Genomic DNA, 48,936 nt, shown 5'->3' on the forward strand with positions numbered 1-48,936 from the left:
CCTGTTAGGGCGCGGCTGGTAAGAGAGCCTTACAGGCGCATCTGAAAAACCTCCGGCTATGCCGGAGGATATTTATTCTGCCTGTACGCGCCCTGGCTTCTGTTAAACACATCGTATCCTCTCATTTGTTGATATTTTGTTTTTACTGATAAACAAATTGATGTTAATCAGCAGTTTTGTATACGCTTATTCTTTAAAAAAACGTGATGTGATGACATTAATGATTGCTTTTTTAGATGCTGTGAATTGATTTATCTTGAGTATTATCTATATTGCTTTTTTTAGTTTCCGGAGGCAGACAGCGAATGGGATCGAAAGGTGCCAACAAGAGCTTTGATTATAATTTAATCAAAATTCTTGACGCTGTTATTTTGTCAGGAAATGCGGCTATGGCGGCAAAAAAGTTAGGCATTACACCGGCTGCCGTTTCTCTGGCGTTAAAGCGCCTGCAGAGTTATTACCCGGAAGAACTGTTTAGCAGAGGGAAAGGCGGGCTCATCCCCACAGCTAAGGCTGTCGACATTCACCAAAATTTCAGTCAGGTGATGAAACTGGTGGATGACACATTTCTCTGTAATAGCAAAAAAGATGAAGCGTTCCAGATAACGTTATTAGGCAGTGATATTGTTGAAAGCTATTATCTTTCTCAGCTCTATAACAGCGATATATTTGACCGTATTTTGATAAATCATTTCACTGTCAGAAATATGAGTCGGGAGCATATCAGCGAACTTCTGTTTACTGCGCAAGGCGATCTGTTGATTAGTGCCGAACCTTTGCTGGAGTCCGGCATAGAGAATCAAATTATTGATAGTTTTAAATCATTTGTTTGTATCTGTAGCAGTAAACACATGCTGAGTACCCTCTCACAACTGTCGCTACATCATTTTTATTCTTCGCGTCATGCGTTATATCAGCCGGGGATGGGGGCTTCAGTGATATATCATGATAGCGAGTTATTTAAGGATGAGCTTTACTATACTGGCAGGCGTATTGTCGGCTATCGCAGTGATTCGATTAGCGGTTTGATGAGCATGATCGAACGAACCTCATTGATTGCATTGATGCCTTTGAAATTAGCGCTTTTTTATAAAAATCATCGTAAATATGACATTAAATTTATTCAGCCTCCGCCCGAACTGGCTTTGAAGTCAGTTCAGGTCTATGCATCCTGGAATAAAAATAGTAGAAATATATCGACGATTAATGAGATGGTAAGTATGTTACAAACGCTTTCCTCCTTCCGTCGCTAATACACCTCATTTTTACGCTTTGATTTAATATGGTTTTAAATGATGTGCTTTGATTTTTACCCTTCTGACAGGGCGCTTACACTCCTTGTGTTAATTATTCATTTATAATGATTTCGGAGTGTTAAAATGTCTATTCCCAACCATGTGTCGACAACGGAAGTTGTGCTATTGGAGCTAGAGATCTTACTCACTATTATTTCGATTGGCGCGTGGGGAGGCTTTGTCAGCTATCTTTTACGCAAAGATAAGACAGAATATAATAGTTCTCATGAAAGTATTAAATATTGCTTAACGCAGATCGTGATTTCCTGCTTCACCAGTTTCTTGTTAAGCGCGATTGCGATCGAAAAAGAATGCAGTTTCAACATTGTTCTGTTGGCGGCAGGCTTAGGCGGTGTTTTCGCGAGTCCGATCTTAAAGATTCTTGGGCGGCGGATTAAAAAAATTATCGAAGGTAATAATTCAGATTAATTATCATTTGCAGTATCAGGCTCATCCGTGAGCCTTTTACGCGTCTTTTTTCAGCCTGGTCTAGGTCACTCTATTCTTGATCCAGCCATAAATAAATTGTTCGTTATTGTGGTTTTTCTCAGCAACGTTTAAGTAGTACGTGCCCTGACTGCAATTGAGGGCTTTCACCAAAACGGCTTCCCCTTCCTGGCCTCGCCAGGCCAAATAATGTTCGAGAGCGGCAAGCGTCCGCGGGCCAATATTGCCATCCACATGAATATCCGGGTAGCGTTTACCTTCGTGATTAAAGACGTTCAACCAGCGTTGCAGCCACGCGCTGGGGTGGTAAGCGCCTATGTTGACTGCCGCATCGCACAGCTCGAAGGAGACTGGCCACGATAGCGTCGAGATGACGTCAAAACCTGGTTTTATCCAGTAATCCTCTTCGAGAATCGCGTAGGCTTCAGCGTGGGTCAGATCCCGCATATCGCCAGCATAGCCATGCGCTCGCGCCGTGGCTTCGGTAATGCCCCAATGGGTGGCGCCGCCTTTATCTTTAGGGTTAAATACGTAACCGCCTTCAAGCGCAATAATTCCATCTATAATTGGATTCATCTTCCCTTTCCTTCGCTTAGTGAATATGCAGATACATGAGAGAACCTAACGTTACTGAAAATACGGTCGTCAGGGCAGCGATGGTTTGCCGTACAATCTGTTTTTTTCTTCCCTTTGTTTCGCTATCCGTCGCGATAATGGTGATATCACTATTAACTTTGAGGCCTTGTCTTGGAATGGTAATAAAAAGATCGTTAATACCAAGCGCTTTAAGGTCACGTCTGATTAAATAGAGAATCTGCGTTAGATTTGCATCATTAACATAGTGGCTTCGACTTCCCCATAACGCAGTGGTTATTTTTTGTCGCTCGATAATCTCCAGATGAGCATTCTCGATGATGAAACTGAGACATTTGGCTCTCATCGCAGTCATTTTAATAACCTGTGAATTTGAGACCGTCCTCAGTTCATATTTACCTTCATTGTAAATGCAATTGCTATTAATGATATAAGTTTTCATAACGTCTTCCTTTAGAAATGTACATCCTGGTTGTCTGTGGTGACTATATTGTATGAGAAATGTCTTAATCCAATAAATGTCACTGGTTTTATTGTATTGTCATTGTCTATAGCGAGTGTAATCACATTATTTCATTGAAATTAAATGATATTTAATTACATGATAAATGATATTTACTATGCTCTCACCAGAACGGAGTGAGCGGGCGCTGAGAGGTGTTGTTTTCTCTTCGATAGACGGTGTTGTTAACCTCATTTTTATGATTTTTATATCATCTAAAAAGATGATGTTTTGTGATTAGCTATTTTTTATGCCTGTAACGATTATGGACCCTCGCAGAACGAGCTGCGACAATTTTGAAACGTAAAAGGAAATTTGAAAATGGCTACAAGCAAACTGATTCAAGGCGATACGATTACTGAAACTACCCATGCAGCGAATGGTTTTGACCCTGCAACAAGCGATGATAAAATAAGCTATACTTCCGCTCGTGTTGCGAAACCGGTATACAATAAATATAAAAATTCCACGACTAAGCCGAAGGTATTCGGTTATTACACCGACTGGTCACAGTATGACAGCCGTCTGCAAGGCAATATGTCCCAACCGGGCCGTGGTTATGATTTAACCAATGTTTCACCGACGGCTTATGACAAACTGATTTTTGGTTTTGTTGGTATCACCGGTTTCAGAAAAATTGATAAAGAAGACCGCGACGTCGTAGCAGAAGCGGCAGCGCTGTGCGGCAAAGTGAAATATGAACCGACCTTCCTCGATCCGTGGGGCGATTTCCAGTCTTATATCAACCTGGGTTTTGAAACCAGCGGCTGGGACGTTGATCCGAAAACCGTGACCCAGGCTAACGCCAAAGGTATGCTGGGCGCGTTGCGTGATATGCAGGCAAAAGCGAAAGCTGCGGGTCACACGCTGGCGCTCTCCATGAGTATCGGCGGCTGGAGCATGAGTAACGGGTTCCACGAAACCGCCGCTTCTGACTCTTCTCGTAAAACCTTCGCCAAAGGCGTGGTGAAACTGTTCAAACAGTTCCCGATGTTCAGCGAAGTGGATATTGACTGGGAATACCCGAACGATGAAGGGGCGGGCAACCCGTTTGGCGCAGAAGATGGCGCTAACTACGCGCTGCTGATTTCCGAACTGCGTAAACAGCTGGATTCCGCGGGTCTGAGCAATGTGAAGATCTCTATCGCGGCCTCCGCGGTGACTACGATTTTTGATCACGCTAAAGTAAAAGATCTGTTGGCTGCTGGCCTGTACGGCATCAACCTGATGACCTATGACTTCTTCGGTACGCCGTGGGCGGAAACGCTGGGCCACCACACTAACCGCAAAGCGCTGGAAGAGGGCGGCTGGGCTGTCGAAACCATCGTTGATCACCTGCTGGCGGAAGGTTTTTCCGCTGACCGTATCAACATCGGTTATGCCGGCTATACCCGTAACGCTCGCCAGGTAGAAATTGAATCCCTGTCGCCGCTGAAAGGTTCTTACAACCCAGGTTCAGGCGATACTACCGGTTCCTTCGAATCCGGCACTAGCGAATGGTATGACGTCATTTATAGCTACCTGGATCTGGAAAACCAGAAAGGCCGTAACGGTTTCAACGTTTACACCGACCAGGTCGCTGACGCTGACTACCTGTATAGCCCGGAATCCAAACTGTTTTTATCCCTGGATACGCCGCGTACTGTCAAAGCAAAAGGCGAATATGCAGCGAAACTGGGCCTGGGCGGCGTGTTTACCTGGACTATCGATCAGGACAACGGCGTGCTGGTTAACGCCGTGCGTGAAGGTCTGGGTTATGAAATCGAATCTGAAGTTATCGATATGGAACCGTTCTACTTCGAAGGTATCAATGTAGAAAAAGATGACGAGCAGAGCGATAGCGACGACGCGCAGAAGGTCAACCACGCGCCGAAAGCGGCGATTGAACTGATGGTCGTAGGCGGATCTACGGTACAGCTGTCTGGCGCAGGTTCTTCTGATGAAGATAACGATGAGCTGTCCTTTAGCTGGGGCGTGCCTTCTCAAATCGATGTGGCAGACAAAACGGCTGAAATCATTGAGGTTGTGGTACCGGAAGTTAGCGAAAAAACAGCCTTTCAGTTCACCCTGTTTGTACGCGACTGCTACAACGAACCGTCCTCTCAACAGCGCTTTGTTCTGACGGCGGTGCCTGCGCTATCTCAGGTTCAACCGGAACCGGAAGAGGAAGAAGAGATTATCGTTCCTGTACCGGACGAGGAAGAAGATACCACGCCGGCTGAGGATGATACGCCAGCAGATGACAAAACGTCACCTTACGCGCAGTGGGATGCTTCTAGCGTTTATGGCGCAAACTGGGGTTCTTTCGAAATCGTTAGCTGGAAAGGCCATAACTATCAGGTGAAATGGTGGTCTATGGGCGACCAGCCTGACCTGAACTGCGGTGTCGGCGGTGCATGGACCGATCTTGGCGCTTACTAATACACGGCATTAAGCACGATGTATTGGGCTTCATGATTCAAGCCCCGGTTTACCGGGGCTTTTCTCCACCAGGGACAGAGGAAGAGCAGACCATGACCATTTCCATCCATGCCAGCGCATTTGACGTCAACAGCTGGTATCAAAAAATCACCTTAACCTTCATCAATGAGAGCGGTAATGCGGTCGATATGAACCATGCCGCAATATCGTTCACGGCTTCCGGGCACATCGATCCATGGGGAAATAGCGGCGGTACGCTCAAAGGGAACCTGCCGCTTACGCTGAATGAGAGTTCGTATGGCACGCTGGAAACTAACAACATCATCATTAATAACAGCGATGCATTACTTCTTCAGCCGGGCGAACGCGGGACGCTCTCTTTCAGCCTCGCGGCGACGCAGGTGCCGGTAAAAATGTCCGCCATCACCTTGACGCTGGCGTCATCGTCATCCGAAGACGCAGAGTCTGAAACCCCATCCGATCAGGAGACGCCAGCGATACCCGCCGCAGACGAACAACCCGCCGAACCCGATGTGCCGGAAAAGGACAATGACCTTCAGGAACGCGGCCTTACGCTTAACGTTAGCGAGTTGAATGCCGCGAGTTGGTATCAACGCGTCACCTTTACGCTGACCAACCTCTACGCCCAGGCGGTAGATCTCAATCAGCTTCAACTGAATTTTACGGCCAGCGCGCACCCCGATCCCTACAGTCCGTTTCAGGGAACAATGCTGGGGAATCAGGCCGTGACGCTGGCCAGCGATGGGGGATGGCCCATCGAGAAGAATACCATCACCATTAATCATGACGGCGCGCTGATGCTGGCGGCGGGGGATATCGCCGAATTACAGTGCTATCTGGCCGCCACGCAGACGCCAGTTGCCATCAGCGATTTGAACGCGACGTTGGCTCATGATCCTGCCCGTCAGGGAAAAATTTGCGTTCATTTTCCTGCCATGACGCAGACCGTGGCGCTCAAACCGGCGATTGAGCTACTGTTTCCTGCCGGCGAAACCCGGCGCTTTGTCGGTGAGTGGGGTGAGGTTCTGACAATAAGCGATCTTAGCGCAGGAACGTATCGGCTTACCGTACCGGTACTGGCGAATGATGAGATGCAAATCGCGCCTGTCGAGTCCTCTTTTATCGTTACGCTGCAATCCGGCGATGCCGCCGCGCAGGTCCAGGTATCCTGTCTGCCGATTGTCCGTTATGCCAGCGCGCGTCTGATGATTGACGCCCCTGCGCTTGGTAATGCGAAATTGACCGTTGAAATCGCCGATGCTACGCAAGCGGATGAGCGTACCGTCACGCTTATCGCCAACCAACCGCAGTTAATCACCCGGCTACTGGCGGGGCATCATTATACGGTCAATCTGCAGCCTGCGATGATTAATAACCGCTTTATATCGGCACCCATACAGCTTACGGGTTTTATCCCTGCCGCGGCGCAGGTTGCCGAGGTTGCGGTCGCTTACCAACAGTCGGCGCTCGACACGGCGAGCTTCGTGACGGTAGATGCCACTATACTGGGCCTGCCCGATGGCGTCGCGCCGCAGCGTTATCTGTTCAGCAGCGGTAAATATCAATACTCATTAATGCTGGAGAGCGGCAGCGATCGGCAGACGTTGGCATTATGCTTTGCGCCCGGGCTGTATGATGTTCAGACGGACGACATTTTCATCGACAGCGTGCCGTGGCGCTGTGAACAGGCCGGGCCGCTACGCTTGTTGCAAAAGGTCAACCATGTGGCGCTGGAGTTTCTGCCCGGCGTGACGCTACAGGTAAAAGGTTGGCCTGATTACCTTGCTCATGGCGGCGTGACGGTTAACGCGCCAGAGACGGTTTCTCTTTATCGCGATATACCGTTTAGCGCGTTGTTTAAATACGATGGTTTTGACGGCGGCGGCGATCCGGTTCCGGCCGCAGAGGTTGACGTGAACGGGGATGGTTTTCTGGATTACGCGACGTTACCGATCCATAAAACCGTTGCGCTGGTGCGCCAGATAGAAAAAGAAGCCGGGCGTAGCGTCATGCCGGTAATGGTCATTTATACCGCGAATGCCAGCGGCGGTAGCGCGCTGGCGGATTTACAGGATGCGCAAAAGCTACGTAACCATTTTGGTAACTTTATTACCCAGTGTCTGGCGGCGCAGTCATACAAAGATGAGACGCATCCTGTCCCGGCCACCTTTGTGCTTAACCCGGATTTTCTCGGGGCGCTACAGCAAGGACCGTATGGCTATACCGTAGTACGGCAAAAAAACAGTGTGCCGGTGAATGCCCAACTGGCGGCGGCGATACAAGCATTACCGGCGATGGCTGGCTTTATCGCGCCTTCGTTGCCGACGTTTAGCGACGATCTCTACGGTTATATTCAGGCGGTGAACTATCTTGTTCGTCAGTTTGCCCCGGATGTGGCTTTTGGCTGGCAGACGAATGTCTGGGCGACAGGAACGGCGGACTGGGTGCTGCGCGATACCGCTGATCCGGTAGCTGAAGGGCAGGCGATCGCCGGATTTATTCATGAACTGGGCGTTTATAGCGGAGAATATGCGCCGGACTTTATTGCGTTTGATAAATTTGAGCGTGACTGTTTCAGTCCTGATGCGCTTGCCCACTATGGCTGGAATGCGACATGCTGGCTTAATTACCTGGCGATGGTAAAACAGGTGACGAAAGCGCTGCTGACGCCCGCCATGCTGTGGCAAATCCCTGGCGGCCATATGCCTACAGTAGAAGAGGGCGTCAGCAAAATCAGCGCTGCGCACTTTGCATCCGGCGGAACCTTTTTTATGGGGGACGCCCGCATTGGCAGCGATCCTGACATGCTCTCTTTGCAGCTACTCAATACGGCCTTAAATAGCGCGACTTACGGCGTCCCGACCGTCGGCGACTTTTTACGTAAAGATAAGGGGTATGACTGGGGCCAGATGCAGGCGCTGAATCTACCGGACTTTAACGTCTTTTCGATCTTATGGGGCGGTGGTTCTACTATCAGTATTACGACAATCCATTCTAACGGTGAAGACGGCGGCTGGCTGGCGGATAAAATGGTAGAGTATTATGCTGCCCCTCGCTATTTTAGATAATATCACTGCTTATTTGCATTAATCTGGACTATTAGTTTGAGATTCGAAGGCGCGTTCTTTCGAATCTCTTTTCCTGCGCCCCCTGACCTCTCATTCTTTATGCGTAATTCGTTATTAATTTTCTGTAATCAATTTGTATTAAGAATCGTCTTAATCTTAAAAATATTGCGTATTAGTGCGTTGTGAATACAGAAATACTGCATAGCGATGTTATTTATTATTAATTTAAGTACTTTTTGAGAGGTTATACTGTGGCGCTACATTGAGTAGACAACCGTTAATGAAAAAAATGATGAACGACGCTTTTGCTAAAGATAATAATGAGAATTTATTACACTCTTTTCTTTTTTCTCAGCAGGCTAAACCTCACGCGGCGATTGATGCCTTATTTTCGGCCTTGTTGCCATTTGGTCAACCGTTTACGCTGGGTATCGGCGATGAGTTTTATTTACAGGCCAATGATGAACACTACATTGTATTACTGGAGTCAGGAATTGTTTCTTTCTGTCGTGATGACAACCGACTCCATATATCTTCATCGTTTGCGCCATCGGTCGTGGGTATGGTTGACAGCTATGGCGCTACCTATAACGTTCCCGCGCGCCCGGAACACTTTTTGCTCGCGGAAACGGTTTGTACCGGTAGATTTGTTCGCCTGCCGGATTTTATAAAAATCGCCGATGAATGCGATTTGTGGCACGACGTGGCCCGTTGTCTGGCTTACCGTCTGATGGTGATGAGCGCGCGCGATCGTGAATTAGTCGGCGTCGATTCTTATCTGAAAGTTCGGGCGCTGCTGATTGAAATCTGGGCTTATCCACAGGCCTACCGGGAAAACATTATCGTATTGAATTTTATTCAACGGCGTACCGGGATATCGCGCAGTCGGACTATGAAGATTCTGTCTGAACTAAAAAAAGGCGGGTATATCCATATTGATAATGGGCGGCTGGCGGCGCTCGGAAAACTGCCAGTGGCGTATTAATGCACTATATGCAACGATATATTTACATATCTCGACTGAATTTGCCTGGTATCGTTAATAGAATGTTTTATTGAAAGCTGTTACGCAGGTTATTTTTAAAAAGTCAACATGGCTAAAGAGGATAGACCGAATGACTGGTGTAAAGTTAATATAAAACAACAGGTTATGTCTAGTCCTTTAAAACCAAATGTCGATGATTGCAACTTGCCGTTGGCTTGTTAATAATTAATAACATCGTTATCTCATTATAACGTAAAGATAAACTCACGACGTTGAGTGGCTGTTTTATTGTTTCTGACATTTATATCAGAACAAGAAGACACTTTTTTTCGCATAAGAAAAAGTCGTGATATTGCTGTGAAGAAATATCAGCAGCCGTTTCGTTAAAAAATCTGATTACCCTCATTTTTATATTTAAAAGGAGCTTGAATGAAAAAGCCTGTACTAGCATTAATGGTCTCTGCCATTGCCTTTGGCGGAATGTTGTCCACCGCGCAAGCGGATACTACAACCGTCACTGGCGGTACGGTAAATTTTGTCGGACAGGTCGTTGACGCCGCCTGTTCTGTTTCCGCTGACTCTGTCGATCAGACCGTGACATTAGGCCAGGTTCGCGCCAGTAAATTAACCGAGGCCGGTATGGCGGCGAATCAAAAAGAAGATTTCACCATTAAACTGGAAGACTGCGATACTCAGACCAGCCAGAATGCGGCGGTGATTTTTAATGGCCAGCAGGACGCAAACCAGCCGGGGTCGCTGGCGAATACCGCTGGGGCAGGTTCGGCGACGAATGTGGCATTACAACTTTATGGGCCGGATGGCCAGGCGCTGAATATCGGTGAATCGTCCAGTACTGTTACCTTGAACGATGGCGAAAACGTTATTCCGCTTAGCGTGGATTATATCGCTACCGGTACGGCGACTGCCGGTAATGTTACCGCGACGGCGACATTTAGCATGGTTTATTCCTGATTCCTTATCGGGATTTTTTTCTCGTCTGTTGGGAGGCGAGAAAGGGGCGTTACGCGCGTCACTGCGCGTAACAAACCGACGGCATCAGGATATTACACAGATGAAAAAAAACGTACCGATTTTCTTTCGATTATTGCTACTACTGTCGGCGGCCGGCCTGTCGTTTGCCGCGCAGGCGGGAGGCATTGCGCTGGGCGCGACCAGGGTGATTTATCCGCAGGGAAGTAAGCAAACCTCCTTGCCGATTATTAATTCTTCTGCCAGCAATGTTTTTTTAATTCAGTCGTGGGTCGCCAATGCCGATGGTTCACGCTCGACGGATTTTATCATTACGCCGCCTCTCTTTGTGATCCAGCCTAAAAAAGAAAATATATTACGTATTATGTATGTCGGGCCGTCATTACCGACCGATCGCGAAAGCGTGTTTTATTTAAACAGTAAAGCGATACCCTCTGTCGATAAAAATAAACTGACCGGCAACTCCCTGCAAATTGCGACGCAAAGCGTGATTAAGCTATTTATCCGCCCGAAAAATCTGGCGGAGGCGCCAGCCCATGCCCCGTCGACGCTTCGCTGCCGTAACGAGCACGGCCAGCTAACGATTACTAACCCTTCGCCGTACTACGTTTCGATGGTTGAACTGTACAGCGCGGGGAAAAAACTGCCGAATACTATGGTACCGCCGAAAGGCGCGATCACTCTCCCGGCGACGCCTGGCCAGGTATCTTTGCGCACGGTAAACGATTTTGGCGCAACGACGCCAGCACGCGTTTGTCCAGCTTCATGATGTTATGCGTAATCAGCTTTTCATGACGCGATATTACTCCAGCGTAGCTAAACCCGTATTAACCCCGCTGGCGTTGGCTATCGCACTGGTGCCTGCGCCGGGGTGGGCGGAAAACTATTTCAACCCGGCATTTCTGTCTGACGACCCGTCTGCGGTGGCCGACTTATCGACCTTTTCCCGTAATGCCCAGGCGGCGGGGATGTATCGCGTTGACGTTTACCTGAACAATACGTTTCTCGCGACCAAAGACATTGCCTTTCAGGCGGTGAAAACGGCGGGAAAAAGCGCGCCAACCGATGACAGCGGATTACGCGCCTGCCTGACGCCTGAAATGCTTAAAAATATGGGGGTGAACACCGGGGCGTTTCCACGGTTGGCGAAGGCGACGGCGGGAAGTTGTCCGGATCTCGCCAGTGCGATACCGGCCGCCCGGACCCGCTTTGATTTTGCGCAGCAACGTCTCGACATTAGCATCCCGCAGGCGGCGATGGTTGCCAGCGCCAGAGGCTATATCCCACCGCAATACTGGGATGAAGGTATTAACGCGTTGCTATTGAATTACACCTTTACCGGCGCGAATAGTCAGGATCGGAGCCCTGGCGGCAGTGCGGAGAACAGCTATTTTCTTGGATTGAATAGCGGCCTTAATCTGGGGGCCTGGCGGTTACGCGACTACTCCACATGGAACGCGAATAGCGGCGATCAGAATAGCGACAGCGACTGGCAGCACATCAGTACTTATCTGGAACGTGATGTGGTCTTTTGGCAGGGAGAACTGACGGCAGGCGATAGTTATACCCCCTCCGCATTATTCGACAGCCTTCCTTTTCGCGGACTACAACTGGCGTCTGACGACAATATGTTGCCAGACAGCATGAAGGGCTTCGCGCCGACCATTCACGGCATTGCCAGAAGCAACGCGCAAGTGACCATTCGGCAAAACGGCTACATCATCAATCAGCGCTATGTGCCGCCCGGGGCATTTACTATTAATGATCTCTATCCTACCGCCGCCAGCGGCGATTTGACTGTGGAAGTCAAAGAGTCCGACGGTTCTATTAATCGCTATAACGTGCCCTATTCCGCCGTGCCGATTCTACAACGAGAAGGGCGGCTGAAGTATGCGGCGACGGTGGCGGAGTATCGCAGCGATAGTAGTCAAAAAGAGAAGGTGAAATTCAGTCAGGCGACCTTGATATGGGGGTTACCGCATGGTTTTACGCTGTATGGCGGAACACAACTTTCCAGTCATTATCACGCGCTGGCGATCGGCAGCGGCGCAAATCTGGGCGACTGGGGCGCGGTGTCGCTGGATGTCACCCAGGCTACCAGTACGCTGGCGGATAATAACACCTACCAGGGGCAATCGCTGCGTTTCCTGTATGCCAAATCGCTTGCACAGTCAGGAACCAATTTACAGCTTATGGGCTATCGCTATTCAACCTCGGGCTTTTACACGTTGGATGATACCACGTGGAAACGGATGAGCGGCTATGACGATGACAGTCGGACTGACAGCGATAAAAGCAGGCCGGAATGGGCGGATTATTACAACCTTTATTACACCAGGAGGGGGAAAGTACAACTCGATATCAATCAACAGCTAGGCGGGTTGGGATCGCTTTTTATTACCGGCAGCCAGCAAAGTTACTGGCACACTGATGAAAAGGATTCTTTGTTGCAGGTGGGATACAGCGATACGCTGGCGGGTATTGCATGGAGCGTTTCTTACAACAATAACAAATCCGCAGGCGATGCGGAGCGCGATCAAATTTTCGCGCTGAATATCTCGGTGCCGCTAAGTCAATGGCTGCAACACGATGATGAGGTCACGCGCCATCACAATGTTTACGCTACCTTTAGCACCAGTACGGACAAACAGCATAACGTTACGCAGAATGCGGGCCTTAGCGGCACACTGCTGGACGAAAACAATCTTAGTTACAACATACAGCAAGGTTATCAGAATCACGGTATTGGCGAAAGCGGCGCCGCCAGTCTGGAATACGATGGCGCGAAAGGCAACGCCAACATTGGCTATAACGTTAGCGATAACGGCGATTACCAGCAGGTGAATTATGGCCTGAGCGGCGGCCTGGTAGCGCACGCGCATGGAGTGACACTAAGCCAGCCGCTGGGCAATACCAATATTTTGATTGCCGCGCCGGGCGCAGCCAATGTCGGCGTTGTCGACCAGCCGGGTATTCATACGGACGCGCGTGGCTATGCGGTGGTGCCGTATGCGACAACATATCGCCAAAACCGTATGGCGCTGGACGTTAACGCCATGGCTGATGATGTCGATATTGATGACGCGGTGACTCGCGTTGTGCCGACCGAAGGCGCGCTGGTTCTGGCCCGCTTTAAAGCGCGGGTTGGCGCGCGTGCCCTGGTAACGCTGAATCATAACGGTAAGCCTGTACCCTTTGGCGCAACGGTGACGGTGAATGATCGCCATGCGGAGGCGATTGTTGACGAGGCCGGGGAGGTCTATCTTTCCGGGTTGTCAGCGCAAGGCGTTCTGCACGTTCGCTGGGGGAACCTGCCGGATCAACAGTGTGTCGCGTCCTATCATCTCTCTTCCTCCCGTCAGATTCTGAGTCGACAACATGCGGAGTGCCATTAAATGAAAATACCTCTTTTATTTGCTCTGCTGGCGGGAAGTGTCGTATCGCAGTACGCCTTCGCAGACGTGTGTAAAAACGTTAACGGTGTACCTTCCAGTATTAATTACGATTTAACGACCACTCTGACGGCAGAACAAAACCAGGTGGGAAAGACGGTTCAACTGGAAAAAAGCCAGGAAGTTAATGTACAGGCGGTGTGTCCCGCCGGCGCGTCGACCTATAGCCAGACTTATCGCTCCTATGTGTCGCCATATCCGGTCGTAGAAACGAGCGGTAACTGGAAATATTTAAAGCTGGACCCGGACTACCTTGAAGGCGGAATGCGAATTGAGGATTCTTCGGCGGGCGATATCTATCCGCCAATGAACAATGTCCTGATGGGATATGATGAAAATGTGAAAGCGGGTCAACCGTTTTACGTTCGTGACTCAAATCTGGAGTTTCAGCTCAAAATTGTTAAACCGTTCGTCGGCACGGTGAATATTAGTCCTAAGACTATGTTCAATGTTTATGTCATGACCGCCGCAGGCGATCCGCTGACAGATGTCGTGTACAGCATTCTTTATAGTGGAACGGTGACCGTACCGCAAAGCTGCGAAATCAACGCCGGACAAACGATTCTGGTAAATTTCGGCGCATTATACAGCGGCAATTTCAACCATGCAGGCCAAAAGCCGGAGGGGGTACGAGCGAAAAAATTCAGCGTACCGGTAAAGTGCAGCGGTCTGGATTCGCAGGTCAATTTAACAATGCGTCTTATCGCTACGCCGGATAGCCACGTTCCCCAGGCTATCGCTTCGGATAATGCCGATGTCGGCGTAGTGGTCGAAACCGATGAAGGAAACGCGCTTATCCCCAATGATGTACAGAGCGTCGCGCCTTTTATCACCGATAGCGCCGGACGCGCTAACATCACATTGCAGGCCTACCCGGTAAGTACAACAGGCGAAACGCCTGCGGAAGGGGCATTTACCGCACTGGCCAGCCTGCGAGTGGACTTTGACTAAATGAACAGATCACACTGCGCTCTTTTTGCCATGGGACTGATGCTGTGTCCACAAATCAATGCCAGCGCTGACGACCTCGCTTATAACCTCGAATTTACCGGCACTATTGTGGCGCAAACCTGCGACATAGATATCTCCAGCCTCAGTCAAAGTATTGATTTAGGGCAGTTTGCAGTTGGCGATTTTCCTTCGACAGGAACAACGACAAAATTTAAGCCCTTTAATATCAACCTCAAAAATTGTTCCCGAGGAATTGCCGGGGCGAAGATCTGGTTTACCGGCGAACCCGATCCGGACAATCCCGCGCTACTGGCGATAACCGACACCGGGATGGGAAGCGGAAACATGTTAGCAAGTGGGGTTGGGGTGGAAATTCTGAATGATGATCAGGATACCATCAGTATCAATAATGCCGACTCGGTGGTCTATCCGTTGAAAGCCGGACGCAACACGCTGTCTTTTTATATTCGCTATAAATCGACCCGGCCGACGGTCACGTCCGGGAACGCGACGGCGGTCATGTATTTCGATATGCAGTATGAATGAGGAGCCATCGTAATTATGCGTAACGATATCCTGTACGGCATCGGGATGCTGCTGGCGGCATCCGGCGTCCAGGCGCACGATGGCCGGGTTTATGTCTCCGGAACCATCACGGACAATACGTGTTCGCTCTCTCCAGACTCGGAAAATATTAACGTGGCGATGGGCGCGGTTTCTCAACGGCAGTTTTATCGCGCGGGCGACGGTTCCGCCTGGCAACCTTTTGCTATCGATTTACAAAACTGCGGCAGCACTGCCAGCGGCGTAACGGTCAGTTTTAGCGGTGCGGCGGACAGCCGTAATACGGATTTATTGGCGCTTACCGCAGGGGAAAGCGACGCTTCAGGCATTGGGATTGCGCTTTATGATCAAAATAAAACTTTAATCCCACTGGGGCAAGAGAGTGATGTGGTGACGCTCAGTCCGGGTCAGGCGTCGGCGCATCTGCAATTTTACGCGCGTTATCTTGCCGATGGCGGCACGGTAACGCCCGGGGACGCCAATGCCTCCGCAACCTTCATTCTTGCCTATGAATAAGTTCTTTTTACGCTGCGCGATATATTGGTGCTTGCTTCCCATATCATGGGCGCAGGCTGGCGTGGTAATTGGCGGTACTCGCTTTATCTATCATGCGGGCGCCCCGGCATTAAGCGTACCGGTAAGTAACCATTCAGAAGCGTCCTGGTTAATTGATACGCATATTTTACCTGGTGGCCGCTGGCCAGGAACCAAAAACGAAGGGAATATCATGCCCTTCGTGGTCACGCCGCCATTATTTATGCTTTCAGCGCGCCAGGAAAACTCAATGCGGGTGGTTTATACCGGCGCACCGCTACCCGCCGACAGGGAAAGTCTGTTTACCTTGAGTATCGCCGCTATTCCCTCCGGTAAACCGGAAGCGAACCGTGTACAAATGGCGTTTCGTTCGGCTTTAAAATTGCTCTATCGCCCTGAGGGACTCGCCGGCAATCCGCAGCAGGCCTACCGGCATCTGATCTGGTCGCTTACCCCCGATGGCGCGACGGTACGCAATCCGACACCCTATTACGTTACGCTCTTTTTATTACGCGCTAACGAGCGCGCCCAGGACAACGCCGGGGTCGTGGCTCCCTTTGCAACGCGTCAAACGGACTGGTGCCGGCACACGGTTCGCTGCACTGTGCGCTGGCAAAGTATTAATGACTATGGGCGGGTAATGACAGCGCAAACCGTGGATCTGACGCGTATTCATTAACTTTTTTTCAGGCGTCTCCCGATAGCGGGAGGCTTTCCGAACTTATCGAACGAGACTTTTATTATGTATTATCACGCGTTAAAACTTTCCCGACTGGCGATGTTGACGTTGGCAGGCGTTGCCGTATCCGCCTCGGCAATCGCCGCCGATTCTGCCCCGACGTCGCAAATTGGCCCGACGGCGGAAGCCTACATCGTCAGTCATCCGGATAAAGTGGGAGAGGTGGTGGCAACGTATTTGGCCGAACATCCGGAATTTTTGGTCGCCGCCAGCGAGACGTTGCATCAGCGTCAGCAGATTGCGCAACAACAGGCGTATGTTCAACTGGCATTACAGTATCGTGCTGAGTTGCTCAGTAGCAGCAGTCCTTCCGTTGGGCCCAACGAGGCAAAAGCGGCGGTGGTGATGTTCTTTGATTACCAGTGCTCGTGGTGCAGCAAAATGGCGCCTGTGGTCGAAAACCTGATTAAGGCGAACCCGGATACCCGGTTTATTTTCAAAGAGTTTCCTATTTTTTCCTCCCGCTGGCCGGTATCCGGACTGGCGGCCAGAGTCGGCGAACAGGTATGGCTTACACAGGGCGGGGCGAAATATCTCGACTGGCATAATGCGCTTTATGCCACAGGGAAGGTGGAAGGCGCGTTAACGGAACACGATGTCTACACCCTGGCGCAACATTATCTAACGCCGACGCAGCTGGCCGCCGTAAAAGAAGCGCAAAGCAGCGGTGCAGTACATGATGCGCTCCTCACTAACCAGGCACTGGCGCAGCATATGGACTTTAGCGGCACGCCTGCTTTTGTCGTCATGCCTCAGACGCAAGACGGTGATGTAAAACGGGTGACCGTGATCCCGGGAAGCACGACTCAGGATATGTTGCAAATGGCGATTCAGAAAGCGAAGGGGTGATATTCGCTCAGAGGAGAACGCACAGGAGTGAAAGTAAAATGAAGTCTATGCGTTGCGTCATACCGGTGATTTTACTTTCCTTTATCGTTCATGAAGGGACAGCGAAACCGACCGCTCAGATTCATTTTATGGGATCGGTTGTTGAGGCAGGCTGCTGGAATGACGTGGGAACCTTAGAAATTCAATGCCATAATAAAGAGGGAGTTGAACGTTATATTATTGTCGAGAATATTATCACGCCGATATCATCTCCTCATGCAATGGTAAAACGAGATTATTTGGATGAAGATAAGCAATTAACAGTGCTACGCATTGTCTATGACTGAACCGCGTAGCAGACCGCAGGTAGTGTCCCGTCAGTGTCGTGTGAGGATATTATGAAAAATGTTCTCACCTTCCCGGGACACGGTCTACAGACTTTATCTTCAGATAAACGGCGCTAAAAAGAAAAGTACCATCAATAAAAAAAGGGTGGGAATACCAATAGATATAATTTTATTACATCGGTGAGTATGATATTGAATAGCTTGTGGCGGTATGTCAGCAGCGTCAATGATAAATCTTTCATCGATTTTTATCCCCTGCCTGGGGAGCGTAACAAACAGTTCGAAAAGCCCGATTTGTTGTAAATCTCGTCGCAGCAGATAAAGAAGTTGCGTCAAATTAGCATCGCTAACAAATTGACTTCGCTCTCCCCAAACTGCGTGTGAAATCATCTCCCGCGTAATCAGTTTCTTGTAGGCATTTTCAAAAAGATAGCTTAAACAACGCGCACGCATTAGCGTCACCTTTAGCACTTTTTTATCATGTAATGATATTATTTCTCTTAACGACTCATTATAAATAAATTCGTTATTAATAGTATATTGTCTCATGAATTCACTCCGTTTTGATATTCATAAGGTACGTTTCACACTGTCAGTGTGTTCACTGGCGGTAAAGTACTCCTTACATCAGTACGGATAAGCGTAGAGAACCGCAAAGAAATAAGAGAATCATTTGTGATTAAATAGGATAATATTATGTTTTTTTTACTTTTTTATAAAGTGTGCCAGATGTTTTTGATGTTTTTTATAAAATAGCATCATGTGTTTTTATTTCACACAGGCTGAAATGATATCAATAAAATTATAATTTAATAACAAACAGATAGAGGAAATGATTTACTTATTGAAATAAGTGTGGTGCAAGGTTAATCTGCGCCTTAAATGATGGTGCCAGATTATACCAGCCAGGATAACCTATATGCGGCCAATAAAAAATGCTAAAAAAATTGACTACAATCTGATCAAAGTGTTCGATACGGTTATTACTGAAGGAAATGCAACCAGGGCGGCGAGGAAACTGGATGTCACGCCTGCGGCGATCTCTCAGGCTCTTCTTCGTTTACAAAATCTTTATGGCGAAGAGTTATTTATCAGAACCCGCAAAGGATTAGTTCCGTCCAGCAAAGGTAAATCGCTTCACCAGGTATTTCGCCAGGCAATTGAATCTATAGAAAGCACACTGTGCGATAAAACAGATGCTCAGGAGAGTAATGAACTCATTGTTCTGGGAAGTGATATCACTGAAAATTACTATTTTCCAGCATTGCTGGATACTGTGTTGATGAATCGATATATTATTAAACACTATGCGATTAAAAAAACAGGGGAATACTCACCAGCCTCCATGCTGACGCATGGCTATGCGGATGTCATCATGGGAATTCTGGAAATTAAGAATGAGATGATCGAAAGTTATCTTATTGATAATTTATCTGATTTTGTTTGTGTTTGTGGTGAAAAAAGTCCATTGGTTGGGCTTGAAAAAATGTCTTTATATAATTTTTATGCTGCCAGACATGCTGTCTATCATTCAGATATGTTCTCTTCTTTCACCGCTGATAGCATTGATTTATTCAAGAGCAGTACGCCTTATGCGGGGCGCAGGGAAATAGGTTATTATAGTGATTCACTATTTGGCGTTATCGGTGTTGTTGAAAAAAGCGATATGGTTGCGATTTTGCCAGGAAAGATTGCTACTTATTTTAGGGATGTGCGGCGTTATAATATAAAAATACTACGTATGCCTGATGAAATGATTTTTCGTACGTTACCCGTCTATGCTTATCTGGCTACAAACAGCACCCATTATAAAAATGTCAAAAAACTGATATCAACATTTCAGTCGACCTTTCTTTTTAGCCAGGAAAAGCAGCCTGACGCTTTGGTTGAAGGAAGCACATCCTTATGCGATTTGTCGGCTTAATATCAAATTATCGTATTAAATAAATAACCATTATGACCATGGTCAGTAAAGCGAAAAATAATGCCATATATTTATACTCTTCTTTTTTTAAAGAAGAGGGGAGGCAGCTTTTGTTTTCATTGCTGATAATAATGTTAGCATCTACTTTAATACCAGTTCGAGGCACCGTGGAAAAAAACTGGCTCAGGCCAAAGCCTTTAAGGTCGCGCCGCAGTAGATATAATATCTGGGTCAGGTTGGCGTCGCTGATAAATTGACTTCTTTCCCCCCAAAGTTCATTAGAGAGTTGTTTTTTATAAATAATCTCTTGTTGTGCATGATTCAGCATATATTCCAGACATTTTATGCGCATTGCGGCAATTTTTATCATCTTTCCCGTTTTTATGTTTTTTAGCTCATTGGTCTTATCATTGTAAGTGTGCGTGCTGTTAATTAAATAAATAGTCATGATGTTATTTAATGGGTTTAATTGGGGTAGCGATAATAATATGCATATTAAATTTGTGGATCAACTGGTGTGATTGTAATAGCGTCTTTTTTCCAGAGAAAATCGTATCGTGTCACAAAAATGATGGTTTTTTAGAAAAACTAAAATTTTATTTTTAGTCGCTCTAAAAATAAAATGATAGTAGTGTTAATTTTTATCAGTAGATTGATATGCTTTGATTGATTTATTGTTGACATAAAATAATTTGAATTATGGCGCAAGGCCTATGCCAACCATAAAAAAGGTATAGGCTATTGGTCACAATGCATTAATGCTACATAATTGTTATGCTTTTATAGTAGCGCCAGGGAAATAAAATCTTCGGACGATAAAGAATAGTTTTAGTCTGGGTGTTATTTTATGGATGTTTTATTTTAAATTATTAAACCGATTTCTCTTGTTGACGTAGGGTTATTTGCTAAGCAACGGGCTGGCTTGTTGTGGCCGCTCGTTGTCTATATCCCAATTAATCAGGAGAAACGTATGAATAAGAAAAGTTCGTCAATGGTTAACTTGCCCGCACCGCGTGAGCCGATTAACCAGAAAATCGATACCAATAACGCACTGGTGTTAAACCATAACGCCATATATGAACAACGATTAGCGGAGATCACGCAATCTAATACCTGTGACAAGGCCATTGTCACCGTAAATCCCTACGGGACCGCCCCGTTGAGTCTCTATCTGGGGGTTTGGATGGATGAAGCTGCCGCGCTTGAGATCAATGTTGTTGATAGCGAAGCGACGACAGAGGAAGTGCGTTATCAATATGATGTACATCCGGGCGCTAACCTTATTCCTGTGTGTGGGATGGTATCCGCGGTGAATAATCAGATTACCCTACGCCTTGCCTCGCAAATTGTCGGGCAATATACAGTAATGACAGACGCATTACCGCCCACGGATTCGGCTAACGTGAGCCTCGGCTTCCCTATTATTAGCGTCTCTTGTCCTGCGCAGCAGGCCTCGCTGATGGAGGAAGGACTTTATTTCTCCACTTATTTTGATCGGTATAATCTGGCTTTTGATCATAACGGGATTGTCCGGTGGTATGTCAGTCAGGAAATCCCTTCTTATAATTTTGTCAGAATGGATAACGGCCATTTCCTGGCGACGTCACAGGGAATAAACCATTGTCTGAATATGTATGAATTTGACATTATGGGACGGGTTTATACGGTTTATCTTCTCGACAATGAGTTCCATCACTCCATTCTTCCCATTGAGAACAATCTGGCGATTGCGCCTTCAGAATATAGCAATGGACGGCCAGATGGTTACTCAACCGGGAAAGATGGCGTTTCTATTATTAACTTATCTACCGGACTTGAAGTCGCCTATTACGATATGCTGTATGTGATGGATTATTCCAGATCGCCGCGTCCTTCCGGAAGCGCGCCAGGTCAGGACGTATCAATGGATGACTGGCTACATATCAACCAAAGCTATATTAATGAACCCAACAATTTGCTGATTTGTTCCGGTCGGCATCAGAGCGCGATTTTTGGCGTAAATGTGGATTCCGGCGAACTGCGCTTTATTATGGCGAACCATGAGGATTGGTCTGACGAATTCAAGCAATACTTATTAACCCCTGTCGATGATGATGGCATCCCGCTGTATGATCTTACCTCGCCGGGAGGGATTGATGCGGCAGATAAGAATTTCTGGACCTGGGGGCAGCATAACATTGTTGAAATTCCAAACGATGAGCCTGGTATCCTGGAGTTTATGGTCTTTGATAATGGTAACTATCGTTCACGCGAAGATGCGAAAAGTCTGTTGCCGCTCGATAACTTCAGCCGGGTGGTGCAGTTTAAAATAAACCTAAATACGATGACCGTAACGCGTCCGTATGAGTATGGTAAAACGGAAGTCGGGAACCGGGGCTATAGCAGTTTTGTGAGCGCTAAGCATTTATTGACCAATGGTCACCTGGTTATTCATTTCGGCGCGACGACGGTTGATGAGTTTGAACATACCATTACCGCGCAACCAGGTTCCAGCGATCTTGTCGATCCGGATGAAGGGCAACAGGCATTAGGCCGACTGGTATTACAAGAAATCAATAAAGAGACGAAAGAGGTCTTATTCGAAGCGATGGTGACGTCGGGCTATTTCAAGAACGAAGAGACGAATGGCACGAATTATCGTTATGATATTTCTGCATTTCGGGTATACAAAATGCCGCTGTTTGCATAACTAAGTATGTTATGCGGCCGGTTATCGACCGCATAACATTATGGTTTATTTGCTAATATCATCCACGCGCATGGTGTGGTCAGGTTGAATATTGTTAACCTGCTTCATATAGTTAACCAACGCCGGTGCGGTTTGTATCCCTATATATTTGATATTTTTACCTTTAGTGAAGGTAAATCCGCCACCGCCTTTACCGATAAAGGAATCCAGCGCGACGGTATAGAGTTTATTGTCTTCTACCGGTTTGCCTTTGATATCAAATTCAACAATACGCTGGCCCAGCGGTTTGGTGCTGTCATATTTAAACTGGACGGTTTTCGATACGTGCAGCATACCGTTTTTCAGATCGGCAGCGTGTGACATGATGGATTTCAGGTCTTTACCGCTGATTTCCATGCTCATGACATCGTTGGTGAACGGATACATACTCAGCACATCACCATAGGTGATATTGCCTTTTGGCAATTCGGTACGGATGCCGCCAGCATTATAGAAGGAAGCGTCGGCGCCAGGAACGGTAGCCATCAGGGCATCGGTGATTAAGTTGCCGGTTGGCGCGGATTCACCGTAAGAACGGGTCAGCACTTCCGGAGAGTGCGCGACCACCTCATCGGTAATTTTCTTAACCTTGTTATCCCATTCGTCAATTTTGGCCTGCGTGACCGGATCTGGCTTATAAGTATCCGCATACATGGTGATCAACTTACCATTGTAGCTGTCCACTTTTTTGGTTTCCGGGTTCCAGTCAAGCACCAGTTTACCTAATTCGATGGTGTACGCATCCGTGGAAACGACAAGGGTATCGCCCACTTTAATCGGTTCTGGCGTACCTTTATGCGCATGGCCGGTAATCAGGACGTTAAGTCCATAGCCTTCCAGCGATTTCGCCATATCAACGTCGGTTTTCAGCGCGCGTGCGACATCAGCCTCGCCTGCGCTGGACTGCATACCCGGCACGCCTTCGTGGGCGAGCAGCACGGTCAGGTCAACTTTCCCTTTTAACTCTTCCAGCTGTTTTTTCACATAAGGAATCGGATCGCGGCAGTCAACGCCTTCACGCACGCCTGCGGCAATCGCTTCATAGAATGCGGAAACGCCGTGCATACCGATGACGCCGATCTTGAATCCATCTTTTTCCACGATGGTATACGGTTCTTTAATTAATGGCGTATCTGTGCCGCTGTAAAAAACATTATCCAACAATACCGGGAATTGCAATTTGCTGAGTTGTTTAACCAGATTCTCATGGCCATGGTCAAATTCATGGTTACCGACAGAGACGGCGTCGTAAGGCATGGTATTTAAAATATCAATAATAGCCTCGCCTTTGGTCAGCGTACTGATAAAAGGTCCGGTGAAATAGTCGCCAGCATCAAAGAAAAAGACATCTTTCTCTTTCGCTTTTGCATCTTTGACAATTTTCGAGATGGGCGCAAAGCCGCCTACCGGACGTGTCTTGGATACATAGGGGATAATTTCTGGGGTTACATGGGCATGTAAATCGTTCGTATAATAAATTGTGATGTCACGCGCATCGGCTGAAAAGGAAATGGCTGAAGACAAACCAATGCACAGCGACAGTAGGGATATCGAAAACTTTTTGTTCATATAAACCATCCATTTACGCTACATTAAAGAAAAACAATGCCTGTAGTCGTGTCATTCACGACTACAAACTGGAGAAATTAAGTAATATTCATCAAGTTTATTAATTATTAAAACTCGAAGCCGATCAGGTAATTCATACGGTCGCCGTAGCCGTCATACCCCAATTTATTATTGAAGTAACGGTAAGAGACGGAGGCGGTCCATCGCGGCATAAATTTCCATGTAAACGTTACCGCGCCGTTCAGGCCGGTCGTCCCACCCTGTTGTTCGGCGTAGGCATCATTACGATCCATTTCAACTTCGTTCCAGTTTGAAATGACGAACTTTTCATTGAACATATCAAAGTTATAAGCCGCGACCCAACCGAGAACATAACCGTTAAAGCCTGTCGCCTGTCCATACTTTTTAGAGGTATAATCGTTCGATAAGTTATGAACAGCGAAATAGGGCTTAATAAAGCCTGATGGGCTGGTTAAACCCAGATAACCTACCCCGTACATCATGTTTAATTCATCGCCGAATTTATTCTCCATCGACATATAGAGTTTCATCATTGCGGTAAAGTTAGAGCCTTCTACCACCCTATAATGTCCCAGAAATTGGGTAACATGGTTACGGCCTTCTACCGGATGGTTGAGCACGTTCATTTCATAAAATGATGCAAATTCGCCCCTGTCAAACACGGCGCCGAAATCGGCTACCGCTTTCCACACTTCGCCGCGATCGACATTGACAAAGCCTTTATTCCAGTCGCCATATCCGAAGCTAAGTTTACCGTATACGCGTTTCAACTCCGCTGCCTGGCCATTAAAGCAAGAGAAAAGAACACATGCGGCGAGTAGACTATTAATATATTTCTTATTTTTCATGCTCAACTCCATGAGGTAAAAACACAGTGAAATGTTGTGTAAAGAAGCGAATTCTAAGGAGTGTCTTTTTATACGTAGGTGATAGATGTCTCAAAAATATCAGCGACATATAATCGTCAAATATTCGTGTCAGATAATGTTGTTTATTACGTGATAACTATTTGATTTATAGTTTATGTCTCTGTTGTAAAAGTCACACCGGATAGCATGAAATTAATGAAACTTCGAATGGGAATAATCTCTCGCAAAGACAACTTATTGCCAGTAAATGAGGGTGTTACCGTTGAGACAGCAACATATATTGACATCACAATAGCGGTTCTGACATATGGGCCATATTTGAGATCTGCATCACTCGTTCGCGATTTCTTTTTTTATAGACTGCTTCAGGCGTGTTTTCTTTAGCACGAAATATATTTATGGCATTAATATTATAATGCGTGTGAATAATTTTCTACGATAAAAAGATGTTGATGGAAGAAATATAAGACAAATCGAATATATATAGTGCAATTAATTTTGGCTGTATTCCGCAGCCGGGTCTATCGGCAAATATATCGTAATCAGACCGTGCGATAACTCAAAGGAGTTGAAATGAAAAGAACAGTCGTTGCCAGTATGATAGGGTTGGCGCTATGCGCTGGAAGCGTATTATCAACCGCGCAAGCGGCAACCGCAAAGCGCCCTAATTTAGTCATTATTCTGGCGGATGATTTAGGGTATGGCGATCTCGCCACCTACGGGCACCGCATCGTTAAAACACCTAACATAGACAAATTGGCGCAGGAGGGGGTGAAGTTTACCGACTATTATGCGCCAGCGCCTCTGTGTTCTCCTTCCCGCGCGGGCCTGTTAACCGGTCGTATGCCGTTCCGTACCGGAATCCGTTCCTGGATACCGGAAGGCAAAGATGTTGCGCTGGGGCGTAATGAACTGACTATCGCCAATCTGCTAAAACAGCAGGGCTACGATACGGCGATGATGGGGAAATTACACCTGAATGCGGGCGGCGATCGCACCGATCAGCCGCAGGCGAAAGACATGGGCTTTGACTATACGTTGGTTAATCCGGCGGGATTTGTCACCGATGCTACGCTGGACAACGCCAAGGAGCGCCCGCGCTATGGCGTGGTGCATCCTACGGGGTGGATTCGTAATGGCCAACATATTGGCCGCGCAGATAAGATGAGCGGCGAGTTTGTGAGCTCTGAAGTGGTGAACTGGTTGGATAATAAAAAAGACGATAATCCGTTTTTCTTATATGTCGCCTTTACCGAAGTCCATAGCCCGCTGGCGTCGCCGAAAAAATACCTTGATATGTATTCGCAGTACATGACCGACTACCAGAAGCAGCATCCGGATCTGTTCTACGGTGACTGGGCAGACAAACCGTGGCGCGGTACCGGCGAATATTACGCCAATATCAGCTATATGGATGAGCAGGTCGGTAAAGTGCTGGATAAAATTAAGGCGATGGGCGAGGAAGATAACACCATCGTCATCTTTACCAGCGACAACGGCCCTGTCACGCGCGAAGCGCGTAAGGTGTACGAGCTGAACCTGGCCGGGGAAACCGACGGTCTGCGCGGACGTAAAGACAACCTGTGGGAAGGCGGCATTCGCGTACCGGCAATCATCAAATACGGCAAGCATATTCCACAGGGAATGGTAACGGACACGCCGGTATATGGTCTTGACTGGTTGCCGACGCTGGCCAACATGATGGACTTTAAACTCCCGACCGATCGTACCTACGACGGTCAGTCTTTAGTTCCGCTACTGCAGGACAAGACGTTAAAACGCCAGAAACCGCTGATCTTCGGTATCGATATGCCGTTCCAGGACGATCCGACGGATGAGTGGGCGATCCGCGACGGCGACTGGAAGATGATCATCGATCGCCAGAATAAACCCAAATATCTCTATAACCTGAAAACCGATCGTTTCGAGACGCTCAATCAAATTGGTAAACAGCCGCAGATTGAGAAACAGCTTTACGGTAAGTTCCTGAAGTATAAAAAGGATATTGATAACGATTCGCTGATGAAAGCCCGTGGCGATAAGCCGACGCCTGTCACCTGGGGCTAATGGAATAATTATAAAAAATTAAGTATGCCACTTAGGGCGATGCCCACCTGATCCGGTCACTCTGTGCCGGATCAGGTTCTTTTATTTCAGGGAAGGTAATGATGTTTGGGAAAAGTTGTCAGGTCATGGTTAAACCGACCGGATCGGTGTGTAACCTTGACTGTAAGTACTGTTTTTATCTGGAGAAAGAAAAGCTCTATCCGGATCGAAAAAACCATTACAAAATGTCGGAAGAGACCCTCGAACTCTTCATCAGGCAGCAGATTGCCGCACAAGATATTGATGAGGTCATTTTTGCGTGGCAGGGCGGGGAACCCACATTAATGGGCATCCCGTTTTATCGTAAAGCCGTTGAGTTTCAGCAGCGCTATTGTGGCGGCAAAACCATCGTCAATACCTTCCAGACCAACGGCATCCTGATCAACGATGACTGGGCGACCTTCTTCCGGGAGCATGATTTTCTGGTTGGCGTCTCTATTGATGGCGATGCCGCGTTACACGATGAATGGCGAGTGACGCGCTCCGGAAAGCCGACGCATGAAAAAGTAGAAAATGCGGTGCGTTGTCTGGCGCAGCACAACGTGGAATTTAATACCCTCACGGTGGTTAACCGTACCAATATGCATCATCCTGTTCAGGTCTATCGCTACCTGAAAAGCATTGGTAGCCGCTATATGCAATTTATCCCTTTAGTTGAACGCTGTGGGGAAAATGGGCTGGCGCAGCCGCAGGATAAACATATCGCGATGACGCCGTGGTCGGTCGATAGCCTGCAATTTGGTCAGTTTCTGAATGCGGTATTTGATATCTGGATCCGTGAGGATATCGGCGATATCGGCATTCAGCTATTTGAACAGACGCTGGCGGCCTGGTGCGGCCTGCCGCCGCAGGTTTGCGTTTTTGCTCCCACCTGCGGCAGCGCGTTTGCGATGGAAATGAACGGCGATGTTTATAACTGCGATCACTTCGTGTATCCGCAATTTAAACTGGGGAATATCCACCAGAAGACGCTGCGTCAAATGAATCAGGGCGAACAAAATCGCCAGTTCGGCAGCGATAAACAGCGTTCAATGGCGCAGGAGTGCCATCGCTGTCAATGGAAGTTCGCCTGCTATGGCGGCTGTCCGAAACATCGTTTTTTACCCTCTGCGTCAGGCGCAACCAATCATAACTATCTGTGTGCAGGTTATCAGGCTTTTTTCTCGCATACCGCGACGGCGATGAGTGCCATGCGAACCCTGTATGAAAAAGGCATCTCACCTGCAGAAATAAAGTCAATATTTGTTTGAAGGTAGTATTCGCAGGGAGTGAATATGTTTTCTCACATTAATGTCGATGCTTGCAAAACGCCAGGCTGCAAAAATCTGGGGATTCTGGGGAGTCCAGACTATCTACCGCAAGGGAAAAATGTTCTCTGTCGAGCGTGCGGCTTTTTGTTCCCCATTATCTCAGCCAGATCGCTTAATCTTTTTCGCCAGGCGGCGAATCAACCCTGGAAAGGTCTGGTGAAGTCCTGTCCGCATTGTGGCGGGACGTCGCTGAAAAAATATGGCTTTTCCACTAAAGGTGAACGGCGTATGTATTGCCGCCAGTGTAATAAAACGTTCATCTCCTATACCGCTATCAGAAGCGACGCCAGACAAGAGAACCTTGCCACGTTGATTGGCGAAGGAGCGTCGCTAGTTGAAATACGCGCGGCGCTGGCGATAGACAGCACGGGTTTTAGCCGCGAATTACAAAAACTGTCCCGTCGCGCTAATCAAGCGGAACGCGATTTTGTGTTTCCCGCGTTTGACATCGCTATGAGCACGCGGGCGTTTCGTGTGAAATTTAACGGCGGCGACAGCAGCTTATACGTGTTGGTGACGGCGGAAGAAGAGAGCGGTAAGGTCGTCGCGATCTCAACGAATTACTCCGCCCAACCGGTGGAAGCGGATTATCAATATCATTCTGATTACGAAGAACGACTCCCGTCCGGCACGCTGGCGCATCTGGTGCAGCGAAAAGAGGCGCTGACCATGCGCCGTAATGTATTATTTGATGTGGATTACGGCCCCGCCATTTTATATAAAAACGATCCGGGGATGTTAGTAAAACCCGTATTACCTGCTTATCGACATTTTGAGTTGGTTCAGGCGTTGACGGATGAGCGCTCCCTGAATGTCCAGCATTATCTCGATCACGAATGCTTCATTCTGGGCGGCTGTATGATGGCGAATTTTAGCTATCTTCGTCAGGGGCGCTGCCATATTTCGTTTGTGCGTGAAAGAGGCGTTACGCCGCCCAAACGCGATCTCCCTCCGCGGTTGTTTTTGAGCGGCGGAATTCGCAACAACGTCTGGCGTACATTTTCCACACGGGATTATGCGATGGCGGTATGCAATCTCACAGGAAATAAAAAGGTGAGTTTGTTACGCCATGCGACGTTAAATAGCGCGACGGCGTTTATTCGTTATGTTCACAACCATCCCTTCCTGCCGCATCTTAACCGGATGTCTCCTGGCAATGTTGTTGCCGTACTGGATTACCTAAAATTTGAATATAACGCTTCACGTGAAATGAATTGCTAAAATAAAAGGTGTAATGAGGTATTTTTGCGGCATTTTATTCGGTCGGCATAAAAATCCAGAGTATTAATTTTCGTGGTCCCCATGAGGGGCGATGAGATTAATACACTGGAGATTTATCATGAATACGTTGACTGCAACGTCTGTTGTCCTTCCTGCGCCGCGTCCGGCGATTAATCAGGGTATCGATATCAATAATGAAATGGTGCTTAACCATACCGCTATTTATGAAAATTGCCTTGCGCAGGTCACGCAAGAGAATACGGTAGAAAATGCGCTCATGTTGTTAGACCCTTACGGCACGGCGCCTTTAAGCGCCTATGCCGGCGTCTGGAGTCTGGAACCGGCTGAGATCATGGTCACGGTCCAGGATGCGGCAAAAACGGCGATGCCGATAGAACATCTTTACACCCTTACGCCAGGCGCAAATCTGTTACCGGTTCTGGGGCTGGTAGCGGAGACTGAAAACCATATTGTCTTTTCTCAGGCAGATACGCCACTTGCCGTCTATACGCTCACCACACAGCCGCTACCGCCGGTAGATTCCGCGGAAGTCGTATTAGGTTTTCCGATTATCAACGTGACGCAACCTGCTACCGATGCGGACAAGATGGCGCCAGGGTTTTATTTTATTACGCATTTCGATCGCTATAATTACGCATTAGATCAGAATGGTCTGGTGCGCTGGTACGTTACTCAGGATTATCCGTCTTATAATTTTGTTCGAATTGATAATGGCCATTTCCTCACTACTTCAGAAGCGAAAAATACCTATCTGGATATGTATGAGTTCGACATGATGGGGCGTCTTCACACATTCTATAATCTCGATAATCAATTTCACCATTCTATCTGGCCGTGGGACAGCAATACCATTGTTGCGCCCTCTGAATATACCTCGGGTCGGCCCGACGATTTGAAAACCAATGAAGACGGCGTATCGGTTGTCGATCTGACTACCGGACTGGAGACGGCTTACTACGATATGGCGAAGGTGCTGGATACGACGCGGGTTTCCCGTCCTTCAGGTACGGCGCCGGGAGAAGACCCGACGGTTAAAGACTGGCTGCATATAAACCAGAGTTACGTGAATGAGACGAATCAGTTGTTAATTGCGTCCGGGCGTCATCAGAGCGCGGTGTTTGGCGTCGATCTGCAAACGCAAGCGCTACGCTTTATTTTGTCAACGCATGAAGACTGGGACGACGCTTATCAGCCTTATCTTTTAACCCCGGTCGACAGTGAGGGTGTGGCGCTTTACGACTTTAGCAAACAGGAGGATATCGACGCGGCCGACCGTGACTTTTGGACGTGGGGCCAGCATAACGTCGTTGAAATCGCCAATAATACGCCGGGCATGGTGGAGTTTATGGTGTTTGATAACGGTAACTACCGTTCGCGTGATGACAGCAAAAGCCTGTTACCGCCGGATAACTACAGCCGCATTGTCCATTTCGTGGTGAATATGAATGAGATGACCGTTATGCGGCCATTTGAATACGGCAAGGAGCTGGGCGCGCGTGGCTATAGTAGCTGCGTTAGCGCGAAAGCGATCCAGCAGAATGGCAATATTGTGGTGCATTTTGCCGACTGCACGTTTGATGAAAATGGCCGCGCCATCTCTTGCCAGCCTGGCGAGAGCGATATTATCGATCCGCAGGCGGGCAGCGAGGCGATGGGGCTGCTAATTTTACAGGAGATTGCGCCTACGGAGAAAACCGTGCTTTTTGAAGCGACCATGACGTCAGGTTACTACAAAAACGCGGAAACGAACGGGGAAGGCTATCGCTACGATATTACCAGTTTCCGGGTGTATAAAATGGATCTGTACGCGTAGCGGTCTATCATCAATGACTGACTGCACTAAAAAGGTCCGGCGTAAGTCGGACTTCATTTCGTAAAAAACGAGCTATTCATCATATATAATCTAATTTTAACGATGAGTCAGGCGAGGTAAGATAGTAGATCCGAAGAATTCACCTGATTGAGAGAATAAAAAGTGAAACATCTGCACCGATTTTTTAGCAGCGATGCCTCTGGGGGCATCATTCTCATCATCGCCGCTGCGCTGGCTATGCTGATGGCCAATATGGGCGCGACCAGTGGATGGTATCATGATTTTCTGGAGACGCCGGTTCAGCTACGGGTTGGGGCGCTTGAGATCAACAAAAACATGCTGTTGTGGATCAACGATGCGCTGATGGCCGTGTTTTTCCTGTTGATTGGTCTGGAAGTTAAGCGCGAACTGATGCAAGGCTCGTTAGCCAGTCTGCGCCAGGCCGCTTTTCCGGTGATTGCCGCCATCGGCGGGATGATTGTACCGGCATTGCTCTATCTGGCCTTTAACTACTCCGATCCGGTCACTCGCGAGGGCTGGGCTATTCCTGCCGCGACGGATATCGCCTTTGCGCTGGGCGTGCTGGCGCTGTTGGGCAGCCGGGTTCCGCTGGCGCTGAAAATATTCCTGATGGCGCTGGCGATCATCGATGATCTCGGCGCCATCGTTATTATCGCACTGTTTTATACCAGCGATCTTTCTATCGTCTCGCTGGGCGTGGCGGCGTTCGCGATTGCCGTGCTGGCGCTGCTGAATCTGTGCGGCGTCAGACGGACAGGGGTATATATTCTGGTCGGGGCAGTGCTGTGGACGGCGGTACTGAAGTCCGGCGTTCACGCGACGCTGGCAGGCGTCATTGTCGGTTTCTTTATTCCGCTGAAAGAAAAACACGGTCGCTCGCCGGCCAAGCGTCTGGAGCATGTTCTGCACCCGTGGGTCGCGTACCTGATCCTGCCGCTCTTCGCTTTTGCGAATGCCGGCGTTTCTCTTCAGGGCGTCACGATGGACGGTCTGACCTCCATGCTGCCGTTGGGAATTATTGCTGGTCTGCTGATTGGTAAGCCGCTGGGGATTAGCCTGTTTTGCTGGCTGGCGCTGCGTTTCAAGCTGGCGCATCTGCCGCAGGGGACCACTTATCAGCAAATCATGGCGGTCGGCATTTTGTGTGGCATTGGCTTTACGATGTCCATCTTTATCGCCAGCCTGGCATTTGGCAATGTCGATCCGGAACTTATTAACTGGGCGAAATTGGGCATTTTGATTGGTTCATTGCTCTCCGCAGTGGTGGGGTATAGCTGGTTGCGCGCGCGTTTGAACGCGCCGGCATAATCAGTACGAAGGAAAGGGGGAGCGATGTATCGCTCCCTTGCGACATTGAACAGGGAGAGAAATGAGCATGTCTCATATTAACTACAACCATCTTTATTATTTCTGGCATGTCTATAAAGAAGGTTCTGTCGTGGGTGCCGCAGAGGCGCTTTTTCTGACGCCGCAAACCATTACTGGTCAAATTAAAGCCCTGGAAGAGCGTTTACAGGGGAAGCTATTTAAACGTAAGGGACGCGGTCTTGAACCCAGCGAACTGGGCGAGCTGGTTTTTCGCTATGCGGACAAAATGTTTACGCTAAGCCAGGAGATGCTGGATATCGTCAATTACCGCAAAGAATCAAACCTGTTGTTTGATGTCGGCGTCGCCGATGCTTTATCCAAGCGTCTGGTCAGCAGCGTTCTGGATGCGGCGGTGGTGGTGGACGAACCCATACATCTGCGTTGCTTCGAGTCCACGCACGAAATGTTGCTCGAACAGCTCAGCCAGCACAAGCTGGATATGATTATCTCCGACTGCCCGATAGATTCCACGCAGCAGGAGGGGCTATTCTCAGTCAAAATCGGCGAATGCAGCGTCAGTTTCTGGTGTACGAATCCGCTTCCCGAAAAAGCGTTCCCTGCCTGCCTGGAAGAGCGACGGTTGCTGGTGCCGGGACGTCGCTCGATGCTGGGGCGTAAATTGTTGAACTGGTTTAATTCGCAGGGGCTACAGGTTGAGATCCTCGGCGAATTTGATGATGCGGCCTTAATGAAGGCGTTTGGCGCGACGCACGATGCGATTTTTGTGGCGCCGAGCCTTTATTCGCTGGATTTTTATGCCGATGAGTCGGTAATAGAGATTGGGCGCGTGGAGAATGTCATGGAAGAATATCATGCGATTTTTGCCGAGAGAATGATCCAGCATCCGGCGGTGCAGCGTATTTGCAATGCGGACTACTCGGCATTATTTAAGCTACAGTAGACATACCTACCGTAATACTTCCGGCTGCGGTACTAACCCGCAGCCGGAATCATTCTACAAATTCAGTAGGCTACGGTACTGCCCACCTTCGCGGATAAATACCGGAATTCTGTTCAGTGGCGTAGCGTACTGCAGCGTCTGCCCTCCTGAATAGCTTTCACCAGTCGCAAGATCTGTCCACTTTTCTCCTTCCGGTAGCCAGACATCACGTTCGCGCATACCTTCATGCATGACGGGGGCAATCAGCAGGTCAGGACCAAAACAATACTGGTCGGTGATTGTCCAACTTGTTTCCTGTTCGGGGAATTCAAAGAACAGGGGGCGCATCACTGGCGTATTGTGCTTATGGGTTTCCTCCATCAGCGCTTTGATATAGGGCTTGAGTTTTTCTCGCAACGCCAGGCAACCTGTCAGTACGTCGCATACTTCCTCACCGTAGCTCCAGACCTCGTTCGGCGCACCTGTAGGGCACTGGGCGATACCATCCCGGTACGGTTGCGCGGGTAAAATTTGCGGATCGCGGTTGCCGTGCAGACGCATCACCGGACTAAAGACGCCCCACTGGAACCAGCGAATTAGCAATTCATGGAATTTCGGGTCGTGAATATTACCGCCATGAAAACCGCCGATATCCGTCGTCCACCACGGTATCCCCGCGATTCCCATATTGAGTCCGGCGGCAAACTGGTTGCGCAGCGATCTAAACGAGGAGTGAATATCCCCTGACCAGACCAGAGCGCCGTACTTCTGACTGCCGGCCCAGGCGCAGCGTAGCAGGTTGATAACCTGGTCTTCGCCATCGGCTTTCATGCCATCAAAAAAGGTTTTGGCGTACATGCGTGGGTAGATATTGCCCACTTCCAGTACCGGCCCGGCATGGTAGCGATAGTTGTCGTAGTCGTAAACGCTGAACTCAGGTTCGGCTTCATCTAACCAGAATAACTTCACGCCTTTATCGTAATAGTTGCGTTTGGCTTTGCCCCAGACGTAGTCGCGCGCGCCCGGATGAGTCGCATCAAAGTAAGTGGTATTGCCGAGGAAATCCATATTGATCGGCAAGCCACGTTCCGTTTGTACCAGCCAGCCGTTTTCGCGCATCTCCCGATAGCTTTCGGTACGGTTATCCACCGTCGGCCAGACGGAGACCATCAGCTCAATTCCCAGCGATTTCAGCTCGGCAATCATGGCATCAGGATCGGGCCAGTCGCGCGCATCGAACATCCAGTCACCCTGATTCGGCCAGTGAAAGAAGTCGATAACGATCACTGAGATAGGCAGATTGCGGCGCTTATATTCGCGGGCGACCTCCAGCAGCTCTTCCTGCGTACGATAACGGAGTTTGCACTGCCAGAAGCCCATGGCGTAGTCCGGCATCATCGGCGGCGTGCCGGTAGCCAGCGCGTAAGCCCGGCTAATTTCTGCCGGGGTATCGCCAGCCGTGATCCAGTAGTCCAGCTGTTCGCTGACCTGCGCTTCCCATTCGGTAACGTTTTGGGCAAAGGTTACGCGTCCGACTGCCGGGTTGTTCCATAAAAATCCGTAGCCCAGACTGGAGAGCATAAACGGTACTGAGGCCTGGGAGTTACGTTGCGCCAGCTCAAGCACGCATCCTTTGAGATCCAGGTTGGCCTGTTGATACTGCCCCATGCCATAAATTTTTTCCCCTTCGGTGGCTTCGAAGCGGGCTTTCAGTGAATATTTCCCACCCTGAATCGGGCGGAACTCGCGTCCCTCAAGGTTGAGGGCGCTAACGTACTGGCCGTGAGATGATTCATCCTCGCCAATTTCGCCCCGCAGGCGCCAGAACTCCTGCAACAGGGGTTTGTGTGGATGGCGGTAAAAGGTAACCTGTCCTTTTTGATTGACGATAGCGATAATTTTGCCGTTGGTCAGCGTTGCCTGGTGGTGCTCATAATCAATGTGGCACTGACTTTCTGCGACTGGCTCAGTCAATGCCCAGTCTTCATTTCTCATTACCGGCAGATGACGGCCGCTGCGTACGCGCAGGCTGTTCTCGCCCCAGGGTTCAATCCATAAATAGCGATCGTTTTGCTGCCAGACCAGACGACGCGGGTCTTGTTGCATAAATGGCATGGTGGTGCCTCCCATATTCGAGGGTGAAGGTAAAGAACGTTATGAGTTGACGGTTTCCAGATCGTGGCGAATCTTCTCTTCCATCGCTTCGTATTTGCGAAAGAAAAGTAGTGGGATCGCTGCGAGCGCGAAGAGTAGGGCGGGTGCCCAGATAAAGGCCCAGATAATGCCCTCCAGACCCGCAGCACTCTGGGCATGGTTGGGGACATAGCCAAAACTGTTCATGATCCAGGCGGCGAAAGCGGTGCCGAGGCCACTACCCATCTTGATGCAGAAGGTGCTGCCGAAGGCGATAAGAATGCCGGTAGCCTTAATACCGGTCTTCCAGGCGCCGAAATCGACGGCGAAGCCCAGCATGGCAAACGGCATTGAGCAGGCGATACCGCTGCCGATATTGCCGAGTATCCAGGCGGCGATGAGGAAAGTAATGTTGTCCGCTGCCAGCCACATCATGACGCCGCCAAACGTGGCGACCAGCAGACCGCCTACCCATATCCAGGTTTTAGCCAGGTATTTGCTAAAGAAGGGGATAGCGATGATAAACAGGATCTGAATCGTCGCCAGGCTGTTAATCAGCGGTACCAGATCTTTACGGTCGAGGTTGTAGGTCAGATAATAGACAATGGTCGTGTTGCGCTGCTGTAGGGCAATCCAGAAGATCAGATTAGCCAGCACCATCAGGATCCACGGCCAGTTACCTTTCATCGCCGCGAAACTTTTTTTCATCGGCAACTTAGGTTCATGCTGTATTTTATCCGTATCCATTTCACGAATGTTTTTAAACGCAAAGAGCGTTAGCGCGCAGGATATAATGGCAAACGTAATTGCCGTATAAATAAAACCAGCGTGATCATCACCGTTACCTAAAAAAGCGACTAACGGCAAGGCGGTCGCGTTCATTAATAAAACCCCAATTTGTCCACCGGTCATTCGCCAGGAATTTAAAACCAGTCTTTCCTTGGGAGATAAGGTCATCAGGGGTAATATTGCACTGAGTGGTGTATTAAGTCCGGTAAATAGAATGCTGGCAATCATATAAGATATTGCTGCATAGATGGCTTTTCCTGTCATACTGATATCAGGAGACCAAAATGACAGCGCGCTGAATACCGCAAAAGGCAGCGGTAACCATAAAAACCAGGGACGACATTTACCGTAGCGTGAACGCGTTTTATCGATGATGATCCCCCATATGGGGGCGTCTATGCCATCGATAATACGCGCCAGCAGCAGGATAACGCCTGCTACGGCAAGGCTAATGCCCGCAACGTCTGTGTAGAAATATAAAATGTACGTTGAACCGAAGCAGTACAGCAGATTACCCGCCACATCCAAAGAGCCGTAGCTAATACGCTGTAGTAAAGACAATGATGCTGACCCGGAAGGCTGGGTATCCTCAATGACAGAACTCATAATGATAACTCCGATATTGGTACGATACGCCCAGAAAAACAACCTCTACTTTCTAAGCAAGTTTTGAATATTATTTTTATGTCGTTTTTGAATTTAACCTCAGATTAAAATGAGTAAGTAAGGTGTACATGAAAAGTAGTTAACCCGACGGCATCAATCAATTATTAAATCTTACATCAGGATTGCGTTTATTAGTTTTTGAATGAGCGATGTTTTTATTTGCTAAGGTGGTCACAGTTTTTTCAGTAATGAAATAAGAAAAGGAAAACAGTGAAAGAAAATAACTTTCAAGTATTACGTGACTAAGGGAGGGGTAGCTGAAAAAATAGGCTGGTCAGGAAGAGCGTGAACGAGTGAGATCAGCGCCAGCGGTTGTCGAGCAAAACGGCAGATAGCAGGCATAAAAAAACCCGCTTTACGCGGGTTTTTCTACAAAGCTGATAACAAGCAGGCGATTAAGCCAGTTTGTTGATCTGTGCAGTCAGGTTAGCTTTATGACGTGCAGCTTTGTTTTTGTGGATCAGACCTTTAGCAGCCTGACGGTCCACGATCGGTTGCATTTCGTTAAATGCTTTCAGTGCAGCAGCTTTGTCGCCAGCTTCGATAGCTGCGTATACTTTCTTGATGAAAGTACGCATCATAGAGCGACGGCTTGCGTTGTGCTTACGAGCCTTTTCAGACTGAACGGCGCGCTTCTTAGCTGATTTGATATTAGCCAAGGTCCAACTCCCAAATGTGTTCTATATGGACAATTCAAAGGCCGAGGAATATGCCCTTTTAGCCTTCTTTTGTCAATGGATTTGTGCAAATAAGCGCCGTTTAAATTGCAGCACTCGTTGCGTAGTGATGGCGCAGGATTCTACCAGCTTGCGTGCTGTGAATACAGCCTTTCCATGAGAAAAATTGCATTAAGCGGCGGGTTTTGGGGCGGAGTTTGCCGCATGGCGATGAAAAGCATCTTCTTTATGTTTCCTCAGGGCAATAGTCGGTTAACCTTGACCGCTGTACAAGGTATACTCTTGCGATTTTCACTGTTTTGAGTCAGACATGAAGCTGATACGCGGCATACATAATCTCAGTCAGGCCCCGCATGGGTGTGTGCTGACCATTGGTAATTTCGACGGCGTACATCGGGGGCATCGCGCTCTACTGCAGGGTTTGCAGGAAGAAGGACGCAGACGCGGTCTGCCGGTGGTGGTCATGATTTTCGAACCGCAGCCGCTGGAGCTGTTCGCGACGGATAAAGCGCCCGCCCGCCTGACGCGCCTGCGTGAAAAACTGCATTACCTTGCGCAGTGCGGCGTGGACTATGTGCTGTGCGTGAAATTCGATCGCCGCTTTGCCGCTTTGACGGCGCAAACGTTTATCAGCGAACTGCTGGTGGAGCGACTTGGCGTGCAATTTCTTGCCGTCGGCGATGATTTCCGCTTTGGTGCTAGCCGCGCGGGCGATTTCTTGTTATTACAGAAGGCGGGGGCGGAGTATGGTTTTGCGGTTTCCAGCACCCAAACCTTTTGTGAAGGCGGCGTGCGTATCAGTAGTACCGCAGTGAGACAGGCGCTGGCGGAAGATAACCTGGCGCTTGCCGAAAGTCTGCTGGGACATCCCTTTACTATTTCCGGGCGTGTCGTTCATGGCGACGAGCTGGGACGTACCATTGGCTTCCCGACGGCGAACTTACCGCTGCGCCGTCAGGTCTCCCCGGTCAAGGGGGTCTATGCGGTGGAAGTCACCGGGCTTGGCGATAAGCCGTTACCCGGCGTAGCGAACATTGGCACTCGTCCAACGGTGGCTGGCGTGCGTCAACAACTGGAAGTGCATCTGCTGGACGTTGTAATGGACCTCTACGGTCGCCATATAGATGTAATACTGCGTAAAAAGATACGTAATGAGCAGCGATTTGCGTCGCTTGATGAGCTAAAAGCGCAAATCGCACGCGATGAGTTAACGGCCCGCAAGTTTTTTGGGCTAGCCGGGCAGGTGTAACCCTGACGGTGTTTATCAAACCGAAATACGGAACCGAGAATCTGATGAGTGACTATAAATCGACCCTGAATTTGCCGGAAACAGGGTTCCCGATGCGCGGCGACCTCGCCAAGCGTGAACCGGGAATGCTGGCGCGTTGGACCGATGATGATCTGTACGGCATCATTCGTGCGGCCAAAAAAGGCAAAAAAACCTTCATTCTGCATGATGGCCCTCCATATGCGAATGGCAGCATTCATATTGGTCACTCAGTTAACAAGATTCTGAAAGACATTATCGTGAAGTCCAAAGGGCTGTCGGGATTTGACTCGCCTTACGTGCCGGGCTGGGACTGTCACGGTCTGCCTATCGAGCTGAAAGTCGAGCAGGAGTTCGGTAAGCCGGGCGAGAAATTCACTGCCGCTGAATTCCGCGCCAAGTGCCGCGAATATGCCGCTACGCAGGTTGACGGCCAGCGTAAAGACTTCATTCGTCTGGGCGTGTTGGGCGACTGGTCGCATCCGTACCTGACCATGGACTTCAAAACCGAAGCCAACATCATCCGCGCGCTGGGCAGAATTATCAAAAACGGTCATCTGCACAAAGGCGCTAAGCCGGTGCACTGGTGCGTTGACTGCCGTTCCGCGCTGGCGGAAGCGGAAGTTGAATATTACGACAAAACGTCGCCGTCTATCGACGTGGCGTTCCGCGCCGTCGATCAGGATGCGGTGAAAGCGAAGTTTGGTTTGCCGGGCGTGAGCGGCCCTGTGTCGCTGGTTATCTGGACCACCACGCCGTGGACACTACCGGCTAACCGCGCCATCTCCCTGGCGCCGGACTTTGATTATGCGCTGGTGCAGATTGACGGCCAGGCGGTGATTCTGGCGAAAGATCTGGTTGAAAGCGTCATGCAGCGTATTGGCGCGGCTGAATACACCATTCTCGGCACCGTTAAAGGCGCGGAGCTGGAACTGCTGCGCTTTACCCATCCGTTTATGGGCTTTGACGTGCCGGCGATCCTCGGCGATCACGTCACCCTGGACGCCGGTACCGGCGCGGTACATACCGCCCCTGGCCACGGCCCGGATGACTACGTGATCGGCCAAAAGTATGGCCTGGAAACGGCTAACCCGGTTGGGCCGGACGGCGCTTACCTGCCAGGCACATATCCAACGCTTGACGGTGTTAACGTCTTCAAAGCGAACGATATCGTTATTGAACTGCTGAAAGAAAAAGGCGCGCTACTGCATGTCGAAAAAATGCAGCACAGCTATCCGTGCTGTTGGCGTCACAAAACGCCGATCATTTTCCGCGCGACCCCGCAGTGGTTCGTCAGCATGGATAAAGAAGGGCTTCGTCAACAGTCGCTGAAAGAGATCAAGGGCGTTCAGTGGATCCCGGACTGGGGTCAGGCGCGTATTGAATCAATGGTCGCTAACCGTCCTGACTGGTGTATCTCACGTCAGCGTACCTGGGGCGTACCGATGTCGCTGTTCGTGCATAAAGAAACGCAGGAGCTGCTGCCGATTGAGCGTACTCTGGCGGCGGTGGAAGAGGTGGCGAAACGCGTCGAAGTTGACGGTATCCAGGCGTGGTGGGATCTCGACCCGAAAGAGATCCTCGGCGAAGATGCCGATCAATACGAGAAAGTTCCGGATACGTTGGACGTTTGGTTTGATTCCGGTTCCACCAGTTACTCCGTGGTTGATGCACGTCCGGAATTCGCCGGTCATGCGGCCGATATGTATCTGGAAGGCTCTGACCAGCATCGCGGCTGGTTTATGTCCTCCCTGATGATTAGCGTGGCGATGAAAGGCAAAGCGCCATACCGCCAGGTACTGACTCACGGCTTCACCGTCGATGGTCAGGGGCGCAAGATGTCCAAGTCCATCGGTAACACCGTGTCGCCGCAGGATGTGATGAATAAACTGGGCGCGGATATCCTGCGTCTGTGGGTGGCGTCTACTGACTATACCGGCGAAATGGCGGTCTCTGACGAGATCCTCAAACGCGCTGCCGACAGCTATCGCCGTATCCGTAATACCGCACGCTTCCTGCTGGCGAACCTCAATGGCTTCAATCCGGCCACCGATATGGTCAAACCGGAAGAGATGGTGGTGCTGGACAGGTGGGCGGTGGGCTGCGCGAAAACGGCGCAGCAAGAGATTCTGAAGGCATACGAAGCTTACGACTTCCATGAAGTGGTACAGCGCCTGATGCGCTTCTGCTCCGTTGAAATGGGCTCGTTCTACCTCGACATCATCAAAGACCGCCAGTACACCGCGAAGGCCGATAGCGTCGCGCGTCGTAGCTGCCAGACTGCGCTGTATCATATCGCAGAGGCGCTGGTTCGCTGGATGGCGCCGATCATGTCCTTCACGGCTGATGAAATCTGGGGCTACCTGCCGGGCGAGCGTGAAAAATATGTCTTCACCGGCGAATGGTACGACGGGTTGTTTGGCCTGGAAGAGAATGAAGAATTTAATGACGCATTCTGGGACGATGTCCGCTATATCAAGGACCAGGTCAACAAAGAGCTGGAAAATCAGAAAGCCAATGGCATCAAATCGAACCTGGAAGCAAAAGTGACGCTGAAATATGCTGACGATGCTAACGGTACGATCAAGAAGCTGAAACTGTTGGGCGAAGAGGTCAGATTTATCTTCATTACTTCCCAGTTCGTGATTTCTGAGCAAGCGGGGGGTATTGATGATGAAAATATTCAGTACAATGCTGGTAATACGACAGTTCAGGCAGTGGTAACGCGTGCCGAGGGTGATAAGTGTCCGCGCTGCTGGCACTACACTACTGATGTCGGCAAGGTGGCGGAACATGCAGATATCTGCGGACGCTGTGTCAGCAACATCGCCGGTAATGGCGAACAACGTAAATTTGCCTGATGAGTAAACCACTCTGTTCAACAGGACTACGCTGGCTATGGCTGGTAGTAGTCGTGCTGATTATCGATTTGGGCAGCAAATACCTGATCCTCCAGAATTTCGCTCTGGGGGATACGGTAGGGCTGTTCCCGTCGCTTAATCTGCATTATGCGCGTAACTACGGCGCGGCTTTTAGCTTCCTGGCGGATAGCGGCGGCTGGCAGCGCTGGTTCTTTGCCGGGATTGCGATAGGGATCTGCGTAATTCTTTTGGTGATGATGTATCGCTCGAAAGCGACGCAGAAGCTGAATAATATCGCTTATGCGTTAATCATCGGCGGCGCGCTGGGTAACCTGTTCGACCGCCTGTGGCACGGCTTTGTTGTCGATATGATCGATTTTTACGTCGGCAACTGGCATTTCGCGACGTTCAACCTTGCCGATAGCGCGATCTGTATCGGCGCGGCGCTGATTGTACTGGAAGGCTTTTTGCCGAAGCCGACAGCGAAAGAACAGGCATAAGCGTAAATACCGGGTGGCGCTTATCCGGTTTTGTAGGCCTGATAAGCGCCGCGCCATCAGGCAAACGTGGTGCCGGATGGCGGTGAAAACGCCTTATCCGGCCTACGGTTTTATCGTTCTTTATGCCTCCGGGCAAAACACGTGAGCAATTTGCATGTCTAAATCCGTACAGAGCAACAGCGCGATCCTCGTTCACTTCACCCTGAAACTGGATGATGGCTCAACGGCGGAATCTACCCGCAATAACGGCAAGCCAGCCCTGTTCCGTCTTGGCGATACCTCGCTTTCCGAAGGTCTGGAGCAGCAGCTTCTGGGGTTGAAAGAAGGGGAAAAGAAAGCGTTTTCGTTGGAGCCTGACGCCGCGTTTGGCGTCCCCAGTCCGGACTTGATCCAGTATTTCTCGCGCCGTGAGTTTATGGCGGCGGGCGAACCGGAAGTCGGGGCGATTATGCTTTTTACCGCAATGGATGGCAGCGAAATGCCTGGCGTGATTCGCGAAATTAACGGCGACTCGATTACCGTTGATTTTAACCATCCGCTGGCCGGGCATACCGTTCACTTTGATATTGAAGTGCTGGAAATCGATCCGGCGCTGGAGGCATAAACATGCAGATCCTGTTGGCCAACCCACGCGGTTTTTGCGCCGGGGTAGACCGCGCTATCAGCATTGTTGAAAATGCGCTCGCTATTTACGGCGCGCCAATTTACGTTCGGCACGAAGTCGTGCATAACCGCTATGTAGTGGACAGCCTGCGCCAGCGCGGGGCGATCTTTATAGAGCAAATTAGCGAAGTGCCGGATGGCGCCATTCTGATCTTCTCCGCTCATGGGGTTTCCCAGGCGGTGCGTAACGAGGCGAAAAGCCGCGATCTTACCGTTTTTGACGCCACCTGCCCGCTGGTGACGAAAGTCCATATGGAAGTGGCGCGCGCCAGCCGTCGCGGTGAGGAATCTATTCTCATCGGCCACGCCGGGCACCCGGAAGTGGAAGGCACCATGGGCCAGTACAGCAACCCGGAAGGGGGGATGTACCTGGTTGAGTCGCCAGAGGACGTCTGGACGCTGAATGTCAAAAATGAAGGCAAGCTCTCCTTCATGACGCAAACCACGCTTTCCGTGGACGATACGTCCGATGTGATTGATGCGCTGCGTAAACGCTTTCCGAAAATCGTCGGCCCGCGCAAAGACGATATTTGCTATGCCACTACTAATCGTCAGGAAGCGGTGCGGGCGTTGGCGGAGCAGGCTGACGTGGTGCTGGTGGTCGGCTCGAAAAACTCTTCTAACTCTAACCGGCTGGCGGAACTGGCCCAACGGATGGGAAGAACCGCGTTTCTTATCGACGATGCGGCGGATATCCAGGAGGCGTGGGTGAAAGAAGCCGCCTGCGTCGGCGTCACCGCAGGCGCTTCCGCGCCGGATATTCTGGTGCAGAATGTTATTGCGCGTCTGCGCGAGTTTGGCGGCGGCGAAGCCGTCACGCTTGAGGGGCGCGAAGAAAATATTGTTTTCGAAGTGCCGAAAGAGCTGCGTGTGGATGTTCGTGAAGTCGAATAAGATTTCACAATTCAGAAATCTGCCCGATGACGCTACGTTAACCAGATCTTAAGAATTTCTTTTGATATTCAATGTGCGACAGGAAGAATAAGGCGTAGTCGTCATCCGGTGCTAATGCCCCACCTTTTTGCTATTCATCTGAAAAACCAGCACAATCGTTGCTGGTTTTTGGTTTGTAATACCTACAGGGATAAGGGAAATGGGCAAAATAAAATATGGATTGCCAACGTTACTCGCCATCGGCTTTTGGATGGACGCAACAAGCGCCACGGTGCTGGAGCTACCTGCCTGGGAGCGAAACTATACCGGGACTATCGCGGGGAAACCGGTAAACGTTAATATCACGCGATTTGGTAACTCTCTTAATGGGTATTACTGCTATGAACCTTGCAATCAGCACAAGGCAGTGATTGTTCTACGCGGCTCACTCCAGGATAAAGAGGTGCATCTTGAAGAACGCGTAAAGGCGCTTTCGGGTTACTGGAATGCGGAAATCTCCAGCAGTGAGATTAAAGGCGAATGGACGTCCGCAGATAAAAAACGACATTTTCCTGTTGCCCTTATCTATTACAAACCTAAAAACTCCCCTGATATTGTGCTGGTCACGAACACGAATGATGCAGGGGGTTACGACCCTTCCAAAGAGATTGCTTGCGGCAATACGCCGGCCATTTCGGCGATAAAATTATACCGTGATGGTAAACTCATACAGACCTTAGATACCGCCTCGGTGGGCACTTGTAGCCCGTTTATGCCTCAATGGGGGGATGTCAATTTTGATGGCTACCCGGATCTATCGATTGTAACAGAGTTACTTGCTGGGCCGGATGCTCCAGTACAAACATGGCTCTATGACCCCGCCAAACAGCGTTATGTTGATGCGCCAGCGTCTTATCAGGAAATCACTTCACCAGAGATCGATGCTGAACATAAACAGATTGTCAGCTATTGGCGCGGCGGTTGCTGCAGCCATGGCGTCAATGTGTATCGCTGGAAAGGAAAAACGATTGAACTGATCGATCGCGGTGAAAGCTACTTTCAGCCTGTGATAAGTAAAGGCAAAATGTATAACTGCTACATGACACCTTCCTACGCTGATGGGCGTATTATTTATCCGCTAGTACGTAAAAATGGTCATTTGACGCCGCCTCTTAGCCTTGATGGGACGTGTCAATCTTTTTGGCTAACCGGTAATGTTCGTACCGTGATTCAGGCAGAAAAACCCGGCGCTGAGCCCGAATCGCTTGAGATTCAGTGGCAGGAAAACAAAGCATCGCCAGGGCGTTTTTGCCCATTAGTTCCGTTTGTCGAAGGTGATAAGCTAAGTCCGCGTCTGGTGACGGATGACGATGTGCCTGATGCCTGTATCAGTCGCGCTGAGTATGAAGATATAAAACAATAGGTCAGGAGAGCATTAATGACAGCATCCCTACACATTATTCTTGATACCGATCCGGGCATTGATGACGCGGCTGCGATTGCCGCTGCGCTGTTCGCCCCCCAGCTTGATCTGCAACTAATAACCACCGTCGCAGGTAATGTTTCCGTTGAAAAAACGACCCGTAATGCGTTGCAGCTTCTGCATTTCTGGAACAGCGATATCCCACTTGCCCAGGGGGCCGCGACACCGCTGCTGCGTCCGTTACGCGATGCGGCATACGTCCACGGCGAATCCGGTATGGAAGGCTATGATTTTGTCGACCATCAGCGCCAACCGTTGGCGAAGCCTGCGTTTATCGCTATCCGGGATGTGCTGATGAACGCCCCGGAGCCCATGACATTAGTGGCGATTGGGCCATTGACCAATATTGCGTTGCTACTGATGCACTATCCGGAGTGTGCGTGTAACATTCACCGTCTGGTGTTGATGGGCGGTTCCGCAGGGCGCGGCAATTTTACGCCTAATGCTGAATTTAACATTGCTGTCGATCCGGAGGCCGCGGCGCTGGTGTTCCGCAGCGGTCTGGAGATTGTGATGTGTGGGCTGGACGTTACAAATCAGGCAATGCTCTCGCCAGATTTTCTGAATAAACTGCCCGCGCTGAATCGCACCGGTAAGATGTTGCACAGCCTGTTCAACCATTATCGCAGCGGTAGTATGCGCACTGGCGTCCGGATGCACGATCTCTGCGCTATCGCCTGGCTGGTGCGTCCGGAGCTTTTTACCCTGCAATCCTGTTTTGTGGCCGTAGAAACGCAGGGGCAATATACCGCCGGTACCACGGTGGTGGATATTGAAGGGCGTCTGGGGCAGCCCGCCAACGCGCAGGTGGCGCTGGCGCTGGATGTGGACGGTTTTCGTCAGTGGGTGGCTGAGGTGTTTGCCTATGCGCCGTAATTACATGTTGGCGCCATAATCTCATACTTTGCCGCGATAGAGTCTCTCCGGCCTGCCCACTTTCCCGTAGCTGATCTCCGCTTCGAGAAAGTTATTTTTCACGCCTTGTTCCAGATAGCGTCGGGCAGTGGTTTTACTGCTGCCCAGAATTTGCGCCAGAGTGTCTGCTGTATGTACTGCCTGCGGGTCGGCGAATATTTGTCGTACCCGGTTGAAGGTGTTTTCATCAATTCCCCGCAGTCCGCTATTCGGTTCTGCGGTTTGTTCTTTGGCCTGGATATTAAATAAGGCATCAACGTGCGTCTGGTTTGCCTGCTCACTGGAACGTAACGAACTGCGGTAACGGGTGAACCGCTCCAGGGTATGCTGCAGGCGCTGATAATGTACCGGCTTAATCAGATAATCGAATACGCCCATGCGTAAGGCATCGCTGATGGTATCCATATGATTGTCGGCGGTAATGAAAATAATTCGCCCCGTGTAGTTGGTGCTGATGGTATGACGAATTAAATCGATCCCTTTGCCATCGGGTAAAAAATTATCCAATAGAATTAACTGTGGTTGATAGAGGCGTATTTGCTTCTTCGCACTTTCCAGCTTGTCTGCGATACCGACGATTGAAAACTGAGGAAAAAGCTTGATGGTGTCCACCAGGATTTCCGCTAGCATCGGTTCGTCTTCAACGATGAGTGTCGTAATGCTATCCATGTTATTCTTCTCTGGTAAAAGGGATATAGAGGGTAAAAATGGTGCCAAAAGGATTATTGCTATCGACGATAATGTCGCCATTGGCCTGCTTGACGTAGCTGTGCACCAACCATAATCCAATTCCGTGATCGCCGTTGTTGTGGGTGGTCACTCCACGCTCGAAAATATGCTGGCGGATATTTTCGTCAATACCACATCCCTGATCGGCAACTTCAATAATGACTTCATTACCTTCGCTATTGATCAGGCACTCAATCTGTCGCGAGCCTTCGCGATTGAGCAGGGTGGCGTTATAGGCGTTGTCCAATAAATTGCCAACAATCGAAATCCATTCATTATGCGAGAGCGATGACGGCAGGTGTTCAACAAAGCTTGAAGGATCGAAAATCAGCTCCAGCCCCAGCTCTTTTGCCCGATAATATTTACCGATTAATAGCCCCGCAAGGTGGTGGTCGCGGAAATTATGGGAAATAAAATCGAGTACTTTCTGGTGGCTTTCCGACTGCTGCTGAATCAGCGCCAGCGCATTATCGTAGCGCTTCAGGAACAGCAGTCCGGCAATGGTGGAAATAAGGTTGCGATGCTCATGCTGCACGGCGCGCAGGTTATCGGCGTATTGCCGCACCTGGCTTAACTGCAGGCTGAGTGTATTGATATCGTCTTTGTTGCGAAAGCTAATAACCCAGCCCTGAGGCTGGTTGTCAATAATGACCGCCATGCGACTGGCGATGACTTTCATTTGGTTAAAGGTGACGATCTCATCTTTTTTGTTTTTTTGCGGCGCATCGTAAAAGAAGGCCTCCGGCAACACGACATGGTGGATTGCATAGCCAATGAGTTCAGACTCCGGTTGGCTCAGATTCAGTAAGCGGCGAGCCGTTTGGTTAATGGCGGTAATACGGTGATGGGAGTCAATGGCGATCAACCCTTCAAATACCGACTCAAATAACACGCTTTGCTGAATTAATAGTTGTGAAAGCTGCTGCGGCTCCATGTTAAGCATCTGCTTTTTAATATGCAGCGAGAAGCGGCGGGCGCAGTACAACAGCACCAGCAGCAGTAACGCCATCGGGAACAGCAACGAGCTGATTTGTAAGTTAAGCCAGCTCTCCAACTGTTCCAGAGTATAGCCGACGGAAACAATACCAATGACTTTACCGGTATTGTCCTGAATCGGGGATTTACCACGTAGGGAAGAGCCTAATGAACCTTTGCGCACCGATACGTAGCTTTTAGCGTTATACAGCGCGTCGTCGCTATCGCCGCCCTCCATATATTTGCCGATCTCATCCGGGTTGACGTGATACAGTCGCTGACCTTTTTCGTTGCCAACGGTAATGTAAGTCGCATCCGAAAACGAGCGCATTGGGTCAATCAGCGCTTTGATGCGTGACAAATCATGCGCCTCTACGGCTTCAACTAATTCTGGCATAGCGGATATTTGCATTGCCTGAATAAGCGCACGTTGGCCCACCTGATAATGCAGGCGTTCTTTCGTGATATCGGTCAGATACCAGGTGATTGCCAGCATCACGATGGTGGATGTAAACAGGATCAGTAGAAATATCCGGTTTTGAAACGAGCGTCTGGCAAACCAGCGTGTAATTTCCCGTATAAACATATTGGTATTTAGATATTTAATTACGGTATTTTCTTGCATTCGGCATCACCGGAACCTGAACCAGTTCATACTTACTTTTCTTTCAGAAAAAATTTGGATGAAAATGGGATACGACATGCGTATCCCATCCACTATTACATCGCCAGCACGTACTTCAGCATCACGCCCGCCGCAATGGCCGAACCGATAACCCCCGCCACGTTCGGGCCCATCGCGTGCATCAGCAGGAA

42 protein-coding genes are annotated in these 48,936 nt (G+C 49.4%); 30 read left to right on the forward strand and 12 right to left on the reverse strand.

Annotation, left to right across the window (positions count from 1 at the left end):
• Nucleotides 1-305 precede the first annotated feature (305 nt).
• Both NA197_RS22130 and NA197_RS22135 read left to right on the forward strand, forming a co-directional pair.
• Nucleotides 306-1,253, forward strand: coding sequence for a LysR family transcriptional regulator (locus NA197_RS22130; RefSeq protein ID WP_000534910.1), 948 nt, complete (start codon nucleotides 306-308; stop codon nucleotides 1,251-1,253).
• A 126-nt stretch (nucleotides 1,254-1,379) separates the two neighbouring features.
• Complete coding sequence (locus tag NA197_RS22135; RefSeq protein ID WP_000026889.1) at nucleotides 1,380-1,724, forward strand: phage holin family protein; 345 nt, start codon at nucleotides 1,380-1,382, stop codon at nucleotides 1,722-1,724.
• 60 nt (nucleotides 1,725-1,784) lie between these two features.
• Here NA197_RS22135 and NA197_RS22140 read toward each other — a convergent pair whose 3' ends face one another.
• Both NA197_RS22140 and NA197_RS22145 read right to left on the reverse strand, forming a co-directional pair.
• Complete coding sequence (locus NA197_RS22140; RefSeq protein WP_001068132.1) at nucleotides 1,785-2,318, reverse strand: glycoside hydrolase family 108 protein; 534 nt, start codon at nucleotides 2,316-2,318, stop codon at nucleotides 1,785-1,787.
• A gap of 16 nt (nucleotides 2,319-2,334) precedes the next feature.
• On the reverse strand, nucleotides 2,335-2,778 hold the full coding sequence (locus tag NA197_RS22145) for a winged helix-turn-helix domain-containing protein (RefSeq protein WP_000860682.1): 444 nt from the start codon (nucleotides 2,776-2,778) through the stop codon (nucleotides 2,335-2,337).
• A 381-nt stretch (nucleotides 2,779-3,159) separates the two neighbouring features.
• On the opposite strand from NA197_RS22145, the gene NA197_RS22150 reads away from it, so the two are divergent.
• From NA197_RS22150 to NA197_RS22205, 12 genes are all read left to right on the forward strand, one after another.
• Entirely contained in the window at nucleotides 3,160-5,259 is a 2,100-nt protein-coding gene (locus tag NA197_RS22150; RefSeq protein WP_064043347.1) for a glycosyl hydrolase family 18 protein, read from the forward strand.
• 92 nt (nucleotides 5,260-5,351) lie between these two features.
• A complete protein-coding gene (locus tag NA197_RS22155) occupies nucleotides 5,352-8,348 on the forward strand; it encodes a chitinase (protein WP_079849443.1) in 2,997 nt (998 codons plus the stop codon).
• 280 nt (nucleotides 8,349-8,628) lie between these two features.
• Nucleotides 8,629-9,333, forward strand: coding sequence for a winged helix-turn-helix transcriptional regulator (locus NA197_RS22160; RefSeq protein WP_001576712.1), 705 nt, complete (start codon nucleotides 8,629-8,631; stop codon nucleotides 9,331-9,333).
• Between the two features lie 429 nt (nucleotides 9,334-9,762).
• Entirely contained in the window at nucleotides 9,763-10,305 is a 543-nt protein-coding gene (locus NA197_RS22165) for a fimbrial protein BcfA (protein ID WP_000743355.1), read from the forward strand.
• Nucleotides 10,306-10,405: 100 nt separating this feature from the next.
• Nucleotides 10,406-11,092, forward strand: a complete 687-nt coding sequence (gene bcfB / locus NA197_RS22170) for a fimbrial biogenesis chaperone BcfB (protein ID WP_064043349.1) — start codon at nucleotides 10,406-10,408, stop codon at nucleotides 11,090-11,092.
• Between the two features lie 4 nt (nucleotides 11,093-11,096).
• Complete coding sequence (bcfC, locus tag NA197_RS22175; RefSeq protein WP_064043355.1) at nucleotides 11,097-13,718, forward strand: fimbrial usher BcfC; 2,622 nt, start codon at nucleotides 11,097-11,099, stop codon at nucleotides 13,716-13,718.
• Nucleotides 13,719-14,726 carry a fimbrial protein BcfD gene (locus tag NA197_RS22180; protein WP_000701247.1) on the forward strand — a complete coding sequence of 336 codons (1,008 nt, stop codon included), beginning with the start codon at nucleotides 13,719-13,721 and terminating at the stop codon, nucleotides 14,724-14,726.
• A complete protein-coding gene (locus NA197_RS22185) occupies nucleotides 14,727-15,272 on the forward strand; it encodes a fimbrial protein BcfE (RefSeq protein ID WP_001082038.1) in 546 nt (181 codons plus the stop codon).
• A gap of 15 nt (nucleotides 15,273-15,287) precedes the next feature.
• Entirely contained in the window at nucleotides 15,288-15,806 is a 519-nt protein-coding gene (locus NA197_RS22190) for a fimbrial protein BcfF (protein WP_020437683.1), read from the forward strand.
• On the forward strand, nucleotides 15,772-16,503 hold the full coding sequence (gene bcfG / locus NA197_RS22195; RefSeq protein ID WP_001135028.1) for a fimbrial chaperone BcfG: 732 nt from the start codon (nucleotides 15,772-15,774) through the stop codon (nucleotides 16,501-16,503). Before NA197_RS22190 ends, bcfG begins: the two co-directional genes overlap by 35 nt.
• 63 nt (nucleotides 16,504-16,566) lie before the next feature.
• Complete coding sequence (locus NA197_RS22200; protein WP_000291392.1) at nucleotides 16,567-17,412, forward strand: DsbA family protein; 846 nt, start codon at nucleotides 16,567-16,569, stop codon at nucleotides 17,410-17,412.
• 38 nt (nucleotides 17,413-17,450) lie between these two features.
• Nucleotides 17,451-17,738 (forward strand): hypothetical protein, encoded by a 288-nt coding sequence (locus NA197_RS22205; protein ID WP_000839832.1) that lies wholly within the window; start codon nucleotides 17,451-17,453, stop codon nucleotides 17,736-17,738.
• Nucleotides 17,739-17,837: 99 nt separating this feature from the next.
• Here the strand turns inward: NA197_RS22205 and NA197_RS22210 are convergent, their stop codons facing one another.
• Complete coding sequence (locus tag NA197_RS22210; RefSeq protein WP_001250364.1) at nucleotides 17,838-18,287, reverse strand: winged helix-turn-helix domain-containing protein; 450 nt, start codon at nucleotides 18,285-18,287, stop codon at nucleotides 17,838-17,840.
• A gap of 370 nt (nucleotides 18,288-18,657) precedes the next feature.
• Between NA197_RS22210 and NA197_RS22215 the strand changes: the two genes are divergently transcribed.
• The gene (locus tag NA197_RS22215) at nucleotides 18,658-19,662 is read left to right on the forward strand and encodes a LysR family transcriptional regulator (protein WP_064043350.1); all 1,005 of its coding nucleotides are present in this window, start codon (nucleotides 18,658-18,660) and stop codon (nucleotides 19,660-19,662) included.
• Nucleotides 19,663-19,669: 7 nt separating this feature from the next.
• On the opposite strand, the gene NA197_RS22220 is transcribed toward NA197_RS22215, so the two are convergent.
• Entirely contained in the window at nucleotides 19,670-20,110 is a 441-nt protein-coding gene (locus NA197_RS22220) for a winged helix-turn-helix domain-containing protein (RefSeq protein ID WP_023226877.1), read from the reverse strand.
• A 522-nt stretch (nucleotides 20,111-20,632) separates the two neighbouring features.
• Here NA197_RS22220 and NA197_RS22225 point away from each other — a divergent pair.
• Nucleotides 20,633-22,351, forward strand: a complete 1,719-nt coding sequence (locus NA197_RS22225; RefSeq protein ID WP_064043351.1) for an aryl-sulfate sulfotransferase — start codon at nucleotides 20,633-20,635, stop codon at nucleotides 22,349-22,351.
• Between the two features lie 45 nt (nucleotides 22,352-22,396).
• Here NA197_RS22225 and NA197_RS22230 read toward each other — a convergent pair whose 3' ends face one another.
• The gene (locus NA197_RS22230; protein ID WP_000262866.1) at nucleotides 22,397-23,968 is read right to left on the reverse strand and encodes a bifunctional metallophosphatase/5'-nucleotidase; all 1,572 of its coding nucleotides are present in this window, start codon (nucleotides 23,966-23,968) and stop codon (nucleotides 22,397-22,399) included.
• Between the two features lie 98 nt (nucleotides 23,969-24,066).
• The gene (locus NA197_RS22235) at nucleotides 24,067-24,828 is read right to left on the reverse strand and encodes an outer membrane protein OmpK (protein WP_000791534.1); all 762 of its coding nucleotides are present in this window, start codon (nucleotides 24,826-24,828) and stop codon (nucleotides 24,067-24,069) included.
• A gap of 594 nt (nucleotides 24,829-25,422) precedes the next feature.
• On the opposite strand from NA197_RS22235, the gene NA197_RS22240 reads away from it, so the two are divergent.
• From NA197_RS22240 to nhaR, 6 genes are all read left to right on the forward strand, one after another.
• Nucleotides 25,423-26,916, forward strand: a complete 1,494-nt coding sequence (locus NA197_RS22240) for a sulfatase family protein (RefSeq protein WP_064043352.1) — start codon at nucleotides 25,423-25,425, stop codon at nucleotides 26,914-26,916.
• 98 nt (nucleotides 26,917-27,014) lie between these two features.
• Nucleotides 27,015-28,205, forward strand: a complete 1,191-nt coding sequence (locus NA197_RS22245; RefSeq protein ID WP_000971152.1) for an anaerobic sulfatase maturase — start codon at nucleotides 27,015-27,017, stop codon at nucleotides 28,203-28,205.
• Between the two features lie 18 nt (nucleotides 28,206-28,223).
• A complete protein-coding gene (locus NA197_RS22250) occupies nucleotides 28,224-29,486 on the forward strand; it encodes an IS1/IS1595 family N-terminal zinc-binding domain-containing protein (RefSeq protein ID WP_077950675.1) in 1,263 nt (420 codons plus the stop codon).
• 118 nt (nucleotides 29,487-29,604) lie between these two features.
• Entirely contained in the window at nucleotides 29,605-31,320 is a 1,716-nt protein-coding gene (locus NA197_RS22255) for an aryl-sulfate sulfotransferase (protein WP_001094799.1), read from the forward strand.
• Between the two features lie 162 nt (nucleotides 31,321-31,482).
• Nucleotides 31,483-32,649 carry a Na+/H+ antiporter NhaA gene (gene nhaA, locus NA197_RS22260; protein WP_045900292.1) on the forward strand — a complete coding sequence of 389 codons (1,167 nt, stop codon included), beginning with the start codon at nucleotides 31,483-31,485 and terminating at the stop codon, nucleotides 32,647-32,649.
• Nucleotides 32,650-32,710: 61 nt separating this feature from the next.
• Nucleotides 32,711-33,610: a transcriptional activator NhaR gene (gene nhaR / locus NA197_RS22265; RefSeq protein WP_000062872.1), complete on the forward strand. Its 900-nt coding sequence runs from the start codon at nucleotides 32,711-32,713 to the stop codon at nucleotides 33,608-33,610.
• A 54-nt stretch (nucleotides 33,611-33,664) separates the two neighbouring features.
• Here nhaR and NA197_RS22270 read toward each other — a convergent pair whose 3' ends face one another.
• The 3 genes from NA197_RS22270 to rpsT form a co-directional block, all read right to left on the reverse strand.
• Nucleotides 33,665-35,704: a glycoside hydrolase family 31 protein gene (locus NA197_RS22270; protein ID WP_064043354.1), complete on the reverse strand. Its 2,040-nt coding sequence runs from the start codon at nucleotides 35,702-35,704 to the stop codon at nucleotides 33,665-33,667.
• 39 nt (nucleotides 35,705-35,743) lie between these two features.
• The gene (locus tag NA197_RS22275; RefSeq protein ID WP_000099989.1) at nucleotides 35,744-37,117 is read right to left on the reverse strand and encodes an MFS transporter; all 1,374 of its coding nucleotides are present in this window, start codon (nucleotides 37,115-37,117) and stop codon (nucleotides 35,744-35,746) included.
• 455 nt (nucleotides 37,118-37,572) lie between these two features.
• The gene (gene rpsT, locus NA197_RS22280; protein WP_001518655.1) at nucleotides 37,573-37,836 is read right to left on the reverse strand and encodes a 30S ribosomal protein S20; all 264 of its coding nucleotides are present in this window, start codon (nucleotides 37,834-37,836) and stop codon (nucleotides 37,573-37,575) included.
• A 105-nt stretch (nucleotides 37,837-37,941) separates the two neighbouring features.
• Between rpsT and NA197_RS22285 the strand changes: the two genes are divergently transcribed.
• The 8 genes from NA197_RS22285 (at nucleotide 37,942) to rihC (ending at nucleotide 46,377) form a co-directional block, all read left to right on the forward strand.
• A complete protein-coding gene (locus tag NA197_RS22285) occupies nucleotides 37,942-38,157 on the forward strand; it encodes a DUF2575 family protein (protein ID WP_001538903.1) in 216 nt (71 codons plus the stop codon).
• A 7-nt stretch (nucleotides 38,158-38,164) separates the two neighbouring features.
• Nucleotides 38,165-39,103 (forward strand): bifunctional riboflavin kinase/FAD synthetase, encoded by a 939-nt coding sequence (gene ribF, locus NA197_RS22290; RefSeq protein ID WP_000767311.1) that lies wholly within the window; start codon nucleotides 38,165-38,167, stop codon nucleotides 39,101-39,103.
• Nucleotides 39,104-39,147: 44 nt separating this feature from the next.
• Entirely contained in the window at nucleotides 39,148-41,982 is a 2,835-nt protein-coding gene (gene ileS / locus NA197_RS22295; protein ID WP_064043356.1) for an isoleucine--tRNA ligase, read from the forward strand.
• Nucleotides 41,982-42,482, forward strand: a complete 501-nt coding sequence (lspA, locus tag NA197_RS22300) for a signal peptidase II (protein ID WP_000042739.1) — start codon at nucleotides 41,982-41,984, stop codon at nucleotides 42,480-42,482. Before ileS ends, lspA begins: the two co-directional genes overlap by 1 nt.
• Nucleotides 42,483-42,636: 154 nt before the next feature.
• Nucleotides 42,637-43,086, forward strand: a complete 450-nt coding sequence (fkpB, locus tag NA197_RS22305; RefSeq protein WP_000047269.1) for an FKBP-type peptidyl-prolyl cis-trans isomerase — start codon at nucleotides 42,637-42,639, stop codon at nucleotides 43,084-43,086.
• Nucleotides 43,087-43,088: 2 nt separating this feature from the next.
• On the forward strand, nucleotides 43,089-44,039 hold the full coding sequence (gene ispH, locus NA197_RS22310) for a 4-hydroxy-3-methylbut-2-enyl diphosphate reductase (protein WP_001166428.1): 951 nt from the start codon (nucleotides 43,089-43,091) through the stop codon (nucleotides 44,037-44,039).
• A 199-nt stretch (nucleotides 44,040-44,238) separates the two neighbouring features.
• On the forward strand, nucleotides 44,239-45,441 hold the full coding sequence (locus NA197_RS22315; RefSeq protein ID WP_000516320.1) for an XAC2610-related protein: 1,203 nt from the start codon (nucleotides 44,239-44,241) through the stop codon (nucleotides 45,439-45,441).
• A gap of 15 nt (nucleotides 45,442-45,456) precedes the next feature.
• On the forward strand, nucleotides 45,457-46,377 hold the full coding sequence (rihC, locus tag NA197_RS22320; protein WP_000127278.1) for a ribonucleoside hydrolase RihC: 921 nt from the start codon (nucleotides 45,457-45,459) through the stop codon (nucleotides 46,375-46,377).
• Nucleotides 46,378-46,398: 21 nt separating this feature from the next.
• Here rihC and citB read toward each other — a convergent pair whose 3' ends face one another.
• The 3 genes from citB to NA197_RS22335 all read right to left on the reverse strand — a co-directional run.
• Nucleotides 46,399-47,085: a citrate response regulator transcription factor CitB gene (citB, locus tag NA197_RS22325; RefSeq protein WP_000377415.1), complete on the reverse strand. Its 687-nt coding sequence runs from the start codon at nucleotides 47,083-47,085 to the stop codon at nucleotides 46,399-46,401.
• Nucleotide 47,086: 1 nt separating this feature from the next.
• Nucleotides 47,087-48,706, reverse strand: a complete 1,620-nt coding sequence (citA, locus tag NA197_RS22330; protein WP_064043357.1) for a citrate sensor histidine kinase CitA — start codon at nucleotides 48,704-48,706, stop codon at nucleotides 47,087-47,089.
• A gap of 134 nt (nucleotides 48,707-48,840) precedes the next feature.
• A partial coding sequence (locus tag NA197_RS22335; RefSeq protein ID WP_139385997.1) for a sodium ion-translocating decarboxylase subunit beta occupies nucleotides 48,841-48,936 on the reverse strand: 96 nt, incomplete at its 5' end.

This window comes from Salmonella sp. NW884, from assembly GCF_051700745.1.
Classification (GTDB): domain Bacteria; phylum Pseudomonadota; class Gammaproteobacteria; order Enterobacterales; family Enterobacteriaceae; genus Salmonella; species Salmonella enterica.

What these genes read in the sequence shown, in the direction of transcription:
- NA197_RS22130 (WP_000534910.1), top strand. Translation starts at nt 306, where the DNA reads ATGGGATCGAAAGGTGCCAACAAGAGCTTTGATTATAATTTAATCAAA.
- NA197_RS22135 (WP_000026889.1), top strand. Translation starts at nt 1,380, where the DNA reads ATGTCTATTCCCAACCATGTGTCGACAACGGAAGTTGTGCTATTGGAG.
- NA197_RS22140 (WP_001068132.1), bottom strand. Translation starts at nt 2,318, where the DNA reads ATGAATCCAATTATAGATGGAATTATTGCGCTTGAAGGCGGTTACGTA.
- NA197_RS22145 (WP_000860682.1), bottom strand. Translation starts at nt 2,778, where the DNA reads ATGAAAACTTATATCATTAATAGCAATTGCATTTACAATGAAGGTAAA.
- NA197_RS22150 (WP_064043347.1), top strand. Translation starts at nt 3,160, where the DNA reads ATGGCTACAAGCAAACTGATTCAAGGCGATACGATTACTGAAACTACC.
- NA197_RS22155 (WP_079849443.1), top strand. Translation starts at nt 5,352, where the DNA reads ATGACCATTTCCATCCATGCCAGCGCATTTGACGTCAACAGCTGGTAT.
- NA197_RS22160 (WP_001576712.1), top strand. Translation starts at nt 8,629, where the DNA reads ATGAAAAAAATGATGAACGACGCTTTTGCTAAAGATAATAATGAGAAT.
- NA197_RS22165 (WP_000743355.1), top strand. Translation starts at nt 9,763, where the DNA reads ATGAAAAAGCCTGTACTAGCATTAATGGTCTCTGCCATTGCCTTTGGC.
- bcfB (WP_064043349.1), top strand. Translation starts at nt 10,406, where the DNA reads ATGAAAAAAAACGTACCGATTTTCTTTCGATTATTGCTACTACTGTCG.
- bcfC (WP_064043355.1), top strand. Translation starts at nt 11,097, where the DNA reads ATGCGTAATCAGCTTTTCATGACGCGATATTACTCCAGCGTAGCTAAA.
- NA197_RS22180 (WP_000701247.1), top strand. Translation starts at nt 13,719, where the DNA reads ATGAAAATACCTCTTTTATTTGCTCTGCTGGCGGGAAGTGTCGTATCG.
- NA197_RS22185 (WP_001082038.1), top strand. Translation starts at nt 14,727, where the DNA reads ATGAACAGATCACACTGCGCTCTTTTTGCCATGGGACTGATGCTGTGT.
- NA197_RS22190 (WP_020437683.1), top strand. Translation starts at nt 15,288, where the DNA reads ATGCGTAACGATATCCTGTACGGCATCGGGATGCTGCTGGCGGCATCC.
- bcfG (WP_001135028.1), top strand. Translation starts at nt 15,772, where the DNA reads ATGCCTCCGCAACCTTCATTCTTGCCTATGAATAAGTTCTTTTTACGC.
- NA197_RS22200 (WP_000291392.1), top strand. Translation starts at nt 16,567, where the DNA reads ATGTATTATCACGCGTTAAAACTTTCCCGACTGGCGATGTTGACGTTG.
- NA197_RS22205 (WP_000839832.1), top strand. Translation starts at nt 17,451, where the DNA reads ATGAAGTCTATGCGTTGCGTCATACCGGTGATTTTACTTTCCTTTATC.
- NA197_RS22210 (WP_001250364.1), bottom strand. Translation starts at nt 18,287, where the DNA reads ATGAGACAATATACTATTAATAACGAATTTATTTATAATGAGTCGTTA.
- NA197_RS22215 (WP_064043350.1), top strand. Translation starts at nt 18,658, where the DNA reads ATGCGGCCAATAAAAAATGCTAAAAAAATTGACTACAATCTGATCAAA.
- NA197_RS22220 (WP_023226877.1), bottom strand. Translation starts at nt 20,110, where the DNA reads ATGACTATTTATTTAATTAACAGCACGCACACTTACAATGATAAGACC.
- NA197_RS22225 (WP_064043351.1), top strand. Translation starts at nt 20,633, where the DNA reads ATGAATAAGAAAAGTTCGTCAATGGTTAACTTGCCCGCACCGCGTGAG.
- NA197_RS22230 (WP_000262866.1), bottom strand. Translation starts at nt 23,968, where the DNA reads ATGGTTTATATGAACAAAAAGTTTTCGATATCCCTACTGTCGCTGTGC.
- NA197_RS22235 (WP_000791534.1), bottom strand. Translation starts at nt 24,828, where the DNA reads ATGAAAAATAAGAAATATATTAATAGTCTACTCGCCGCATGTGTTCTT.
- NA197_RS22240 (WP_064043352.1), top strand. Translation starts at nt 25,423, where the DNA reads ATGAAAAGAACAGTCGTTGCCAGTATGATAGGGTTGGCGCTATGCGCT.
- NA197_RS22245 (WP_000971152.1), top strand. Translation starts at nt 27,015, where the DNA reads ATGATGTTTGGGAAAAGTTGTCAGGTCATGGTTAAACCGACCGGATCG.
- NA197_RS22255 (WP_001094799.1), top strand. Translation starts at nt 29,605, where the DNA reads ATGAATACGTTGACTGCAACGTCTGTTGTCCTTCCTGCGCCGCGTCCG.
- nhaR (WP_000062872.1), top strand. Translation starts at nt 32,711, where the DNA reads ATGAGCATGTCTCATATTAACTACAACCATCTTTATTATTTCTGGCAT.
- NA197_RS22270 (WP_064043354.1), bottom strand. Translation starts at nt 35,704, where the DNA reads ATGCCATTTATGCAACAAGACCCGCGTCGTCTGGTCTGGCAGCAAAAC.
- NA197_RS22275 (WP_000099989.1), bottom strand. Translation starts at nt 37,117, where the DNA reads ATGAGTTCTGTCATTGAGGATACCCAGCCTTCCGGGTCAGCATCATTG.
- ribF (WP_000767311.1), top strand. Translation starts at nt 38,165, where the DNA reads ATGAAGCTGATACGCGGCATACATAATCTCAGTCAGGCCCCGCATGGG.
- ileS (WP_064043356.1), top strand. Translation starts at nt 39,148, where the DNA reads ATGAGTGACTATAAATCGACCCTGAATTTGCCGGAAACAGGGTTCCCG.
- lspA (WP_000042739.1), top strand. Translation starts at nt 41,982, where the DNA reads ATGAGTAAACCACTCTGTTCAACAGGACTACGCTGGCTATGGCTGGTA.
- fkpB (WP_000047269.1), top strand. Translation starts at nt 42,637, where the DNA reads ATGTCTAAATCCGTACAGAGCAACAGCGCGATCCTCGTTCACTTCACC.
- ispH (WP_001166428.1), top strand. Translation starts at nt 43,089, where the DNA reads ATGCAGATCCTGTTGGCCAACCCACGCGGTTTTTGCGCCGGGGTAGAC.
- NA197_RS22315 (WP_000516320.1), top strand. Translation starts at nt 44,239, where the DNA reads ATGGGCAAAATAAAATATGGATTGCCAACGTTACTCGCCATCGGCTTT.
- rihC (WP_000127278.1), top strand. Translation starts at nt 45,457, where the DNA reads ATGACAGCATCCCTACACATTATTCTTGATACCGATCCGGGCATTGAT.
- citB (WP_000377415.1), bottom strand. Translation starts at nt 47,085, where the DNA reads ATGGATAGCATTACGACACTCATCGTTGAAGACGAACCGATGCTAGCG.
- citA (WP_064043357.1), bottom strand. Translation starts at nt 48,706, where the DNA reads ATGTTTATACGGGAAATTACACGCTGGTTTGCCAGACGCTCGTTTCAA.